At 70.4% G+C, this 55973-nt stretch carries 42 protein-coding genes, 2 tRNA genes, 2 rRNA genes and 1 riboswitch (1 of these 47 only partly in view); of the genes, 17 read left to right on the top strand and 29 right to left on the bottom strand.

What is annotated here, in order from left to right:
- From GXY35_03725 to rpsA, 6 genes are all read right to left on the bottom strand, one after another.
- A 23S ribosomal RNA gene (locus GXY35_03725) occupies positions 1–2237 on the bottom strand; the annotation flags it as partial.
- Between the two features lie 115 nt (positions 2238–2352).
- A tRNA-Ala gene (locus GXY35_03720) sits at positions 2353–2428 on the bottom strand.
- 81 nt (positions 2429–2509) lie between these two features.
- Positions 2510–2586 (bottom strand) — tRNA-Ile (locus GXY35_03715).
- A 163-nt stretch (positions 2587–2749) separates the two neighbouring features.
- Positions 2750–4282: ribosomal RNA gene (locus tag GXY35_03710) — 16S ribosomal RNA — on the bottom strand.
- Between the two features lie 318 nt (positions 4283–4600).
- Complete coding sequence (locus GXY35_03705) at positions 4601–5821, bottom strand: tyrosine--tRNA ligase (protein NLW93694.1); 1221 nt, start codon at positions 5819–5821, stop codon at positions 4601–4603.
- Between the two features lie 76 nt (positions 5822–5897).
- Entirely contained in the window at positions 5898–7658 is a 1761-nt protein-coding gene (rpsA, locus tag GXY35_03700) for a 30S ribosomal protein S1 (GenBank protein ID NLW93693.1), read from the bottom strand.
- Positions 7659–8518: 860 nt separating this feature from the next.
- On the opposite strand from rpsA, the gene GXY35_03695 reads away from it, so the two are divergent.
- From GXY35_03695 to GXY35_03680, 4 genes are all read left to right on the top strand, one after another.
- On the top strand, positions 8519–9319 hold the full coding sequence (locus tag GXY35_03695; protein NLW93692.1) for an acyltransferase: 801 nt from the start codon (positions 8519–8521) through the stop codon (positions 9317–9319).
- Positions 9316–10980, top strand: coding sequence for a glycerol-3-phosphate dehydrogenase/oxidase (locus GXY35_03690; GenBank protein ID NLW93691.1), 1665 nt, complete (start codon positions 9316–9318; stop codon positions 10978–10980). Before GXY35_03695 ends, GXY35_03690 begins: the two co-directional genes overlap by 4 nt.
- A gap of 31 nt (positions 10981–11011) precedes the next feature.
- Positions 11012–11683, top strand: coding sequence for a methyltransferase domain-containing protein (locus GXY35_03685; protein NLW93690.1), 672 nt, complete (start codon positions 11012–11014; stop codon positions 11681–11683).
- A 193-nt stretch (positions 11684–11876) separates the two neighbouring features.
- Positions 11877–13007 (top strand): glycosyltransferase family 4 protein, encoded by a 1131-nt coding sequence (locus GXY35_03680; GenBank protein ID NLW93689.1) that lies wholly within the window; start codon positions 11877–11879, stop codon positions 13005–13007.
- A 92-nt stretch (positions 13008–13099) separates the two neighbouring features.
- On the opposite strand, the gene GXY35_03675 is transcribed toward GXY35_03680, so the two are convergent.
- The 9 genes from GXY35_03675 to GXY35_03635 all read right to left on the bottom strand — a co-directional run bounded on the left by GXY35_03675 (position 13100) and on the right by GXY35_03635 (position 22971).
- Complete coding sequence (locus GXY35_03675; GenBank protein NLW93688.1) at positions 13100–15868, bottom strand: insulinase family protein; 2769 nt, start codon at positions 15866–15868, stop codon at positions 13100–13102.
- Between the two features lie 55 nt (positions 15869–15923).
- Positions 15924–16631, bottom strand: a complete 708-nt coding sequence (locus GXY35_03670; protein NLW93687.1) for a hypothetical protein — start codon at positions 16629–16631, stop codon at positions 15924–15926.
- Between the two features lie 124 nt (positions 16632–16755).
- On the bottom strand, positions 16756–17373 hold the full coding sequence (locus tag GXY35_03665; protein ID NLW93686.1) for a hypothetical protein: 618 nt from the start codon (positions 17371–17373) through the stop codon (positions 16756–16758).
- Between the two features lie 117 nt (positions 17374–17490).
- Positions 17491–17781, bottom strand: coding sequence for a hypothetical protein (locus GXY35_03660; GenBank protein ID NLW93685.1), 291 nt, complete (start codon positions 17779–17781; stop codon positions 17491–17493).
- A gap of 5 nt (positions 17782–17786) precedes the next feature.
- Entirely contained in the window at positions 17787–18563 is a 777-nt protein-coding gene (locus GXY35_03655; protein ID NLW93684.1) for an outer membrane protein assembly factor BamE, read from the bottom strand.
- Positions 18564–18590: 27 nt separating this feature from the next.
- Entirely contained in the window at positions 18591–20570 is a 1980-nt protein-coding gene (locus GXY35_03650) for a protein kinase (GenBank protein NLW93683.1), read from the bottom strand.
- A gap of 39 nt (positions 20571–20609) precedes the next feature.
- Positions 20610–22175, bottom strand: a complete 1566-nt coding sequence (locus GXY35_03645; protein NLW93682.1) for an FHA domain-containing protein — start codon at positions 22173–22175, stop codon at positions 20610–20612.
- A gap of 32 nt (positions 22176–22207) precedes the next feature.
- Entirely contained in the window at positions 22208–22708 is a 501-nt protein-coding gene (locus tag GXY35_03640; GenBank protein ID NLW93681.1) for an inorganic diphosphatase, read from the bottom strand.
- Positions 22709–22752: 44 nt separating this feature from the next.
- Complete coding sequence (locus GXY35_03635) at positions 22753–22971, bottom strand: hypothetical protein (GenBank protein ID NLW93680.1); 219 nt, start codon at positions 22969–22971, stop codon at positions 22753–22755.
- Positions 22972–23149: 178 nt separating this feature from the next.
- On the opposite strand from GXY35_03635, the gene GXY35_03630 reads away from it, so the two are divergent.
- The 5 genes from GXY35_03630 to GXY35_03610 all read left to right on the top strand — a co-directional run bounded on the left by GXY35_03630 (position 23150) and on the right by GXY35_03610 (position 30634).
- Positions 23150–24307, top strand: coding sequence for a DUF362 domain-containing protein (locus GXY35_03630; GenBank protein NLW93679.1), 1158 nt, complete (start codon positions 23150–23152; stop codon positions 24305–24307).
- Between the two features lie 191 nt (positions 24308–24498).
- On the top strand, positions 24499–25107 hold the full coding sequence (gene lexA / locus GXY35_03625; protein ID NLW93678.1) for a transcriptional repressor LexA: 609 nt from the start codon (positions 24499–24501) through the stop codon (positions 25105–25107).
- Positions 25108–25143: 36 nt separating this feature from the next.
- Complete coding sequence (dinB, locus tag GXY35_03620) at positions 25144–26340, top strand: DNA polymerase IV (GenBank protein NLW93677.1); 1197 nt, start codon at positions 25144–25146, stop codon at positions 26338–26340.
- Positions 26337–29516 (top strand): DNA polymerase III subunit alpha, encoded by a 3180-nt coding sequence (locus GXY35_03615; GenBank protein ID NLW93676.1) that lies wholly within the window; start codon positions 26337–26339, stop codon positions 29514–29516. The genes dinB and GXY35_03615 overlap by 4 nt, the downstream gene beginning before the upstream one ends.
- A 53-nt stretch (positions 29517–29569) precedes the next feature.
- Positions 29570–30634, top strand: coding sequence for a glycosyltransferase family 4 protein (locus GXY35_03610; protein NLW93675.1), 1065 nt, complete (start codon positions 29570–29572; stop codon positions 30632–30634).
- Between the two features lie 39 nt (positions 30635–30673).
- On the opposite strand, the gene GXY35_03605 is transcribed toward GXY35_03610, so the two are convergent.
- Together GXY35_03605 and GXY35_03600 are read right to left on the bottom strand one after the other, a co-directional pair.
- On the bottom strand, positions 30674–32062 hold the full coding sequence (locus GXY35_03605; protein NLW93674.1) for a tetratricopeptide repeat protein: 1389 nt from the start codon (positions 32060–32062) through the stop codon (positions 30674–30676).
- Positions 32046–33515: a transglutaminase domain-containing protein gene (locus tag GXY35_03600; GenBank protein ID NLW93673.1), complete on the bottom strand. Its 1470-nt coding sequence runs from the start codon at positions 33513–33515 to the stop codon at positions 32046–32048. Before GXY35_03600 ends, GXY35_03605 begins: the two co-directional genes overlap by 17 nt.
- Before the next feature lie 101 nt (positions 33516–33616).
- On the opposite strand from GXY35_03600, the gene GXY35_03595 reads away from it, so the two are divergent.
- On the top strand, positions 33617–34723 hold the full coding sequence (locus tag GXY35_03595) for an NAD(P)/FAD-dependent oxidoreductase (GenBank protein NLW93672.1): 1107 nt from the start codon (positions 33617–33619) through the stop codon (positions 34721–34723).
- A 149-nt stretch (positions 34724–34872) separates the two neighbouring features.
- Positions 34873–35100 carry a hypothetical protein gene (locus tag GXY35_03590; GenBank protein ID NLW93671.1) on the top strand — a complete coding sequence of 76 codons (228 nt, stop codon included), beginning with the start codon at positions 34873–34875 and terminating at the stop codon, positions 35098–35100.
- Positions 35101–35175: 75 nt separating this feature from the next.
- Here GXY35_03590 and GXY35_03585 read toward each other — a convergent pair whose 3' ends face one another.
- Positions 35176–36732, bottom strand: a complete 1557-nt coding sequence (locus GXY35_03585; protein NLW93670.1) for a PQQ-binding-like beta-propeller repeat protein — start codon at positions 36730–36732, stop codon at positions 35176–35178.
- 187 nt (positions 36733–36919) lie between these two features.
- A riboswitch (cobalamin riboswitch) is annotated at positions 36920–37118 on the top strand.
- Between the two features lie 108 nt (positions 37119–37226).
- On the opposite strand from GXY35_03585, the gene GXY35_03580 reads away from it, so the two are divergent.
- The 6 genes from GXY35_03580 to GXY35_03555 all read left to right on the top strand — a co-directional run bounded on the left by GXY35_03580 (position 37227) and on the right by GXY35_03555 (position 44370).
- Complete coding sequence (locus tag GXY35_03580; GenBank protein NLW93669.1) at positions 37227–39710, top strand: hypothetical protein; 2484 nt, start codon at positions 37227–37229, stop codon at positions 39708–39710.
- A gap of 26 nt (positions 39711–39736) precedes the next feature.
- Positions 39737–40648 carry a DUF4430 domain-containing protein gene (locus GXY35_03575; protein ID NLW93668.1) on the top strand — a complete coding sequence of 304 codons (912 nt, stop codon included), beginning with the start codon at positions 39737–39739 and terminating at the stop codon, positions 40646–40648.
- 23 nt (positions 40649–40671) lie between these two features.
- Positions 40672–41544 (top strand): hypothetical protein, encoded by an 873-nt coding sequence (locus GXY35_03570; GenBank protein NLW93667.1) that lies wholly within the window; start codon positions 40672–40674, stop codon positions 41542–41544.
- Positions 41541–43094, top strand: a complete 1554-nt coding sequence (locus tag GXY35_03565; GenBank protein NLW93666.1) for an ATP-binding cassette domain-containing protein — start codon at positions 41541–41543, stop codon at positions 43092–43094. The genes GXY35_03570 and GXY35_03565 overlap by 4 nt, the downstream gene beginning before the upstream one ends.
- On the top strand, positions 43091–43702 hold the full coding sequence (locus GXY35_03560; protein ID NLW93665.1) for an ECF transporter S component: 612 nt from the start codon (positions 43091–43093) through the stop codon (positions 43700–43702). The genes GXY35_03565 and GXY35_03560 overlap by 4 nt, the downstream gene beginning before the upstream one ends.
- Positions 43703–43830: 128 nt before the next feature.
- The gene (locus tag GXY35_03555; GenBank protein NLW93664.1) at positions 43831–44370 is read left to right on the top strand and encodes a hypothetical protein; all 540 of its coding nucleotides are present in this window, start codon (positions 43831–43833) and stop codon (positions 44368–44370) included.
- A gap of 28 nt (positions 44371–44398) precedes the next feature.
- Here GXY35_03555 and GXY35_03550 read toward each other — a convergent pair whose 3' ends face one another.
- From GXY35_03550 to GXY35_03500, 11 genes are all read right to left on the bottom strand, one after another.
- Positions 44399–45310: a hypothetical protein gene (locus tag GXY35_03550; GenBank protein NLW93663.1), complete on the bottom strand. Its 912-nt coding sequence runs from the start codon at positions 45308–45310 to the stop codon at positions 44399–44401.
- The gene (rsmA, locus tag GXY35_03545) at positions 45307–46182 is read right to left on the bottom strand and encodes a ribosomal RNA small subunit methyltransferase A (GenBank protein NLW93662.1); all 876 of its coding nucleotides are present in this window, start codon (positions 46180–46182) and stop codon (positions 45307–45309) included. Before rsmA ends, GXY35_03550 begins: the two co-directional genes overlap by 4 nt.
- Positions 46179–47255 carry a 4-hydroxythreonine-4-phosphate dehydrogenase PdxA gene (gene pdxA / locus GXY35_03540; GenBank protein NLW93661.1) on the bottom strand — a complete coding sequence of 359 codons (1077 nt, stop codon included), beginning with the start codon at positions 47253–47255 and terminating at the stop codon, positions 46179–46181. Before pdxA ends, rsmA begins: the two co-directional genes overlap by 4 nt.
- Before the next feature lies 1 nt (position 47256).
- Positions 47257–48309: a hypothetical protein gene (locus GXY35_03535; GenBank protein NLW93660.1), complete on the bottom strand. Its 1053-nt coding sequence runs from the start codon at positions 48307–48309 to the stop codon at positions 47257–47259.
- Between the two features lie 182 nt (positions 48310–48491).
- Positions 48492–48788: a DUF4282 domain-containing protein gene (locus GXY35_03530; protein NLW93659.1), complete on the bottom strand. Its 297-nt coding sequence runs from the start codon at positions 48786–48788 to the stop codon at positions 48492–48494.
- A 175-nt stretch (positions 48789–48963) separates the two neighbouring features.
- The gene (gene mfd, locus GXY35_03525) at positions 48964–52209 is read right to left on the bottom strand and encodes a transcription-repair coupling factor (GenBank protein NLW93658.1); all 3246 of its coding nucleotides are present in this window, start codon (positions 52207–52209) and stop codon (positions 48964–48966) included.
- A 241-nt stretch (positions 52210–52450) separates the two neighbouring features.
- Entirely contained in the window at positions 52451–53326 is an 876-nt protein-coding gene (locus GXY35_03520; GenBank protein NLW93657.1) for a bifunctional 5,10-methylenetetrahydrofolate dehydrogenase/5,10-methenyltetrahydrofolate cyclohydrolase, read from the bottom strand.
- Positions 53327–53360: 34 nt separating this feature from the next.
- The gene (locus GXY35_03515; GenBank protein NLW93656.1) at positions 53361–54161 is read right to left on the bottom strand and encodes an RnfABCDGE type electron transport complex subunit B; all 801 of its coding nucleotides are present in this window, start codon (positions 54159–54161) and stop codon (positions 53361–53363) included.
- A gap of 63 nt (positions 54162–54224) precedes the next feature.
- Entirely contained in the window at positions 54225–54818 is a 594-nt protein-coding gene (locus GXY35_03510) for an RnfABCDGE type electron transport complex subunit A (protein NLW93655.1), read from the bottom strand.
- Positions 54805–55470, bottom strand: coding sequence for an electron transport complex subunit RsxE (gene rsxE / locus GXY35_03505; GenBank protein ID NLW93654.1), 666 nt, complete (start codon positions 55468–55470; stop codon positions 54805–54807). The genes GXY35_03510 and rsxE overlap by 14 nt, the downstream gene beginning before the upstream one ends.
- A protein-coding gene (locus GXY35_03500) for an RnfABCDGE type electron transport complex subunit G (GenBank protein ID NLW93653.1) crosses the window boundary here: on the bottom strand, positions 55467–55973 show its 3' portion. Its footprint extends 147 nt past the window's final position; the window shows 507 of its 654 coding nt (coding positions 148–654); the start codon falls outside the window, past its right edge; it ends in the stop codon at positions 55467–55469. Before GXY35_03500 ends, rsxE begins: the two co-directional genes overlap by 4 nt.

Below are 55973 nucleotides of genomic sequence, written 5' to 3'. Positions count from 1 at the left end.
CGTTGAGACAGCGCCCAGATCGTTACACGATTCGTGCAGGTCGGAACTTACCCGACAAGGAATTTCGCTACCTTAGGACCGTTATAGTTACGGCCGACATTCACCGGGGCTTCGGTTCAGAGCTTTGCCCTTGATATAATCGCGAGCTGACCCCTCACCTTAACCTTTCGGCATTGGTCACTTGTCAGTCTCTATACATCGTCTTTCGACTTAGCAGAGACCTGTGTTTTTAGTAAACAGTCGCCTGGACCCTTTCACTGCGGCCCCATCCCGCTCCATCCGCGAGGATCTCACGGGAAAGGGCACCCCTTCTTCCGAAGTTACGGGGCTAGATTGCCGAGTTCCTTAACGAGGGTTCTCTCGAGCGCCTTAGGATATTCACCCCTCCCACCTGTGTCGGTTTACGGTACGATTACCCTGACGACTGCATAGAAGCCTTTTCTTGGCAGCGTGGCATCGATCAATCCGCCTCTCCCGTGGGATCGGCGTCCCGTCACCCCTTGAGGTTGATGTCCCGGTGGATTTTCCTGCCGGGACCCTCTACAGGCTTGGACCCCCACTTCCGATCGGGGGCTGACCTAGCCTCCTGCGCGACTCCATAGCACTGCCGGGCTTGCGCCCGACAACGCCGTCAAGGTAGTAGCCGAATATTAACGGCTCATCCATCATCTACGCCTTTCGGCCTCGACTTAGGTATCGACTAACCCTGGGCGGATTAACCTTCCCCAGGAAACCTTGGGTTTTCGGCGTCCCGTTTTCTCAACGGGATTATCGCTACTCATGCCGGCATAAGCACTTCTGCACGCTCCACCGCTCCTTGCGGTACGGCTTCGACGCGTGCGGAACGCTCCCCTACCACGCCGACGCCCTGCATCGAAAATCCCAAATCCCTGTCCCCGGAAGAGACGCCGCTCCATCCAGGAGCGCGTCCGTGGGGTGGTTGAGATTGTCGATGCAGGACATCGACATCCGTAGCTTCGGCAGCGGGCTTGAGTCCCGAGCATTATCGGCGCGGAATTACTCGACTAGTGAGCTGTTACGCACTCTTTAAATGATGGCTGCCTCTAAGCCAACATACTAGCTGTCTTAGCAATTCCACATCCTTACGCACTTAACCCGCATTTTGGGGCCTTAGCTGACGATCTGGGCTGTTTCCCTCTCGACAACGAAGCTTATCCCCCGCTGTCTGACTCCCGCAATAAGGTGCAGCGGAATTCGGAGTTTGATTGGGTTTGGTAGTCCGGTAAGACCCCTAGACCATTCAGTGCTCTACCTCCGCTGTCCATTTTGCGAGGCTAGCCCTCAAGCTATTTCGGGGAGAACCAGCTATCACCGAGTTCGATTAGCTTTTCACTCCGACCCACAGCTCATCCAGACACTTTTCAACGTGCAAAGGTTCGGGCCTCCCCTTCGTGTTACCGAAGTTTCGCCCTGGCCATGGGTAGATCACCCGGCTTCGGGTCTGCTCCGCGCGACTTTGGCCGCCCTATTCGGACTCGCTTTCGCTGCGACTGCCCCTTACGGGTTAGTCTTGCCGCGCATAGCAACTCGCCGGCTCATTAAGCAAAAGGCACGCCGTCACACATCGTCCGTCGCTTGCGCGCCGGACTATAGTGCTCCGACTGCTTGTAAGCTCACGGTTTCAGGTACTATTTCACTCCCCTCACCGGGGTACTTTTCACCTTTCCCTCACGGTACTGGTTCACTATCGGTCAGCAATGAGTATTTAGCCTTAGGCCGTGGTCGGCCCGGATTCACACGGAATTTCACGTGTCCCGTGTTACTTGGGTGGCTGGTCCAGCCTGCCTCGCCCGTTTCGCCTACAGGATTATCACCTTCTATGATTCCCCTTTCCAGGGGATTCGGCTACAGGTTCGGTTTGTAACAGGCCCTCTGGTCTGCACCACAGGGCGACCAACTCCCTCAACCCCCCCCGTGAAAACGCGTGCAGGCTATACTCCACAGGAGGTTTAGGCTGTTCCCGTTTCGTTCGCCACTACTCAGGGAATACCATTTCGGTTTCTCTTCCATGGGTTACTGAGATGTTTCACTTCTCCCAGTGTCGCTTCCCGCCAAGGCGGGATTCCCGGACATTACTCCGGGAGGGTTTCCCCATTCGGAAATCCCCGGATCAAAGCCTGCTTGCGGCTCCCCGAGGCTTATCGCAGCTTGCCGCGTCCTTCGTCGCCTATTGCTGCCAAGGCATCCACCGTAAGCTCTTAGTAGCTTAACCAAAAGTTCTTCTCGGCAAATTGAAGTTCTCTATCCAGTTGTCAAAGAACCGATCTATCTGTATCCGGCGCGAGGCGCCGGATCGCATTCAGAACGGAACTGCGCGCGCGGCATACAGGTTGGTGGAGCTGAGGGGAATCGAACCCCTGACATCCAGCTTGCAAAGCTGGCGCTCTCCCATCTGAGCTACAGCCCCTTTGAGCTGTAAGCTGTAAGCCGTAAGCTATACGCGCACAGCTGAGCGTACGGCTTTTCGCTTACGGCTTAGAGCTTGACCTGGTGGGCCTGGGTAGAATCGAACTACCGACCTCACCCTTATCAGGGGTGCGCTCTAGCCATCTGAGCTACAGGCCCGGACCACAGTTTCCAGTTTCTCGATTCTAGTGATCCGTTCCCCGACCCTGGAAACGATCCAGCAGAAACCATCAACTGTAGTTCAGATCCGCGCATTCAAAGAGCAGACTCGTTGAAAACCGAATAGTGCGATGCGTTCAAAAGTCTTACCACCGTCTTGTCGTCCTTAGAAAGGAGGTGATCCAGCCGCACCTTCCGATACGGCTACCTTGTTACGACTTCATCCCAATCACTGACCATACCTTCGGCACCTTCCTCCCCTTGCGGGGTCGGTACAGCGACTTCGGGTACAGCCAGCTTTCGTGATGTGACGGGCGGTGTGTACAAGGCCCGGGAACGTATTCACGGCGGCGTAGCTGATCCGCCATTACTAGCGATTCCAGCTTCATGAAGTCGAGTTGCAGACTTCAATCCGAACTGAGACCGGTTTTTGAGATTGGCTCCACCTCGCGGTGTCGCTACCCATTGTACCGGCCATTGTAGCACGTGTGCAGCCCGGGATATAAGGGCCATGATGACTTGACGTCATCCCCACCTTCCTCCCCATTGACTGGGGCAGTCTCCTTAGAGTGCTCACCTTTCGTGTTAGCAACTAAGGACAAGGGTTGCGCTCGTTGCGGGACTTAACCCAACACCTCACGGCACGAGCTGACGACAGCCATGCAGCACCTGTGCAGCACCCTCGAAGGAGTCCTGCTTTCGCAGGATGAGCAGCTGCATGTCAAACCCCGGTAAGGTTCTTCGCGTTGCGTCGAATTAAGCCACATGCTCCACCGCTTGTGCGGGCCCCCGTCAATTCCTTTGAGTTTCAACCTTGCGGTCGTACTCCCCAGGCGGTGCACTTAATGCGTTAGCTTCGGCACTGAGCCTCGCGGCCCAACACCAAGTGCACATCGTTTATGGCCAGGACTACCGGGGTATCTAATCCCGTTCGCTCCCCTGGCTTTCGCACCTCAGCGTCAGTTTCAGGATAGAGAGCCGCTTACGCCGCTGGTGTTCTTCTCGATATCTACGCATATCACCGCTACACCGAGAATTCCGCTCTCTTCCCCCGAACTCAAGCCCTGCAGTTTCGAATGCCGTTCCACCCTTGAGAGATGGGATTTCACACCCGACTTACAGAGCCGCCTACATGCCCTTTACGCCCAATGATTCCGAACAACGCTCGCTCCCTCCGTATTACCGCGGCTGCTGGCACGGAGTTAGCCGGAGCTTCCTCTGCCTGTACGGTCAATCCACATTGCTGCAGATTTTCTTCCAGACTGACAGGAGTTTACGACCCGAAGGCCTTCATCCTCCACGCGGCGTCGCTCCGTCAGGGTTTCCCCCATTGCGGAAGATCCTCGACTGCAGCCTCCCGTAGGAGTCTGGGCAGTGTCTCAGTCCCAATGTGGCCGACCACCCTCTCAGGCCGGCTACCCGTCATCGCCTTGGTGGGCCGTTACCTCACCAACTAGCTGATAGGCCGCGGGCTCATCCCCGATCGGCACCCTTGCGGACGCCTTTCACCGTGCCACCATGCGGCAGCTCGGTGTCATCAGGTATTAGCTTCGGTTTCCCGAAGTTATTCCCGTTTCGGGGGCAGATTGCCCACGTGTTACGCACCCTTTCGCCACTATCCCTTGCGGGATCGTTCGACTTGCATGCCTAATCCACGCCGCCAGCGTTCGTTCTGAGCCAGGATCAAACTCTCCGTAGAGAGCTCGTGACATCCCGGTCCGTCCGGATCGCTCCGTCCGTGCCGGGATCTACTTGACGTTGGCTCGACTTCTGGCGCATCGCACTATCCAGTTTTCAAAGAGCCATCCGTCCCGCCGTGCGGGACGAAAAAAAAGGACACCGAACGATGTCCTCGTCGTTGACTCAAAGAACTCCCTAAAATCTCTTCAGGAGCTATCCGGCATTTGTCCCTCGCATTGCTGCTCGCGGACGCATACCCACTTTAGCTGCGCACATTCTACCGCGGCGCACACACGCTGTCAACAGGAAAAACGCAAATAAACGCGGAATCTTTTCAGCCCGTTTTCCGCCCCTCGGCGGGCACCAGCCGGGCGAACCTGCGCCTCCCGAGCTGCAGGATGCGCGCCGCGTCGCCGGGCCGCACCGCGATCCGCGCGTTCTCGTCGACCACCCTGACCCCGTCCAGGCGCACCGCCCCCTCTCGAATCTTACGCCTTGCCTCGGAACCGGTTGCGGCAAGGGCGGCCTCGCGAAGCAGATGCGGGAGCGGGTACTCCCCGGGGGGAAGCGCCACCACCTTCACCCAGGCGTCGTCCGCCGGGACGCCCCTGGAGCCGAAGGCGACCGTAAAGTTCTCCTGGGCCCGCGCGGCGGCCTCGACGCCGTGAAACCTGCCGACGATCTCGCGCGCGAGGCGCATCTTGAGATCGCGCGGATGCGGCGTCTCCCGCTGCAGCGCCGCGAAATCGAGGCCGGTCAGCAGGTCGAAATACCGCGGCATCAGCGAATCGGGGATGCTCATCAGCTTCCCGTAGATCTCGAACGGCGGCTCCGTGATCCCGATGCAGTTGCCGAGCGACTTGCTCATCTTCTCGACGCCGTCGAGACCCTCGAGCAGCGGCATCGTGAGAACGACCTGCGGCGGGACGCCGTAGGCGCGCTGGAGCTCCCGGCCGAGGAGCAGGTTGAATGTCTGGTCGGTGCCGCCGATCTCCAGATCGGCCTTCACCTCGACCGAATCGTACCCCTGCGCGAGCGGGTACAAAAACTCGTGCAGCGAGATCGGCACGCCGGAGGCGTGGCGCGTGGCGTAGTCCTCGCGCTGGAGCATCTGGGCGACCGTCGTCTTTGACGAGAGCCGCACCACGTCAGCGAAGGTGAGACGGTCCAGCCACCGGCTGTTGAAGACCACCTCCGTGCTGTCGGGGTCGAGGATCTTGAAGACCTGGGCGGTGTAGGTTTCCGCGTTTCGGGCGACCTCCTCGCGGGAAAGCTGCGGGCGCGTCTTCGACCGCCCGCTCGGATCGCCGATACACGCCGTGAAGTCGCCGATGATGAAGATGACCCGGTGGCCGAGATCCTGGAAGAGGCGCAGCTTGGAGAGCACGACCGCGTGGCCGAGATGGATATCGGGGGCGCTCGGGTCCGCGCCGAACTTGATCCGGAGCGGCCTCCCCTCCTTCAGGCGCCCGGCGAGCTCGGCTTCCGTCTCGAGCGTCACCGAACCCCTTCGGATGCGCGCAATCTGCGCCCGCACGGAATCCGACGTGGGCATCGCCTTCACCCCCGAAACAGGGACGGCCGCGTCGCCGCGGCCGTCCGTCGCTGCCTGGTGCACACGCGCCGCGGCGTCAGGAGTCGCCCCGGTCGCTCTCCTCGCCGCCCAGGGCGGTGAAGGAGATATCCTCCGAGAGCACCGGGTTGTGCACGGTCGGTTCGGGACGCGGCGCGCCTTCCTTCCCGCCCCCGCGGCCGCGGTCGGGCATCTCGAGGTACTCCTTGATGCTGAGGCCTATCTTCCGCTCGACCGGGTCGATGCGCAGGATGCGCGCGGTGACCTGGTCGCCGACCTTGTGCGTCGTCTTGATGTCCTCGTCCTGCCGCTTGTCGATCTGCGAGATGTGGACGAGCCCCTCGATGCCGTCGCCGAGCTCCACGAAGAGGCCGAAACCGGTGATGTTGCTGATGGTCCCGGTCACGGCGTCCCCGACGTTGAAACGGCGCTCGATGCCGTCCCAGGGATTGCCCTTGAGCTGCTTGATGCCGAGGGAGATCTTCTTGTTCTCCTGGTCGACGGAGAGGATCTTGGCCTCGACGATCTCTCCGCGCTTGAGCATCTCCGAGGGGTGGTTCAGTTTCCGCGTCCAGGAGATGTCCGAGATGTGGATGAGTCCCTCGAGCCCCTCCTCGAGCTCGATGAAGGCGCCGTACGGGACGATATTGCGGATCTTGCCCTTGATCACCGTGCCCACCGGGTACTTGTCCTCCACGACTGTCCACGGGTTCAGCTCGGTCTGGCGCAGCCCGAGCGAGATCTTCTGCGCGTCCCGGTCGGTGTTCAGGACCATCGCCTCCACCGTGTCCCCGATGCCGAGGATCTCCGACGGGTGGCTGATCTTGCGGGTCCACGACATCTCGGAGATGTGGACGAGCCCCTCGATCCCTTTCTCCAGCTCGACGAAGGCGCCGTAGGCCACGATGTTGGTCACGCGCCCCTTCACCTTCGAGCCGATCGGGTACCGGTCGCCGATCGTGTCCCACGGGTTCGGGAGGAGCTGCTTGAGGCCGAGCGAGATCCGCTCGCGCTGCTTGTCGAAGTCGAGGACCTTGACCTTGACCGAGGTGCCGACCGCGAGGACCTCGGACGGGTGGCTGACGCGCCCCCAGCTCATGTCGGTGATGTGCAGGAGCCCGTCGATGCCTTTCAGGTCGATGAAGGCGCCGAAGTCGGTGATGTTCTTGACGACGCCCTCGATGATGTCGCCGACCTTCACCGTCGCGAATACAAGCTCGCGCTGCCGTTTCCGCTCCTCCTCGAGGAGGACGCGGCGCGAGAGGACGACGTTCCGGCGCTCCGGGTTGATCTTGATGACCTTGAACTCGAGGTCCTTCCCGATGAAGCTCTCCATGTTCTTCACGTGGCGGAGGCCGATATGCGACGCCGGGAGGAACGCCTCGAGGCCGATGTCGACCATCAGGCCGCCCTTGACCTTCCGGATGACGCGCCCCTTGACGAGCTTCCCCTCCTTGCAGAGGGCGACCGTCTCCTCCCAGTGGCTCAGCTTGTCGGCCTTGACCTTCGAGAGGACCACGACGCCGTCCTGGTCCTCCTTCGACTCGAGGAGCACCTGCACCTTGTCGCCGACCTTGAGGGCGTCCCGGTCCCTGAACTCCTCGATGGCGATGGCGCCCTCGGACTTGTAGCCGATGTCCACGAGGACGGAGTCCTTGCCGACCTCGAGGATCGTCCCCTCCACGATCTTGCCGGCATGGATCGGCTTGATCGTCTCGTCGTAGAGCCGGCGCAGCTCCTCGCGCGCCCGCTCCTTTTTCTCGCGCTCCTCCCTGCCCTTGTCGAGCAGGGACGCATCCAGGTGCGTATCGATCTTCATCTCCGTTGCACTCCTCGCGCCGCCCCTCTCCCGAGGAGGCGGGCCGCCGGGCAACACATTCAGCCCAAGCGCAGGAACGGGATAGTGCCACGTCCATCAGGCGATGTCAACGATCTTTCGGGACCTTGTTATACCTCGATGATACTGTCCCCCTATGGACTCATTGGAAGTCTCCCCTAGAATGCCCCTCCGAGGAGGGGGTGGCAGTGAAGGAAGGGATATCGGAGATGAGCCGCTCTGCCCGAATGGCAGGCCCCCTCGCCCCGCGCAACGGACTGCTGTTCCGCCCCGTACGCACGCCCCCCCCGACCGACAGCTCCCGGAGTCGTGGGCGTTCGATTCAACGCAGGCCATCCGTGCCGCACCGCACGAGGGGGGGGCGTCGCCCGTGCGGGGGATACCGTCACCCGATACCGTGTCCTCCCCCCCGCGATCGGATGAGATACGCGCCGACGAGAACCGCGGGAAGGATCTTCCCCCTCGGCCCGGATCCATCCGCAACGCCACCCTCCGGAATCCGATCAACGGCCTGCCCTATGCGCGCCATGCCGAGGGAGACACGGTTCCGCCCCCGCAGGGTGTTTCAGCCGCCGCTCGGGCGCCCGGGAGATGCCCGTGTGCCGTCCGTTGGCAGCGCACGCCCCCACGGAGTCATGGATGAAGGCAGGGCCGTCAAAACCGCCTGCACGCCATCTGCCGGCTCCCAAACGGACGCCACGCAACTCCTTGGAATCTTGAACCGCCGGGTGCACACGAAACCGACGGACCGGAGAATCGGGGAGACACCCGGTCGGTCGCCGGGGAGGATCCCCTCGCCCGCCGCCGCGACGTTGTGGTATAGTGTGGCCAGGAGGATGGAGATGCCCAAGGAAACGCCGCTCTCCGGACGCAGCTTTCTGGGCGAGGCCCTCAGCGACCCGCGAGAGGGGGCGCTCGCTAAGTACCGCAGACTCGTCTTCGGGGAGGGGGGGATCCTCGGCCTCCTCCGCTACGAGCTCCTGCTCCTGCTCTTCTCGAACATCCCCGGCGCGCTCGGGATCCTGCTTCGCCGGATCTTCTACCGTCCCCTGTTCAAGAGGATGGGCCGCGGCGTCATCATCGGCACGGGCGTTACGCTCCGCCACCCGGGGCGGATCTCGCTGGGAAACCACGTCGCCATCGACGACTACTGCACGCTCGACGCGCGCGGGGAGAACTGCGGCGGCATCACGCTCGGGGACCGCACCATCGTCTCCCGCTTCTCCATCCTCCGCACCAAGGAGGGGACGATCGAGATCGGCGCCGGCGCCGGCATCGGTTCGCACAGCATCCTCGCCTCCACCAGCAGTCTCGTGGCGGGGGAGCATCTCCTCCTCGCCCCGGCGTCCTGCATCATCGCCGGGGGCCAGCACGCCTTCGCCCGGGCGGACGTCCCCATCGTCGCGCAGGGGATGATCTCCAAGGGGGGGGTCTCCATCGGCGACGACGTCTGGATCGGGTCGCGCGCCACGATCCTCGACGGCGTGAAGATAGGCGCCCACGCGATCGTGGGGGCATGCGCGCTGGTGAACAAGGAGATCCCCGCCTACGCGATCGCCTACGGCGTCCCCGCGAAACAGGTCGGGGACCGGCGGCATCCGTCGGAGGCGGGCGGAGGCGGGGCGCAAGGATCCGGCCGATGAGAAGGGGAATCGACCGGCTCGCCTCGGAGGAGTTCGATCTGCTCATCGTGGGGGCGGGCATCTACGGGGCCTGCGCGGCCTGGGACGCCTCTCTCAGGGGCCTTCGCGTCGCCCTCATCGACCGGGGCGACTTCGGCGGCGCGACCTCCCAGCACAGCCAGAAGACCATCCACGGCGGCCTCCGCTACCTGCAGCAGGCGGATCTGAAACGGATGCGCGAATCGATACGCGAACGCCGAACCCTGATGCGGATCGCGCCGCAGTTCGTCAGCCCGTTCCCCTGCGTCATGCCGACCTACGGACATCTCACCCGAGGCCGCGAGGCGCTGGCGGTCGCGATGCTCGCGAACGATCTCGTCGGACTCGACCGGAACCGAATCGACGACCCCGCCAAGAGGATCCCGCGCGGCAGGACCGTCTCGCGCCGGAGGGTGCTCGAACTCCTCCCCGGCATCCCGACGAAGGGGCTCACGGGGGGGGCGGTATGGCACGACTGCCAGGCGCACAACACCGAGCGGCTCCTCCTCTCGTTTGTGCTCGGGGCGTGCGAGAAGGGGGCGGCGGCCGCCAACTACGTGGAGGCGGTCGGGTTCCTCGCCGACAAACGGAGGGTCGTGGGCGTCTCGGCGCTCGACCGAACGACCGGGAAACGATTCGACATCCAGGCGCGGCTCGTGCTGAACGCGGCGGGCCCGTGGACCGACGAGCTCCTCGCGCGCCTCGACCCGCGCCTGGCCACCCCGCCGATCCCCCTCTCCACGGCGCTCCTCATCGTGACGCGCCCGTTCATCCGCGGCTGCGGCGCGGGCCTCTCGTCGGCGACGGCCGCCTCCGCCGCCTTCAAGGGGAAGCGCCTCTGGTTCGTCACCCCGTGGCGGGACGCATCGCTGGTCGGCACGGTCCACGCCCCGTTCTCCGGCCGCCCGGACGAAGACCGCGTGACCGAGCGGGAGGTCGCGGCGCTCCTCGATGCGATCAACGCCGCCTACCCCGGCGCACGCCTCTCCCGCGGCGACGTCCGCTGCGTCTACCGCGGCATCCTCCCGATGCAACGCGTCAACCGCAGGACCGGCGAGGCGGTCCTGATGAAGCACTACCGCCTCACCGACCACCGGCGGCGGCACGGGTGGGACGGGATCGCGACGATGGTCGGCGTCAAGTACACCACCGCGCGCGATGTGGCCGAAAAGGCGGTGCACCTCGTCCTCCGGAAGCTCGGCCTCCCCCGGCGTCCGAGCGCGAGCGCCACCACCCCCGTCCCCGGGGGCGACGTCGGGCGCTTCGACGAGTTCCTCGCCGCGGCCGTTCGGGCGAGGCCCGCCTGGCTCGGAGAGGAGGTCGCGCGTCGGCTCGTGTGCCAGTACGGCTCGCTGCACGCCGAGGTCATCGCCCTCGCCGAGCGGGAGCGCCCCCTCTCCCGCCCCCTCCCCTGCCGGCCCGCCGTGCTCGGGGCCGAGATCGTCCGCGCCGTGCGGGAGGAGATGGCGGTCTCGCTCGCCGACGCGGTCTTCCGGCGCACGGAGCTCGGGACCGCCGGATGCCCCGGCGACGACTGCCTCACGGCGTGCGCGGACCTTATGGGGCGGGAGCTCGGCTGGGACGTCCGGCGTCGGCGGGATGAGATCGACCGGGTCAAGGCGCTGTACAGACTGGCGGGCTGATCGCGGCCGGGGCATGAAGCGGGCGGGGGATATGGGCGGCGGGAGAAAGGCGCTGTTCGACGACGAGGCCCGGAACTGGGAGAGCCTGTACCGTGACGGCGGCGCCGGACGCTGGGGGATCTTCCAGGGGAACGTGCGGGCGCGCGCCGTCGCCCGGATGGAGCTCTGCCTCTCCCTCCTCCCCCCGGTGCGCGACAGGGACGTCATCGAGCTCGGCTGCGGCCCCGGCTTCTACGGCAGGCGGCTCGTCGGCGAGGGGGCCCGCTGGATCGGCCTCGACCTCTCCGGACCGATGCTCGCGGTCTGCCGCCAAAATCTCCCCGGGGCGCGCCTCCTGCGCGGCGATGTGCGGGCGCTCCCGTTCCGCGCCTCCTCGTGCGATGCGATGCTGTGCATCGGCGTGTTGAGCTACCTCTCCCGTGCGCAGATCGACTCGCTCTTCGCGCAGGCCCGCGCGACGCTCAGGCCCGGCGGCGTCTTTTTGGCCCAGACCCTCCTCTTCGACCCCCTCACCTGGGTCCGCTGCCGCCTGCCCCGCTTCGTGCCGAGGCCCGTCCGCATCCCCGGCCCGTTCACCCCCCGCTCACCCCGGACGATCCGGCGCCTCCTCTCGAGGAACGGCTTCGCCGTGCGGCGGGCGGTGACCTATTGGAAATTCGCACTCTATCCCGCGGGGAACGTCTTCCTCGCCGTGAAGGAGTGACGTTGCCGCAGGGGGCGCGGAGGCCCGGCCTCGTTGTCGCCGCGGAGCGCAGCGGATCGGCGCACTGATCCGGTGTGTGCGAAGATCGGCGTCGAGCCGCGGCGGGGAGAGCCGTATGGCCAGAATCGTTTTCATAGACCTGTTGTTCAACTGGCCGCCCGACGGCGGCGCGCGCGTCGACCTCAAGGAGCTGATGACGCGGCTCTCCGCGCGCCACGAGGTCACCCTCCTCGTCCCCGACTTTCCGGACCTGTTCCCGCGCGGGCGGATCGCCGGGGAGCTTCCGTTCAGGATCGAGAAGATTTCGTTCACCCGCACGACGTTCAACGCGCGGCATCTGCCCCGCGCGTTCGCGGAAAGGGTCGCGCGGCTCCGCCCCGACCGCCTCTTCATCGGCGACGGCTGGTATTTGAAGTTCCCTCTCGCGGCCGCCCTCAGGCGGTTCAGGCCGATACTGAGGTTCTACGCCTACGAGGGGGTCTGCATCAAGGACTACGGCACGCAGTTCCTCGATGGGGCGATCTGCCCAAAACAGTACCTCCGCGACACCCTCGCCTGCACGCGCTGCGCCGTGCGGCACCACCGGTTCAGGCCGCTCGACGCGTTTTCGCACGAGTTCCTCGGCGCGCTCGCCTTCACGCCCCTGTACCGGCACTGGGTGAAGGCCGCCCTCCGCGGCGCCTCCCGGGTGATCGTCTACAACCGGTTCCTGCGCGGCCTCCTCGCCCCGCACGCCGCCTCGGTGATCGTCGCGCCGTCCGGGGTGGACGTGGCCGCATTCGCCCCGTCGGCGGAGCCGGCTCCCGCGCGGGAGAACTGCGTGGTGCTGATGACGAGCCGGAGCGGCGACCCGAGCAAGGGGTTCCGCGTCCTCCGCGAAGCCGCCCGCATCCTGCGGGGCCGCGGGGAAAGGTTCGAGATCGTGATCCCCACCTACAGCACGGGGCACGCCGGAGACGATTCGCTGCGGTTCGTTTCGTGGCGCTCCCAGGAGGAGCTGCCGCGCCTCTACGCGGGGGCGGACATCTGCGTGGTGCCGTCGGTATGGCGGGAACCGTTCGGCATCGCGGCGGTTGAGGCGATGGCGGCGGGGAAGCCGGTCGTCGCCTCGCGCGCGGGGGGGCTGGCCGACATCGTCGAGGACGGGGTCACGGGCATCCTCGTCGATCCGGGCGAACCCGCCGCGCTCGCCGCGGGGATCTCGCGCCTGCTCGCTGATCCCTCGCTTCGGGTTCGGATGGGGCAGGCGGGCCGGGACGCGGCGGAGCGCCGCTACGCGTGGGACGTGCTGATGCGGGATATCTACCTGCCGCTGTTCGAATGATCCCGGGGGGGTCGAATCCTCATCTGGCAGAGCAGCATTGGCGGGCGGCAGCGGGTTCTCTTACAATAAGAAATAAGGACCTGACCCCAGGGTTACTCCACGGGGCCGGCGACGACGATGACGAGGTTGTCGGGGTGGAGGTACTCGTGCGCCACGCGGCGGACCTCCTTTTCCGTCACGGCGGCGAAAAGCCCCGGGCAGCGCTCCAGGTAATCCAGGCCGAGCCGGAAGAACTCCATCTCCGCGAGCGCGTCGGCGACCCCCGCGTTGGTCTCCCGCACCCGCGGGACGGCGTTGACGAGAGCCTCCCGGCTCCGCAGGAGCTCCGCCTCCGCGGCCCCGTCGCCCTTCATCCCGAGGAGCTCGTTCCTGATCTCGCGAACCGCCTCGGCCGCCTTCTCCGGGTTCACGCCGGCACGGACGAGGAAGACCCCCGCGCCGCGATACGGGATGAACGCACTGGAGAGATGGCGCGCGCCGTCCCGCCCCTCCCGGAGGAGGCGCGTGAGCCGCCCCCCCGTCCCGAAGCCGCCGAGCAGATGGTTCATGAGCTGCAGGGCGCAGCGGTCCGGGTTGTTCCAGGCGACGCCGCGGCTGCCGACGACGATCTCCGCCTCGCTCCCGCCGGGGAACCGCAGCATCTCCCATTTCGTCTCCACCGGAAGCGGCGGCGCCATGAGATTCGCCGCTCCCGCCACGCCGCGGGTTTCCCACGACCCGAAATGCGCCTCGATCGCCGCGGCCGCCTCCTCCGGGGCGACGTCCCCTGAGATCACGATCGTCGTCGTCCGGGGGGAGTAACGCGCCTCGAAGAAGCGCGCAAGATCCTCCCGCCGCAGCGCGCCCACGCTCCTGGCGTCCCCTGCGACCCGGTGCCGGTACGGGTGCCCGTGCGGGTAGATGAGCTCGTACGCCCTGTCCACGGCGGCCGCGGCGGCGTCCCGCGCGTCCTCCTGTATCTCGGCGAGGAGGGCGCCCCTGAGCATCTCGACCTCCGCGGCGGGGAAGACCGGCTCGCGGAGCATCTGGGAGAGCAGTTCCGCCACCAGCGGAAGCTTCCCGCGCAGCATCCGCACCGACAGCGACGCCCGGTCGCGTTCGCACGAGATTCCGAGCTCCGTGCCGGTGGAGTCCATCACCTCGGCGAGAAGCGCCGCGCTCATCGCGCGGCTGCCCCGGTCGAGCATCCGCGCCGTGAACTGCGCCAGCCCCGCCTTCCCCGCCGGGTCGAAGGAGCTTCCCGCGGCGATATCCACGCGCGCGGCGATCGTGGGGGAGGAGCGGTTCTCGCGCACGACGAGAACGAGCCCGTTCGGCAACACGGTGCGCACCGCGCCCAGCGCGGGACCGGGCGCCGCGGCCGCGGCGGCGGGGGGCGCCTCGGCCCCCCCCGCCCCGTTGTCCCCCCACGGCCAGAGGCGGACGCCCGAACGCCGGCGCGGGAATGCGGCGAACGCAGGCGCGGAGGCGTCGTCGCGATAGTCGGCCGGGCCCCTCCCCGTTTCGACCGGACGCCTGCCGCCGCCCGCTTCGCCGGAGGGCAGATTCCAGCCGACGGTCCTGGTCTGTTTCGTCAGGTTCCGCTCCGCCGCGGCCCTGACATCCTCCGCGCTGACCCGGTCGAGCTCCTTGAGAAACGCCCACGGGAACGACGCGTCGCCGATCGTGGCATAGTACCCCAGCATCTGCGCCCACCCCCCCGCCCCCTCGCAGTCGTAGATGAAACGCGCCCGGAGACCGTTCACCGCCTTCCGGAACTCCGCCTCGCCGAGCCGCGCCGCGGCGGCCTCCTCCATCACGCGCACCGCCGCCTCCTCCAGGCGCGCCGGGTCGACGCCCCGGGCCGCGGTCGCGTAGACGCAGAAGACGAACGGCTGCTTCGTCGGGATGAAAAGCGATCCCGCCTTCGACGCGAGGCCCGTCTCCACGAGCCCGCGGTGGAGGCGGGAGGATCGCGCCGCAGGCCCCCGCCACTCCGCACCGTGCGCCGTGAGGGTGTCGGCCCCCCCGAGCGCCGCGTTCAGGACGAGGAGCGGGACGACGTCGCGGTCCCCGACAGCGGGGGTCCGGTAGAGCAGCTGGAGACAGGCGGTTTCCCCGCCCCGCTCGATCTGCACGCGGCGCTCGCCGCGCTGCGCGAGCTCCTCTGTCCGCGACGGCTCGAGCGGCTCGCCCGGCGGGAGGGCGCCGAACGCCCTGCGGATCGACCGGAGCGTCTGCTCCTCGTCGAAGTCGCCCGCCACGACAAGCGTCGCGTTCGAGGGGCAATAGGCGCGGCGATAGAACCGGTACAGCTCTTCGCGGGTCGTCTTCTCCACGTCGCGTCGCCGGCCGATCGCCGGCCATCGGTACGGGTGCGCGGCGAAGGCCGCGGCGGTGGTCTCGATATCGAGCAGCTTCTCCGGGTCGTTCTCGAGCGTCTGGAGCTCCGAGATGATCGCCGCGCGCTCCGTCTCGACCGTTTCGGGGAGAAAGAGGGCCGCCGCCATGCGCTGCGCCTCGATATCGAGGACGAGGTCCAGCGCCCCCTTCGGGAGCGTTCCGAAGAAACAGGTCTGGTCGAGCCAGGTGCAGGCGTTCCAGGCGGCGCCGGCGCGTTCGAGGAGCTCGTGCATGCGCCCGGGCTCGTAGCGCTCCGTCCCCTTGAACGCCATGCGCGCGCACCAGTGCGCCGCTCCCGTGATCCCCGGGCGCTCGTCCGCGGAGCCGGCGCGGACGCCGGACCAGACGGAGACGAGCGGGGCCCCCTCGACCCTGAGGAGGATGACGTCGAGCCCGTTGGCGAGGCAGCGCTGCCGCACCGCCCCGGGGAGGGACGCCGGCCCCGCGGGGATCGCCAGCAGCGCGCTGCAGAGCAGCATCAGGGATCCGGTATTCATCGGAATGCGGGCGCGGCGTGCCGCCGGGGGGCCCGCCTCATCCCTCCGGATGCGCAAACGATTCGATCCCCCGCAGGGCCCGGTCGAGGCGCAGCACGAACGCCCTCCCGCCGGGATCCCCGGGGAGGGCGTCTGGAGGGAGCTCCGCGAGCGCCGCGAGGGCGTCGTTGAACGCGGTGGCGGCGACGAGCATGTCCCCGCGCGAACGCATCCGCCGGGAGAGGGCGAGGAACCGTTCCGGCTCATCGAAGATCCCGCCGGCGTCGACGCGGGCGACGGAGATCGCCGCGGCGCCGGCGCCGAGCGAGGCGAGGACGGCGGCCCGCGCGCCCGGGTCGACGGCGAGGCGCGCATCCAGCAGGACGAAGCGGCGCGCGGCCCCGGCGCCCCCCGTCTCGCGGTCGAGCAGGTCGAGGAGCGGCCGGCTGTGCGGCGAGGCGAGCGCGAACCGGACGGCCTCCTCGAGTTCGCCGGGGCCGGCCGGATAGGGGGCATGGCGCCTGGGCGGCGCCGTGTTCTCGATGAAGAGGAGGAGCGGCGCCACGTTCGCCGCGCTGCGGACGGCCGACTGGATGATGGGCCCCATGTTCTGGAGGATCTGGAACGGAAGCCGGAGGACGTAGATGGGAAGGCGGAACAGCTCGATGAACGCCACGTTCATGATCCTCGCCGTCTGCGCGAGCTCTGCGCAACCGGCGGCGAGGAGGAGCGCCGCACCCGTCGCGAGCAGGAGGATTCTTTTCATTCGGCGACGCGCCTTCCTCGATCCGCGACGGGGGAAAGACGGCGGGACGCCGACGGCTTCCGCGCGGCACAACGGGTTCATCCGCCGCGCCGCCCCCGGACGGGCGGGAACCGCGCGGGGCGCCCTACTCCACCGGCTCCGTGGCCGCGGGTTGCGCGAGCTCGGCGGCGGACGGCTCCGCGGGAACCGGAACCTCCCCCGCCGTCGCCGTCAGCGTCGGGGCGGCCTCCGCTACCGGGGCCGCCGCGGGCGGCGGTGAGGGGGCCGGGAGGGTCCATGCCACGGTGCGGTCGGCGCCGTAACAGTCCACGCGGTCCACGCGGGCCACCCAGTAGAGGTTCCCCAGTTCCCGCTCCAGATCATCCGCCGGCCCCACCGTGCACCAGATCTTCACCGGGTAGACCGTGTCGAGCTCCATCCTGTCGAGCAGCTCCTGGGCGAGCTGCTCCCCGGCAACGACGGTGACCCGCTGCCTGTTCAGATGGGGGGGGACGTACTCCCCGCGCTCCATCGCCCTGCGGCTCCTCTCCCCCTCCTTCACGGAGATTCCCAGGCAGTAGTAGTCGAACTCCTTGACGATCCTCCACTCGAGTTCGACCTGCTCCAGCACCAGCGGGACCCCGACGAAGAGCTGGGGAAAAATGCTGAGATCGGGCAGGGTCACCGGGCGCACCGTTTCCGCGGACCAGGCGCAACGCGCGCCGGCGAAAATCAACGCGGCAATAAGGAACTGTCGGCGCATCTGGGCACCTCCGTCATCGAACCACACCGCACACCGGGCATCGTCCCGCCGGTCCCCCTCACCCACCGGTCTTCACTATAGCACCGAACCCCTCCGCCCGCAACCCGATTGAACCGTTCAGGGGGCGGGCGGCGGAGAAGGCGCTCGGCCGCCTGTCTCCGCCTCCGCCTGGGAATCTCTCCTTCGAATCCACTCGATCTGCTCCCTGTCGATCGTGACGGCCCCATCCCCCTGCCCGCCGGACATGATCACCTCGACCCCGTCCTTGGTTTCTCCGAGGATCCGACAGCGCACGGCGGTGCAATCCTTCAACCGGATCCAGTCCGGGTAGCCGAACCCGTCATGCGCCCGCGCGCCGGGGGCGGGGAGAAACGCCAGGAGCCCCGCAAGGCCCACCGCTCTTCTCATCGCGTTCACCTCCTCTGCTCCTCGGGGACCCGCGCGCGGTATTCGTCCCGGAGCGGTTTCGACACCATCGTCATCCGCATCCGGGCCTCGTCGAGCACGAGTTCCACATCCGGGTGGCTCCGCGCCACGGGCGCCTGGCACCGCTCCTTCAAGGCTTGCAGCAGCGCGGCGGTCTTCCCGGAGTCCGTGCGCGAGTACGGGTACTCCGCCTTCATCCACCAGAGCCGCCCCCGGTCGTCGAAGCTGAAGTACAGCCCCAGCATCTTCCCCGACAGGTTCAGCACCTGGTACTCACCCCACTCCCCGCCCCGCGACCTGCGCATCTTGGCGGGTGAGATCCGCGAGACCGCCTCCTGGATCTCGTCTTTCGTCATGCCGAAGGCGATCCCGTAAAACCGGAACTCCCCGTTTTCGTCGATCAGGGGGACCCCGGCTGTCTGCGAGACCGGCGGCGAGGGGCGCGCGCGGTCCCGCGCGAGGGGCTCGCGAAGCCGGAGACGGCCGTGCACGAAGCGCACGCGCGTCTCCGCCCCGACCAGAGGCGGGACCAGGTAGTCGTAGTCGTTCAGCGGGTTGGGGATCCCCGGAAAATAGCGCGCGCGGTAGACCCAGACCTCGACGCCGCTCCCCGGCCCCTTCGCGACGAACACCTCCGCCGGGCTCCCGGCGGCGGCGCGCACCTGCGCCCGGGTCATCCCGTCGCGGAGTCTGCCGGTGTCAACGCCCGCGCACCCGCACAGGAACGCCGCCGCGACACACGCCGCCGGCTTGAATCCTCTCATCGTCCGCCCCTTTCCTTCGGGGGCCCCTTATCGAGGCGGCGTGGCCGCCTGCAGGAGCGCCTCGTACCTCCGGTTCGCCTCGAGCGCATCCTTCGTCCCCGGCTTCTCCCGGATTACGCGCCGGTACCCCTCGAGCGCCTCCTGCGGGTCGTTCAGGAGCGTCTCCTTCACCAGGGCGATGTTGAGGAGAAGATGGAACCCCTCCTCGCGGTCGGGATAGCGCGCGAGGATATCCTCGTACGTCCGGACCGCCTTCTCGTACTGCTTGACCTTCCTGTTTCTGCAGAGCTCAGCGACCCTCCGCAGCGCGTGCGGGGCCTCGTCGGATGCGGGGTAGTCGCGGGCGATACGCTCGTACGAGCCGATCGCGGCCTCGTAGTCCGCCGCCGCGCCCCCCTCCTCCTGGAGGAGCCCCATCTGGTACAGCGCCTTGGAGGCGTACGGGCTCGCGGGGTGGTTTCGGTGGACCCTGTCGTACGCGTCGATCGCCTTCAGACGCTTCTCCTTCCGGCCGAGGTCCAGCATGCCGAAAAACCCCGACGGCTTCAAGCACTCCGCGATCCGGTACTGCGCGTCGGCCCGCAGGGAGCCCTGTGGAAAAAGATCGAGGAGGCGCCTGTACTCGGCGAGGGCGAGCGTCGTCTCCCCGGCCTGCTCGTAGATCTGGCCGATCCGCATCTGGGCCTTCTCCGCCCAGCGCGGCTCCACCGTCTTGAAGTTCTCCAGTACGGCGCGCATCGACGTGACGGCGTAGCGCCTGAGGTCCTCCTTCGTCATGTCCGCCGCGGCGTAGCTCTCCGCCTTCGCAAAATCCGCCTCCGCCCCGACGGGCGGCGCCGGGGTTCCGGGGGGCGCGGATGCGCGGGGCGGGGCGGCTTCACGCGCCTGTGCGACAGAAGGGGTCGCCGTGTCGCGGACCGGCGCCGACGCGGAGACGGGGGGCTGCGTCGCGGTCGGCGCCGCGGCGACGGGCGGAATTGAAGGCGCGGTCTTTTCTTCGACCGCGGGGACCTCTTCGGGGGTGGCCCGGGGAGGGGTGCCGGCGGCGCCGCGGGGCGCCCTGCAGCCGCGCGCGGCGGGGATGGCGATCACGGCGGCGGCCAGCAGGACGCCCGCCGCCGCGACGCGGCGGGTTTTGCCGCGCATCGCGGTCGTCGCCCGCTCCCCGGCGGACTTCACCGTGTGGACGATCCTGTCCATCACGCCCGGCTCCTCGCCGAGCGCCGTCTGGAGGAGGCGGGCGAGTTCCCCCGCGCTCTGGAACCTCTCGGCGGGATCGGGCTCGAGGCAGGTGAGGATGATCTGGTCGAGGGCGCGCGGGATCTCCGGGTTGAGCTCGCTCGGGCGCTTGAAGTGCCCCACCGGGATCTGCCCGGTGAACATCTCGTAGAGGATGATCCCGAGGGCGAAGATGTCGGCGCGGCAGTCCACGTTGCGCGCGTCGCGGCGCTGTTCGGGGGCCATGTACTCGATCGTTCCCATCGCGATGTTCGACTGGGTGAGCGTGGAAAGCTCCCCGGCGGACTGGGCGAGCTGGACGAGCCCGAAGTCCGCGACCTTCACCGCGAGGGAGTCTTTGGCGATGAGGATGTTCGACGGCTTCAGATCGCGGTGCACGATCCCCTTCGCGTGGGCGTAGGCGAGCGCGCGGCAGACCTGCGTCGCAATCTCGATGAGCTGCCGGAAGGTGAGCGCCTGGCCCTTCAGGAACGCGTCGAGGCTCAGTCCGTCGACGTACTCCATCACGAAGTAGCAGGTGCCCTGCTCGCTCCCCCGGTCGATGATCTGGATGATGTTCGGGTGGCTGAGGCGCGCGATCGTCTCCGCCTCCCGGTCGAAGCGCGCGATGAACTCCTTGTCGCGCGCGAAGCCGGGCGGCAGCACCTTGATGGCCACCGTGCGGTTGAGGGAGGACTGGATCCCCCTGTAGACCACCGCCATCCCGCCGCGGCCGATCTCCTCGACGATCTCGTAGTGTCCGAGCCGCTCGATTCGTGGCTTCTGCATCGCCGTCCCCCCGCGCCCCCTCCCGTCCGCGGCGTTCCCCTACCCCGGCAGCATCCGGTACACCTCGACCGCCGCCGCCTTGCCCTGCACCTCGACCGGCGGCATCCGCTCGGCCCGCAGCGCGCCGCCCATCGCCTCGCGCGCCGGGGCGCTCAGGAGCACCTCCCCCCCGCGGGCCGCGGCGCCCAGCCGGGCGGCGAGGTTCACCGCGTCGCCGATGACCGTGAGCTCCATCCGCTGCTCGGAGCCGATGTTGCCGTAGAGCACCTCGCCGGCGGTGATGCCGATGCCGATGCGGAACGTCTTCCTCCCCTGCGCCTCCCAGCGTGCGTTGAGCATATCCATCGCCGCCTGCATCTCGGCCGCCGCGCGGGCGGCGCGCAGCGGATCGTCCGGGTGCGGCACCGCGGCCCCGAAGACGGCGATCAGGGCGTCTCCGATGAACTTGTCCACCGTCCCCTCGTGGCGAAAGACGATCTGGGTCATCTCGGCGAAGTAGTCGTTGAGCATCCCCACCACCTCGTTCGGCGGGAGCTCCTCGGAGAGGCGGGTGAAGCCGCGGATGTCGGAGAAGAGCACCGTCACCCCCCTGATCTCCCCGCCGAGATTGAGCTCGCGCGTGCCGTCGAGGATCTGGTCGACGGCCCCCGGGGGGAGATAGCGCTGGAGGTTGCTGCGCCGGCGGACCTCCTGTTGGATCCTCCGGTAGAGCACGGCGTTCTCGACGGCGAGCGCGGCCTGCGCGGCGATCCCCGAGAAGAGCTGGAGGTCCTCCTCGCGAAACTCGCCCGACGAGACACGGTTGGCTGCGTGGATGACGCCGAGCACCTTCTCCTCGCGCACGAGCGGCACGCACATCGTGGACATCATCCGGAAACGGGCCACGCTCCTGGAACCGCTGAACCGGCTGTCCGCGGAGGCGTTCGAGCTCAGCACGGCGACCCGTTCCCGGATCACCTTGTCGAGGATCGTGCGGCTCACGGCGACCGCCTCCGGCGTCGCCGTGGACGCCTTCGACCGGAAGATGCGGAGCTTCATCGCCCCGGTCGCCTCGTCGCGCAGCATGATGAACGCCTCGTCGGGGCGCAGCACCTCGAAGACGATCCCCATCAGCGTCTTGAGGAGCTCGTGGATGTTGAGCGTGGCGGACACGGTCCTGCCGACCCGGTACAGAACGGCGAGATGGCGATGCGCGGTGCGGAGCAGCGCGGGGTCGGCCGCCTCGTCGTCCAGACCGACCCCGCGCATCGGATCGACCTCCAGCACGGTGTGCACCAGCGGCTCGGCGACCTCGTCCGCCGCCGGTTCGTCCTGCGCGGCCGCCCGGTAGACAAACGTGGCGCGCCCGATCGCGATCTCGTCCCCGTCCCCCAAGACCGCCCGTCGGATCCGCGTCCCGTTCACGAGCGTCCCGTTCTTGCTGCCCAGATCCTCGATCACGGCCTCCCCGCCCGGGCCGAGATGGACGGCGGCGTGGCGGCGGGAGACGCCGAGACTCTCCAGGGTGATGGCGCAATCCCGCCCCCGGCCGATCGTCGTGGTGCCGGGATCGAGCTCCCGGAGCAAGCCCTGCGCGGTGCCGTCCCTGATGAAGAGCCGTGGCATTGCGCGCTCCGTGGCCTTGCCCGCGGGATGGGTCACCGCGGGGGCGGCTCGACCGCGTACTTCTCGAGCACCGCCAGGGCGGCGCCGGCGCCCTGCCACCCCTCGACGCGGGCCTCCTTGTCGTGCTCGAGCAGCTTGTAGGTGCTGAAGAAGTTCTCGATCTCGGAGAGCCAGTGCTTTTGAAGGTCCGAGATATCGTTGATCCCGTCGAAGCGCGGGTCGGCGACCGGGACCGCCAGTATCTTCTCGTCGACGCCGTGCTCGTCGCGCATCTGGAGCACGCCGATCGGCCGCACCTTCACGCGGCAGCCGGGGAACGTCGGCTCCTCGACGATGATCAGCACGTCGAGCGTGTCGCCGTCCGCCGCCCGGGTCCACGGGATGAAGCCGTAGTCGGTCGGGTAGTGCACCGACGAGAAGAGAACCCGATCGAGCCGTATCGCCCCGGTCGAGAAATCGTACTCGTACTTGTTCCGGCTCCCCTTCGGTATCTCCACCACCGCGTCAACGGGTGCACACCGCGCGTCACTCATCTCCCGCCCCCCTCTTCTCCCCGCCGCCGCGTCCATGCGGCGGTTCAGATCGTCTCCTCCGCGTCAAGTTCCTCCGGAGAAGGAACGGCGGGCGCCTCCTCCCCCGGGGCGGTCTCCTCGGGCGGGTACTCGCCGATCTCATCGAACCCCACGTCCCCGAATCGCTCGATGTAGTCCCCGTAGACGTAGTACGGCCCCTTGGTGATGCACCCGGCGGCGGCGAGCGCCGACGCGAGAACAGCGCAGATCAGCATCGTCTTCATCGTCCCTCCCTGGAGAGTCCCCCGCCTCGAAACCGGCGCGTCAGCCAGCCCTATTCTACTGCGGGGTGCCGCACCGCGCAAGATCCTTCCGGGCCGAAGCGGAGAGAGGCGGCGAAAAGCCGTTTCCCCGCCGCCGCCGGCGCCGTACAATGGTGCGGATCGGAGCACGGAGACGGCGATGAGACAACGCTCGAGGGTCGCGGTGGCGCGCTGCCGAAGCTACGACGGCGACGCGGTCCGCCTTGCGCTCGGGCGGGCCGTGGCGCTGCTCGGCGGGATGGGCCGTTTCGTCGTTCCGGGGCGCGCCGTCCTCCTCAAGCCGAACATCCTCGCGCCGCATCCGCCGGAGAAGGCCGTCACCACGCACCCCGCGGTCGTCGAGGCGGTGATCCGCCTCGCGCGGGAGGCCGGCGCGGCGCCGCAGGTCGGCGACAGCCCCGGCTTCCACCCCCTCAGGAAAGCCGCGGCCGCGTCGGGGATCGCCGCGGCGGCCGCGGCCGCCGGCGCCCCCCTCGTCTCGTTCGACGACGGGGCGGAGATCGAAACGCCGGAGGGGTGCACGGTCAAGCGGTTCGTCGTGGCGGGGGCGGTCAGGCGGGCGCCTGCGATGCTCTCCGTCCCGAAGTTCAAGACGCACGGCCTCACCGGCATCAGCGCCGCGGTGAAGAACCTCTTCGGCTGCATCCCCGGGCTGAGGAAGGCGGAGCTGCACTGCCGCTTCCCCGACCCGGAACTGTTCGCCCGGATGCTCGTCGACCTCGCCTTCGCGGTGTCCGCGCGGCTCCACCTCCTCGACGCGGTCGTCGCGATGGACGGAAACGGCCCCGCCGCGGGAGACCCGTTCCCGCTCGGCCTTCTCATCGTCGGGGAAGACCCTGTCGCCGTGGACTCGACCGCGTGCCGCGCCGCGGGGATCGACCCGCAACGGATCCCCCTCCTGCGGATCGCCGCGGAGCGCGGCCTCGGGAACGCGCGCGAGGAGGAGATCGAGCTCCTGGGCGAAACAATCGAGACCGTGCGCGTCGGCGGATTCCGCGCCGGGCAGCCGGGGGGCGGAGCGGGGGCGCACCGTCTCCCCGCCTTCGCCGAGCGCGCCGTCAAGCGCTGGTTCGCCCGCAGGCCCCGCATCCTGCACCGCGCCTGCACCCGATGCGGCGCCTGTGTCGCCGTCTGCCCTCCGCGCCCGAAGGCCCTCTCCCTCGCGGGGGGTAGGGTCGGGGTCGACGACCGGCGCTGCATCCGCTGCTACTGCTGCAGCGAGGTCTGCCCCTCCCGCGCGATCCGCCTCAGGCGCGGGTTCGGAGCGGGCCCCGTGGCGAGGATGCTGAAGCTCTGACCCTCGACGCGTCGCCGCGGGAGACGCGAAAGCCCCCGCCGCGGCGATTCCGGAGACGCTATCGGGGGAGATCGTTCCTCTTGATTTTCGCTTTTCTTTCGCGTACCCTTGTACCGGATGCATCGCCGCGGGGGGAGAGCCGGCCCGGGCCCCCGATGGCGGGAAACGGACAAGGCGAAACGGAGGCGCCCATGTACCTCACGAAGCGTCAGCGCCAGATCGCGGATTTCATCGGGGGGTTCATCTCGCGGCGCGGCTACGCCCCGAGCATCGCGGAGATCGGGAAGCGGTTCGGCCTCTCCTCGGTCGCCACCGTCCACGCGCACCTGCGGAACCTGGAGCGGAAGGGGGCCATCAGCCGCAGGCCGCGCCGGAGCCGCTCGATCGAGCTCCTGCCGGCGGAACGGATCCGGCTCGACGCGGTCGAGCTCCCCCTCCTCGGCCTGATCGCCGCCGGCGAACCGATCGAGGCGCTCGCCGTCCCGGAGACGATGGCCGTGCCGAAGGAGTTCGCGGGGGGGGAAAACGCCTTCGCCCTCAGGGTCAGGGGCGACTCGATGATCGAGGAGGGGATCCGCGACGGCGACTACGTCGTGGTCGAACGGCGCGCCGTCGCGCGCAACGGCGAAACGGTGGTCGCCCTGATCCGCGGCGAGGAGGCGACGCTGAAGATGTTCCGGCAGGAGGGGACGCTGGTCACGCTCGTCCCCGCGAATCCCGCCGTCGAACCGATCACCGTCCGGGCGGACGAGGTGGCGATCCAGGGGGTGGTGGTCGCGGTCTTCAGGAAGTACCGCTGAACGCCCCCGCCGCGGCGAGAGAGCAACGGGTGCTGCGTGGAACGCGTGATACTGCACCTCGACATCGACGCATTCTTCGTCTCGGTCGAGCGGCGCGCGAGGCCGTGGCTCAGGGGGCGCCCGGTCGCCGTCGGGGGCGACCCGGCGCGGCGCGGCGTGGTGGCGTCGGCCTCCTACGAGGCGCGGGAGCGCGGCGTCCGCGCCGCGATGCCGCTCGCCCTGGCGAAGCGCCTCTGCCCCGACTGTGTCTTCCTCCCCGCCCGTTTCGACGACTACGCGGCGGCGTCGGAGGGGCTCTTCCGGACGCTCGGCCGCTTCACGCCCGACATGGAGCCGCTCTCGATGGAGGAGGCGTTCCTGGACCTGACCGGCTGCCGCCGCCTTCTCGGCCGGCCGCTCGCGGCCGCGGAGCGGATACGCATGGAGGTGAAAGGCGGCCTGGGCCTCGACGCGACGATCGGCGTCGCGTCGAACAAGCTCGTCGCGCGGGTCGCCTCCGCCCTGGCCAAACCCAACGGGATCTGCCGCGTGCTCCCCGGCGCCGAGGAGGCGTTCCTCGCCCCCCTCCCCGTTCGAGTGCTCCCCGGCGTGGGGCCGCGGGCGGAGGAGCGGCTCCGGCTCCTCGGCGCCGCGACGGTCGGAGAACTCCGCCGGCTCGACGGGAGGATACTCGCCGCCGCGCTCGGCCCGGCGGGGAGCCGGCTGGCGGAAGCGGCGCGCGGGGAGGACGGCGGCCCGGTGGCGCCCCGCGGGGAGGCGAAATCGATCGGGCGGGAGACCACCTTTCCCGCGGACACGCTCGACCGGGAGAGGATACTGGCCGAGCTCTCCGCTCTCGCGGCGGAGGCCTGCCGGGCGCTGCGGGAGGCGGGGCGGCGGTCTCGGACGGTGACGCTCAAGCTCCGCCACGCGGATTTCACGACCGTCACCCGCTCGGCCCCCCTCCCCGAGCCGACCGATCTGGACGCGGAGGTCTTCGCCGCCGCCGCCGGGCTTCTCGGGAAGGCCTGGACGCGCAGGCTGAAGGTGCGCCTCGTCGGCGTCCGCCTCTCGGGCATCGAGGGGGGCGGCCGGCAGTCCTTCCTGCCGATGGGAGGCCCCGACCGGGAGAGGTTGCGGCGCCTCTACGCCGCGATGGACCGGGTGCGCGCGCGGCACGGCGACGGGGCGATCGCGGGCGGGGCGGCGCTGCTGCGGCGAACCGGGGGGCGGCTTCAGCCTATCGGGCCATGACCGGCTTCACGCACCTCCACTGCCACGGCGCCCACTCCTTTCTCGACGGGGCGAGCGGCATCGGCGATCTCGTCGCGCGCGCGGCCGCCCTCGGGATGGAGGCGCTCGCCCTCACCGACACGAACGGCCTCTATGGCGCCGTCCCGTTCTGCCTCGCCGCGAGGGCGGCGGGGGTGCGGCCGATCGTCGGCGCGGAGTTGCGCGACGCGACGGCGCGCCTCGTCCTCCTCGCCCGCACCCCCGACGGGTACCGGAAGCTGTGCGCGCTGATCACCGCCTTCCACCGCTCCGGGAAACGCCTCCTCGCCGCGCCGGGGGGAGGCGCGGGGTTCCCCGCGCGCCTCCGCGCCCTCCTGGCGGACGGCGACCCCGACCTGTTCGCCCTGATCCCCGCCTGCCGCCTGCTCCGGCTCCTCCCGCGCGGCGCCCCCCCGCCGGGGCTCTTCCTCGAGACGCCCGCCGCCGCGGGGGCGCCGAGGATCGCGCGGCTCGCCCGGCTCGCCGCGCGCCTCCGGCTCCCACCGGTCGCGACGGGACCGGTCGTCTTCGCCCGTCCGGAGCGCCACGCGCTGCACCGCGTCCTCGCGGCCGTGCGGACGCGCGCGACCGTCGGGACGCTCCCGCCCGGCGCGCTCGCCCCCCCCGGGGCGTGGCTGCGGAGCGGGGAGGAGATGCGGCGCATCTTCTCCGCCCTCCCCGCGGCGGTCGAGAACGCCCGCCGCATCGCCGACGCGTGCCGCCTCGAGCTCCCCCTCGGGCGTTTCCACCCTCCCCTCCTCGTCCCCGCCGGCGGGGAATCGGCGGCGGAGCGTCTCCGCCGGCTCTGCCGCGAGGGGCTCGCGCGGCGCCTTCGCCCCCCGTCGGCCGCGGCGCGCGCGCGCCTGCGGCGCGAGCTCGAAGCGATCGGACGCCTCGGCTTCGACGCCTACTTCCTCGTGGCGCACGACATCGTCCAAGAGGCGGGGCGCCGCGGCATCCCCGTCATCGGCCGCGGGTCGGCGGCGGGGTCGCTCGTCTCCTACTGCCTCGGGATCACGCATGTCGACCCGCTCGCCCACGACCTCTACTTCGAGCGCTTTCTCAATCCGGCCCGGCGGACGCCGCCGGACATCGACCTCGACCTCGCCTGGAACCGGCGGGACGAGATGCTCGCGTACGTCTTCGCGCGCCACGGGACCGACCGCGCGGCGATGCTCTCGACGCACGTCACCTTCACGGCGCGCCTGGCCGTGCGCGAGATCGGGAAGGCCCTCGGCGTCCCCATCGCCGAGATCGACCGCTGGACCAGACATCTCCCGCACGCCCCCGCCGCCTCGATCCCGGCCGCGGCGCAAACCCTCCCCGAGTGCCGCGGGCTGCCGGTCGACCGCGAGCCGCTCCGCACCGTCATCCGTCTCGCCGCGGCGATCGAAGGCTTCCCTCGCCATCTCGGCGTGCACGCGGGGGGGATCGTGGTCGCGCCGTTCCCGATCGAGCGGGTCGTCCCGCTGGAGCCCGCCGCGAAGGGGGTCTTGGTGACCCAGTGCGAGATGCGCGCCGCGGAGGCGTTCGGGCTGGTGAAGATCGACCTCCTGGGGCAGCGGTCGCTGGCGGTCCTCGGGGACGCGCTCGACCTGATCGAGGCGAACCGCGGAACGCGCCCGGACGTCCGCGACGCGGAGACGCTCTTCGGCGACGCCGGGGCGGCGTCGCTCATACGGGAGGGGCGCACGATGGGCTGCTTCTACATCGAGAGCCCGGGGATGCGGCAGCTCCTTAAAAAACTCGACGTCGCGACCTACGGGGACCTCGTCGCCGCGAGTTCCGTCATCAGGCCCGGCGTGGCGGAGAGCGGGATGCTGCGGCAGTACGTGGACCGCCACCGGGGGCGGGAGAAGGCGGTCTTCCTCCACCCGGGGATGGAGTCGATCCTCGCCGAAACGCACGGCGTGATGATCTACCAGGAGGACGTGATGCGCGTCGCGCACCTCGTCGCCGGGATGACGATGGAAGAGGCCGACCTGTTGCGGCGGGCGATGAGCGGCAGGATGCGGTCGCGGGAGGCGATGCGACAGACGAAGGAGCGGTTCGCGGCCTCCGCCGCCGGGCGCGGCATCCCCCCCGCCGCCGCCGCGGAGATCTGGCGGCAGATCGAGAGCTTCGCCGGCTACGCGTTCTGCAAGGCGCACAGCGCCTCGTTCGCCCTCCTCTCATGGCAGGTCGCCTTCCTGAAGGCGCACTGGCCGGCGGAGTTCATCGCCGCGGTCCTCTCCAACGGCGGCGGCTTCTATCCCGCCCAGGCGTACCTCGACGAGGCGCGCCGCCTCGGGCTCGCGGTGCTCCCGCCGCACGTGAACAGGAGCGGGGCGGCGTTCGATGCGGGACCGGGCTGGATACGCGCCGGCCTCGGGCGGGTGAAAGGCCTCCGCGGCGAGACCATCCGCCGCATCACGGCGGCGCGAACGACCGGGGGGCCGTTCGTCTCGATCGAAGACCTTGTGCGCCGCGCCGGGCCCGACAGGAGGGAGGCGGAGCGCCTCATCCTGTGCGGCGCCTGCGCCGGCCTCGGCCGCTCCCGGCCGGAGATGCTCCGCGCACTGTACCTGTGCGGCGGCCGACGGCGCCGCCCGGTCGAGCTCCCCCTGTTCGGGGACGCCCCCGCGGCCGCCGCCGCATCGGCATGCCGGGGCGCCGGGACGGCGGCGTCCGCAGGCCCGCACCCCCCCTCCCCGGCCCCCCGCGTTTCGGAGTACGACGCCCCGACCGCGCACGCGCTGGAGCGGGGGATCCTCGGCGCGCACGTAACCGCCCATCCCCTCGAGGCGGTCGGAGCGGCGGAGACCCCCCCGGGGTTCATCAGGGCGGTGGCGCTCGACCGGCAGGCGGGAAGACGGGTCGCGCTCGTCGGCTGGCTCGTCTGCACGAAACGGGTGCGGACCTCGAGGGGGGGGCAGATGCGCTTCCTGACGTTCGAGGACGCGACCGCCCTGTTCGAGGCGGTCCTCTTCCCCGACGCCTACCGGCGTTTCGGGCACCTGCTGCGATCGCCCGGCCCGTTCGCGGTGCGCGGCCTCGCCTCGGACGACGGCGGCGCGGTCGTCCTCAAGATCGACCGGCTGGAACCGTTCCCCGCATCGTCTCCGCGGCGCACGCGGCCGGGAATATCCCCCCCGAAGATGCTACACTTGGCCCCGTGAAACTGCTCTGCATCTCCCGGAAGCATCCGCCTTCGGTGGGCGGGATGCAGGCGATGAACCAGGCGCTCATCTCCCGCCTCGCACGCGACACCGACGCCACGGTCGTCGCGTGGGGCGGGTCGCAGTGGTTCCTCCCCTTCTTCCTCGCCTGGGCGCTCCTCCGTTCCCTGGCCCTGCTCCCCCCCCGTCGCAGGCCCGACGCCGTCTACCTCGGGGACGCGCTCCTGGCTCCGTTCGGCCTCCTCCTGAAACGGCTCCTCCGGCGCCCCGTCGCGGTCACCGCGCACGGGCGCGACATCACCTTCCGGTTCCCCCTCTACCGGACGGTCGTGGGATCGGCCCTGCGCCGGCTCGACCGCGTCGCGTCCGTGAGCCGGCACACGGACGGCCTCTGCGCCGCGACGGGCGTCCCCGCCGAACGCCGCCGCATCATCCCCAACGGCGTCGATCCCGACGCGCACCGGGCAGGCCCCGCCGACCGGGAGGCGGCGCTGCGCTGGCTCGCGGGGCGCGGGATCGACCGGTCCCGCCCCATGCTCCTCACCGTCGGGCGGCTGGTGAAACGAAAAGGGGTCGCGCGCTTCGTCGGGGAGGCGCTCCCCGCGCTCGCCCGCCTGCACCCGGACGTTCTGCTGATTGTCGTCGGCGAGGGGAGGGAACGCGCGTCGATCGAGAGGCGGATCGCCGAACGCGAGATGGAACGGCACGCGCTGCTGGCCGGCGCGCTCCCGCCGGAGCTCCTGCGCGGGCTCGCAGGCGTCGCGTCGGTCTTCGTGATGCCCAACATCCCGGTGGAGGGCGACGCGGAGGGGTTCGGCCTCGTCGCGCTCGAGGCGGGGTGCGCGGGGCTCCCGGTGGCGGCGTCCGACCTGGAGGGGATCCGCGACGCGATCGTCCCCGGGATGAACGGCGCGCTCATCCGCTGGGACGACACGGAGGGGTTCGTCTCGACCGTCGCGGCGCTCCTCGCCGACGCGGGGCGGAGGGCGGCGGCGGGGGAGGCGGCGCGGAGATTCAACCGCGAGCGCTTCAGCTGGGACGAGGCGGCGCGCCGCTACCTCGCGATGCTGGAGTCGCTGGCGTCCGGGGCCGCCCCTCCCCCCGCCGCCGAGGCGTAGCCGTTCGCCCTTCCGGGGCCCGCGCCCGCGGGAACCGGCTCACCCGCGTATGCCGAAGCGGTCCCTGAGCGTTTCCATCCACGCCGCCTCGAGCCCCTCGAGGTCCTCGGCGATCGACTTCCGGAGGGCGGTATCGAGGCTGTCGCCCCCGTCGAGACAGTCCAGTATCCTGCGCAGCGTGTACATCCCCGAGCGGTCCACGACCGTCGCCGTTACCGAGAGGGCCTGGGCGTAGGCGAGCCCCGCGCGCGGGCCGGAGGACCCTTTCAGCGCCCCCGAGAGCCGCGAGAGGGGGATGAGCGTGCCGCGTTCCATCGCCCCCTTCAGCATCGGGTCCTTGCTCCCGTCCCACCCGGCCGACAGAAACTCGGCGATCCCCTCGTTCAGCCAGAGGGGGCAGCGGTCGTGCGTCAGGAAGTGCACGGCGGCGTGCGCGTACTCGTGGACGATGACCCGCCGGAGCTTCTCGCGGTCCCGCTCGCTGTCGAGCCCCCCCGCCGGCACGCGGATCTTCCCGTCGTAGAGCCCGCCGACGCCCACGGAGACGTCGAGCAGCTCGCGGAACTGCCGCGCCGTGTAGATGACGACCGCGATCCTCTCCGTCGGGTAGAACGCCAGGGCCGACCCGACGGCGATACGCGCCTCATCGAGGGCGTCCACCACCGCTCTGCCGATCCGATAATCCTTCGCCCCGTCGAAGCTCACCGTGAAATGGGCGTGCCGGTCCACGGAGAACCCTTTCTCCACCTCATACTCGCGCTCGATCCTCTCCGCCAGGGCCGCCGACTCCGAATCCGACGGATCGATCCGGACCGCCTCCCGCAACTCCTCGAGCGCCTCCTCCATCCGCCCCTTCCAGTAGAGGATGCGGCCGCACATCCGCCGCGCGGCGGCGTCGCGCGGGTCGCGGTCGAGGACGGCCCGGTACTCCTCGAGCGCCTCCTCGCGCCGGTTGTCACGGTAGAGGGCGGCGCCGAGCCCCCCCCTGAGCACCGTGCTCTCGGGTTCGAGGGCGACGGCGGTCCTGAGCAGCCCGGCGGCGTCCCCGTATCTCCGCGCCTGCGTCAAGGCGGAGGCGGCGTCGCTGTAGCCGGCCGCGAGGTTGTTCCTGACCGTCGCGTCCGCGGAGTTCGCCGCCGCGGCCTGATCGAGCCAGCTCACGGCGGCTTCGAGGTCGCCGCGCGCGGTGCAGCCCTGCGCCTCCTCGAGACAGGCGGCGGCGAAATTCTTGGCCACCGTTTCGTTTCCGGGCAGGAGGCGCCGGGCCGCCGCGAGCCGCGAGACGGCCTTCTTGAGGTCCCCGTGCCGCAACGCCGCGACCCCCTCGTTGTTCAGGCGGAGCCCCTCCTCCCCGGGCGACGCGGCGAGCGCCGCCGCCGGGATGAGGAGGAGGAGCGCCGATCGGACGAGGTCAGCCGTCCTCTTCATGCGAGTACCCCCGCACCTCGATCGAGAGCGCGCCGATGAGGTTCAACAGCCGGGCCTGGGAGAGGAGATCCCCCTCGACGAACCGAATGTGCGTGGCGTCGGCCTGCGTCTGCCCGAACGTCGGGTCCACGGCGATCCATTTCCCCACGAACGCCTCCGCCCACTGGTGGTAGTAGAAGCCGTCGTCGCAGTAGACGATCCCCGAGACCTCGCGGGCGGGAAGCCCCGCGGCGCGCGCGAGCGCCACGTAGAGAACCGAGTGCTCGGTGCAGTCCCCTCCTCCCGCCTGCAGCACGTCGAGGGCGTTCGAGAACGACGCGCTGAACCGCTTGGCGAGGTTCCCGTGCACCCAGCGCACGAGGAGATCGCTCGCCGCCCGCGCGTCGCGCTCCGCCCCGACGATCTGACGCGCCTTCTCCACGATCGCGGGGCTCTCGCTCTGGATGAAGAGTCCGGGGGCGAGCTCGCGCGGGAATTCGCTCCTGGGGAGCGGGAGGCGCGGCGAAACGGCCTTCGACAGATCCTCGACCTTCACGGTGAGCAGCAGCTCCCCGCCGGGCCCCTCCGCGTACGACTGGCGTTCCGATTCGACGAGGAGGGCGCGGTCGTGCACTCCCCGCAGGGCCGCCCGCAGCACCCGGACCCGCGCCGGGTCGACGATCCTCACCCCGGTGCGTATCGCGCTCGACAGGACGACGTCGCTCCGGTAGTCGAGGCTTTTGGCGCTCTTCTCGTCCTCGAGCCGCATCGTGAACACCCCGCCCACCTGCGTCTCGAGCACCTCCCCGGAGGCGGTGAGGAGCGACCGCGACGAGATCCCCATCTCCTTCAGCGTGGTCTCGACCGTGTAGACCTCCGTGGAAACGCCCCCGAGCGGCCGGCGGGAGACCGCCGCGACCCGGCTGACCGCCGTCACGCTCCTCCCCATTCGCGGCTGGTACTGCGAGAAGGAGATCTCGTCCCCCACCCCGGCCCCCTCGCCGACGAGCCGCTCCTCGGCGAGGTAATCCTCGAACCGCTCGGGGGGGAGGCCGATCAGCTCCTCCCGTTTCTCGCCGCCGACGATCGAGGTGACGCGCATCCTGTCCCCCTCCCGTGTGCCGGCGATCCTCGTCATCGCCCCGCCCGTGTTCGATTCGTCCGCAAACGATTCGAGCCCCTCCTCCAGGACGTACACCCGCTCCTCGGTGATCGACATCTCCTGGGGGACATCGTGCATCTCCACGCGCGCGGTGAGCGCAAGGCGCACGACGACCGCCGGTTTCCCGCGGCGCGTCGCCTCGCTGATCTCCGACTCCGCCCACCCGATCTTCCCGCCGAGGAAGTAGATGCCGTACCATCTCTTCCCCAGGTGCTTCGCGAGATCGGGCGGGGCGGCGCGGGAGGGGACGGCGGCGCAGCCGGCGGCGCACAGGAGCCACAGCGCGGCGACGAGGCGCACAGAGGTTCTCATCCGGTTCTCCTCCCGACGACACGCCCTATGATACACTATCGGCGGGGAGGCGGCAAAACGCGCGCGGCTGTTCGGCCCCCGTTTGTCCGATGCCCGACCGTATGACCGCATCAGTGGCGGTCGTCGGCGCCGGCCCCGCCGGCTCGACGCTCGCGGCCCTGCTCGCCGGGGCGGGGATCGACACGGTCATCTTCCACGCCGCCCGCGGCCCCAAGCACTGCGGCGGCGGCATCCCGCCGCGCGCCTTCGACCGGATGCCCCTGCTGCGCCGGCTCGCCGCGCCCCGCGCCGACGCATGCCGCATCTCGTTCTTCGCTCCCGGCGCCGGGGCGGCGCCTTCGATCGAGCTGCCCCGCCCGATCTCGGTCTTCGACCGCGCCGCCTTCGACCGGGCGCTCCGCGGCGAGGCCGAAGCCGCGGGCGCCCGCCTCGTGGCCGAGGGCGTGCGCCGCATCGAACGGCGCGGTTCCTCCTGGGCGATCGAAGCCGGCGGAAAGGCCTGGCGCGCCGGTTTTCTCGCGGGCGCCGACGGGGCCACCGGCATCGTCCGGCGCCTCCTCTCGACGCCGTTTTCCGCCGAGGCGCTCTCGCTCTGCGCGGGCTACTACCTCGCCCCTCCCGAGCCCGGCCGCATCTCGATCGGCTTCGTGGGAGGGGCGGCGTCGTACGCGTGGCTCTTCCCTGGGCCGTCCGCCGCTTCCGCAGGGATCGTTGCGCCGCTGGCCGGATCGCGCGGCGAGCGCCTGCGGAGGCGCCTGCGCGCGTGGCTTGAGGCCTCGCACCCCGGCGTCCGCTTCGACTGGTCGAGGCCGTATGCGGCCCTCGTGCCGACCCCCGGCCTGCGCGCGGGGCGGGTCGGCGGCGGCGGGTGGGCGCTCGCAGGCGACGCGGCGGGTTTGGCCGACCCCGCGACGCGCGAGGGGATCTACTACTCGATGCGATCCGCAGCCCTCCTCGCGCGCTGCATCGTCCGCTCCCGGCCCGCCGCCTACCCGGCGCTTCTCCGCCTCCTCCTGCTCGGCTGGCACGGCCAGACCCTCCTCGCGCGCCGCCTGTTCTTCACCGAAACCGGCGTCGAGCGCTTCGTGTGCGCACTCCGGTCGCGCCCCGCGGCCCGCCGGGCGGCAGGCCGCTTCATCGCGGGGCCGCCTGGATGCGGGCGCTTCGCGCTCGATTTTCTGATCTCGTCGCTCCGGGCGGGGGAATAATCCGCTACAGATTGCGGCGGAATAGGTTGGGGATTACCCCTTACCCGGCCTCCTTTCGTTATTCTCCGCGACACCTTTTCCGGCGCTTTTCCGTTGAAATCCGCCCACGATTTTTGTAAGATAGTTACAAAGTCAGGAGGTAGTGCTCGATGAAGCTGAATCAGGGTGATGTGCTGGTGTGCGGGCCCGAGGGCGGTTGCGGCCTCAAGGTCGTCGTGATTGAGGTCTGCGACGAGATGGAGTGCGATCTCGTCTGCTGCGGCAGGAGCATGGTTTCGTTCCAGAAGAAGGGCGAACCGGAGACGTGGAAGCAGTTCGTCAAGGAGCAGGATCCCGAGGCGTGGAAGAAGCACGCCGCGAAGCCGAAGAAGGCCTGATCTCGTTTCCCATACGAAGCGAAAGGCTCCCCGCGAAGGGGAGCCTTTTTTTCTGCGCGTCTCCCGCCCCTTTCCCTACCTGATCTCCACCTGTTCCTGATCCACGAAGCCCGGGATCGCGTATTCCACCGCCGGCGGCGCCCCCGCGGGGACGAGCCCGGCGATGAACGTAAACCCGGCTCCCCGCAGATAGTCCGGTATCGAATCCATATGGAAAAGCGTCCCCCCCCAGACCTCGGTCAGGCCGGGGACCGACCGGACAAGGGGCCGCACGCCCGAAACGAGCGCCCCCGGGTTCGCGAGGTCGAACGACCACGCCCCTCCCGCACCGAGCACCACCCCGTACGCGTCGAACGTCTCTTCCAGGGGCTGTACCGACACCTCCGCCGTGAATTCGTCGCCCGCGGAGGGACTCGTGCTGTTCACCTTCAGGTCGAGCGGTGGCTGCGTCTCTGTCGGTTCCGGCGTCGGTGTGAGCTCGGGCGTCGGGGTCGGGGTCGATGCGGACGCCGCGCCGAAGCAGTAGCACACGCTGTCGAACGAGCCGATCTGGACTGTTCCGCCTAGGCCGATGGAGGGGGACGATAGTACGGGCCCCGCCGTGCGATAGCTCCAGGCGAGCGTTCCGATGCTGTCCAGCGCGTACACCCCCCCATCGAAGGATCCGACGAAGATCATCCCGTCCTCGTCGACGGCCGGCGACGAATGCACGTACCCGCCCGTGACGTAGCTCCACCTGAATGTCCCGTCCGTGTTGAACAGATAGACGTTGCCGTCTCCCGACGCCGCGACGATCCCCTCCGCCCCGATCGCGGGCGAGGAACTGACGTCGTCCCCCGTCGCGTAACTCCAGGCGAGACCGCCCGACGAGTTGAATGCGTAGAGATTGCACGGGACCGGGGTTTTTCCAGGGTCTATCTCCCCCACGTAGACCGTCCCGTCCGTCCCCACCGCCGGGGACGACTCGCCGATGGTTTTCCCAGTATCGTAACTCCAGGCGAACGCGCCGTCCGCGCCGAGGGCGTAGAGCCTCCCGTCCTTGGATCCTACGAATACGCGCTCCCCCTCCATGGAGGGCGACGAATGGACGTCGCCGGCGGTTTCATAACTCCAGGCGAGCACCCCCGCGGGCGAGAGCACGTGGAGGCGGTTGTCCGCCGAACCCAGATAGATGCATCCGCCGGAATCGACGGCGGGCGACGATCGCGCGATGAGGCCCCCGGTCTCGTAGCTCCACTCCAGCGCCCCGCCGAGGGTGCAGGCGAACAGGCGACCGACATACGAGGCGACGTAGACGCGCCCGGCGTCTCCGTCGAAGGCCGGGGAGGTGGAGACGAAGTTCCCCGCGTCGTAGCTCCAGGCCAGGGTCCCGGAAGACGACATCGCGTAGATCCGATTGTCATAGGAGCCGTAATAGGCGGTCCCGTCCGAGCCGACGACCGGGGACGACTCGATGGTGTGCCCCGTGGCGTACGACCAGGAGAGCGCCACCGTCGCGCATCCGTGCAGTTGGCTCGCGCCGGTGCGCGCGGGATTGCAGCGGAACATCGGCCACGGGTCCACTTGCGCAAAACAGGACGTCCCCGCCGCCCATACCGCCGCGATCATCGCACCTCGGATGAAGAGTTGCATCGCCTCCTCCTTCCATCAGGCGCCCTGCGCGGGGCACGTTCCCCGTATCACGCCCGAAGGATCGCACAGCGGCGGCGGGAGGTTGTCACCACAATGCAACCGGAATGTAAAAAATGCCGTGCGACACGCCCGGCACGCAGGGCAGGCCCGACAAATCCGGCGAAATCCCCTGTTGACCCCCGCACGCTCCTGGCGTACCATTGCACCGGTTCTTTGGCACGGAGAGGGAAAGCGGTGAGAATCCGCTGCTGCCCCCGCAACTGTAAGCGGCGAAGGGACACGCCCTCCGGTCACTGGTGCAAGCGGCCGCCGAGGCCGCCGTGCCGGGAAGGCCGGAAAGGGACGCATTGCCGCGAGCCAGGAAACCTCGCGTCGCTGTATTCTCCGGGGTGAGAGAAGCTGATCGGCCGATTCTGCAGCCCTTCGCTCACGCGGAGGGCTTTTTTTTTCGCCCGCCTCCCGGGGAGGATACGCGCACCGCATTGATGCATTGAATGAAACCGTCAAGGATCGCGCTCCTCGCCTCGGCTGTACTGTTCGTATGGGCGGCCCTGTTCGCCGCCTCCCGGGCGCTCGACCGCCGCGCCTCCGCCCCCCCGGCGGCACGGAACGGCGCCGGGGCGCCGCGCCCGTTCAGGCGCCTCCTGTACCCCGCAACCGTCGTCACCCGCTTTTTCGGCGCCGGTGACTCCACGCCCGAGGCCTCCGAGCCGGAGCCCTCCCCCGCGCCTTCTCGTGAATCGACTCCCGTCCCCCCCTCCGCGCGCGCGCGCGACGGCGGCGGGGAGGGCGAAGAGGCGCCCGCCGCCTCACCGGCTGCTGCGGCGCGCCCCTCCGCGGAGGCCGGGGCGGCGCCGGAGCCCGAAGCGGCCTTGCGGATCACGACCGCGGCGCTGCCGCCCGCGGTGACCGGGACCGCGTACTACGTTCCGCTCTTCGCGGAGGGGGGCACGCTCCCGTACGCCTGGCGCCTCTCCTCGGGGGCCCTGCCCGCCGGGATCGAGCTCGACGGGACGCACGGGATGCTGCGCGGGACGGCGCGGACCGCGGAGACCGCCCAGGTCGGTCTCGCTGTCGTCGACGCGGCGGGGAGGCGGGCGGAGTCGGTCTACGTCCTCGCCGTCACGGACGGCGGGGGGATCGCGTACGAGCGCCCGCAGGGCAAGATCACCGAGCCGCTCTACATCACGACCGGGGCGCTCCCCGAGGCGGTCGCGAAGGAGGGGTACGCGGCGAAACTGGAGGCGACCGGCGGGACCCCGCCCTACGCCTGGTCGATCGTCGCCGGCGCCCTTCCCGACGCGCTCTCGCTGGAGCCGGCGAGCGGCCTCGTCGGCGGGGTCCCGTCCGCCGGGGGCCGGTGGGTGTTCAGGGCGATGGTCTCGGACGCCGGCTCGAACGCCGACGTCGCCGAGTACGCCCTCACCGTCCGCGGGGTGGAGCTCCTCATCCTGACCGAAACGCTGGCGGAGGGGCTCGTCGGCGCGCCGTACGAGCAGACGCTGGAGGCCTCCGGCGGGACCCCCCCCTACGAATGGCGGATCCATCCGGGCGCCCTCCCGGCCGGCCTCAGGATCGACCCCGCGCGCGGCGTCATCGGCGGCACGCCCGGGGAGCCCGCCGATCTGCTCGTCACGGCGCGCGTAACCGACGCGCAGGGGCAGGAGGCGGCCGCGGAGCTCGAACTCCTCGTCTACGCCGACGCGCTCACCGTCGTCACCTCCAATCTCCCGGACGCGACCCGCGACGCGGCGTACGAGGCGTCTCTCGATGCGGAAGGGGGGACCCCGCCGTACCGATGGTCGCTCCCGCGCGGCGGGCTCCCCTCGGGCCTCTCGCTCGACGCCGCCTCGGGCCGCATCCGCGGCACCGTCGCGGCGACCGCGGGCGACTACCCGTTCACGGCGGCCGTCGCCGACGCCGCGGCGGAGCAGGCGGAGAGGAACCTGGCGATCCGTGTCTCCGAACCCGCCCTCCTCTCCGTCTCCGGCCTCTCCGCCGCGCCCAGCGACCGGAAGGTCGCCCTCGCCTGGACCAATCCCGCGCACCCCGACTTCTCGTTCACCGTCATCCTCCGCTCCCCCGCCTCCCCCCCGTCCAGCCCCGAGGACGGCGTCATCGTCTACCGCGGCGCCGGGACGGAGTTCCTCGACACCGGCCTCGTCAACGACGCCGCCTGCCACTACGCCGCCCTCCCCTACACCGCCTCGGGCGTCGCGGGCGTCATCCCCGACGAGGCGAGGGCGGTCGCGGTCCCGCGCGAGGTGACGCTCGCGGGCCCCGCCGACCCGTTCGCCGACAGGGTCGTCTCGTTCAATCCGCTCTCGCCGGGCGGCTACGGTTCGTCGTCCCTCTCGTGGGCGCTCGGCGCCCCGCGCGGGGCGGGGGCGGCGATGGGGTCGACCCACGTCGTCTCCCTGCACGCCAGGGCCAACACCGACAACGGGGCGTCGGCGCCGTACGGGGGCAGCATCACGCTCGAGTTCACCGACAACCTCGTCGTGAACGGCCCCGGCCCCGATTTCATCGTCTTCGAGAACGCCTTCTTCGCCGGGGGCGACCCCCGGCGGCGCTGGATCGAGCCCGCGGTGGTCTCCGTGAGCAAAGACGGGGCGCTGTTTCACACCTTCCCCTTCGACTTCGTCCCGCACTACACGGACACCGGGGAACTCAACCTCTACAATCCGTACTGCTACCTCGACGCCGACGGCTCGTCGCGCGGCTTCGCGGGCGTCTCCCCGACGTACAGCAGCGGCGGCTCCCCCGACCCGCGCACGCCCGCGGCCGGCGGAGACGCCTTCGACCTCGACGCGCTCAACCTCGACTGGGTGCGCTTCGTCCGCATCACCGCCACGGGCGACGGCTGGCTCGTCGACCGGAACGGCGATCGCGTGCGGCACGTGACCGATCTGGGGTCGTGCTCCGGCGCCGGGTCGTCGGGATTCGACCTGGACGCGGTGTGCGCCGTGCACTACTAGGGACCGATGCGGCGCGGGGGGACCGGATGCATCCGATACTCGGGATGGTTGCCGCGGCGGCCCTCGCCGCCTCCGCTCCGCCCCCCGCAGGCGGGGCCGAGGTCGCCGTCCTCGTCTGCCGCAACTTCTCCTCGCCGCCCCTCGCCGAGCGGTCCGTTCCCGCGCGCGGGCGTTCGGCCCTCCGCCTCCTCGAGGAGTGCGCGCAGGTGGAGACCGCGTTCGGCGGCGCCTTCGTGTCGCGGATCAACGGCCTGCCGGCCAAGGGGGCGCGGGACGCCGGGCAGGCGTGGTTCTACTACCTGAACGGGATTCTGGCGGAGCGGGGGGCGGCGTCCTGCATCCCCGAACCGGGCGACATGCTCCAGTGGGATCTCCACCTGTGGGACGGGGTGCGGCAGGTCCGGGCGATCATCGGCGGCTACCCGCATCCGTTCGTCCAGGCGGCGCGGGACGGCTCCCTGCCCCCGCGCGTCCTCTTCAGCCCCGGCGCCGAGGCGGCGGCGAGGGGGCTCGTCTCCGCGCTGGCGCGACGCGGCGCAGCCGGGGTGCGCGTTGCGCCGCTGGCGGAATCCGAGCCGCCGTCCGACGCCCCGTCGCTTGTCATCGGCCCCTGGGACGGGATCGCGCGCGTCCCGCTCGTGAAACGCTCGATCTCCGACGGCGCCCGCACGGGCTTGTTCGTGGATGGCGGCGCCGCCGGGATGCGCCGCCTCGACCTCGCCGGGACGCCGCGCTCCTCCCATCCCGGCGCCGGCGCGCTCGTCGCGGTCGTGGGCGGCGCGACGCGCCCCGCGCCGCTCTGGCTCGTCACCGGCACGGACACGGCGCGCGCCTGCGCCGCCGCCGACGTGCTGATCTCACGCCCGGAAAGGATCCGGGGGATGGCCTCCGCGGTGGTCGCGGGGGACGACGTCCTCCCTGCGCCGGTGATCGAATGACCGCGGTCGGAGCGCCGCCGGCAGTGCGCAGCCGGACGGCGGCGGGCTTCCACCCGCTCGCCGCCCTCCTCGCCGCCGCCGCCGTCTTCCTTCCCGCGGCGGCGTGGGGCAACCCCCTCTGGCTCGGGGTCCTCCTCGCCGCCGCCCTCGCCGCCCTCGCCGCGGCCGCCGGTCCGCGGGCGTGCGGGAAGACGCTCTCAATCGCCGTCCCCTCCGCCGTCCTCTTCGCCCTCGTCAACGTCCTCCTGACGCGGTCCGGGGAGACGGTGCTGGTCCCGCCGCGCGTCTTGTTTCTCCCGTTCACGCTCCGCCTCGAGCCGCTCGTCTTCGGCCTCTCCTCGGGCCTCAGGATCGCCCTCGCGATAGCCGCCTTCTCCCTCGCGGAAACGCTCGCCGACGCCGACGGGGCGTTCGCCCTCTGTTCCCGCTTCGCGCCGAAGACGGCGCTCGCGGTTTCCCTCGCCCTTCTCGCGATCCCCCGGATGCGACGCGACCTCGGCAGGATCCGCAGCGTGATGGCGGTCCGCGGCGCCGCGTTGGACGACCGGAACCTTCTCTCCCGGATCAACGCCTCCCGCCCGATCCTCCACGCCCTCCTCGTCTCCTCCCTCGAGGGGGCGTGGGACACCGCCGTCGCGCTCCAGACCCGCGGCTTCGGCTGCGGCGCGCGCAGCGCCGCCCCCGCGCCGCCCTGGAGACGGGCCGACCGGGTCCTCGCCTTCGGCGCGGCCCTCTCGCTCGCCGCGACCGGCGCCGGCCTCGTTCTCGGCAAGGGTGCCTTCGTCTTCTACCCGCGCCTCGGCCGGCTCTGCATCGCGGCGGACCTGCCGTGGCTTTTCGCGGCCGCGGCGCCGCTCGCGGCGGCCGTGGCCCTCGCCCGGAGGGCGGCCCGGTGAGCCATTTTCTGGCAGAGCGGTTCACCTACCTCTATCCCGGCGCGCCCCGCCCCGCGCTGGACCGGGTCTCCCTGTCGCTGGAGGAGGGGGGGTTCGCGCTCGTGACCGGCCCGTCGGGAGGGGGCAAGTCGACGCTCGCCCTCGCCCTCGCCGGCCTCGTGCCGAGCTTCTTCGGCGGAACGGTCGGTGGGCGCCTCCTGTTCCGCGGCGAGCCGATCGAGCGGATCGACCGGCGCATCCTCCACGCGGAGATCGGCGTCGTGCTCCAGGATCCCGAGCGGCAGGCGCTGATGAGACGCGTGGAGCGGGAGCTCTCGTTCGGGCCGGAGAACCTCGGGATCCCCCCCGCGGCGGCGCGCCGGCGCGTGGAGGAGATCGCCGAGCGCCTCGGCATCCAGGATCTTCTGGGGGCGCGGGTCGACGAACTCTCCGGCGGGATGCGGCAGCGGGTCTGCCTCGGGGCGGCGATGGCGGCGGGGGCGCGGACGCTCGTGCTCGACGAGCCGACCTCGCAGCTCGACCCCGCGGCGGCGGAGGACCTCCTCTCGCTCCTCTCCCGTCTCCGCCGCGACCTCGGCTGCACGATCGTGCTGGTCGAACAGCGCGTCGAGCGCTGTCTCGAGGCCGCCGAACGCGTCATCTATTTCGACCGTGGCCGTCCCCGTTTCGACGGCGCGCCGCCGGAGTTCCGCCGGTGGGCGGCGGAGGCGGCGCCGGACTATCTGCCCGGCTCCGGGGCCGGCGCGCCGAGCGCGCGCGGGGCGCGCCGCGTCGTCCCGGGGACGCCCCCCCCGCCCCGCCCGATCCTCCGCCTGGACCGCGTCGCGTTCGCCTACCGCGACGGCCCGCCCGTCCTCGACCGGGTGAGTCTTGAGCTGCGCGCCGGGGAGATCACCGCCCTGCTCGGCCCCAACGGGGCGGGGAAGAGCACGCTCCTCAAGCTCGCCTGCGGCCTCCTCCGCCCCTCGGGCGGCGCGGTCCTGCTCGACGGCGGGGACCCGGCCCTGATGCGGAACCGGGAGCGCGCCGCCGCCTGCGGCTACCTCACGCAGAACCCCGGCGACTTCCTCTTCCACGACACCGTGGAGGAGGAGATCGGCTACACCTCGCGCCTCCTCGGCCGCGCCGAAGACGGCGACGCGGCGCGCCTGCTCGACGCCTGGGGGCTCGCCCGCCTCGCGGGGAGGAACCCGCGCGAACTCTCCGCGGGGGAGCGGCAGTGCGTGGCGCTCGGAGCGGCGATGGCCGCCTGTCCGCCCCTGCTCCTCCTCGACGAGCCGACCCGCGGGCAGGACCCGCTCCTGAAGCGCCGCCTCGCCTCGATGCTCGAAGCCGCGGCGGCGCGCGGCGCGGCGGTCCTGCTCGTGACACAGGATCTCGGCTTCGCCGCGGGGTGCGCCGGACGCGTCGTCCTGCTCTCCGACGGCGTCGTCGCCGCGGAGGGGCCGGCCGGCACGGTCCTCGCCGGGGCCCCGTTCGATCCGCCCCTGGCCGGCCGCCTCTTCCGGCGCTTCGCGGAACGCGCCGCGGCGGAGGCGCCGGTCCCATGACCCGCGCCCTCCTCAGCATGCTCGTCGCCGTTGCGGCCCTCTGGGCGGCGTTCCTCCGCTTCGAGCGCGGCCGGCTCTCCTCGCGCGAGATCCCGCTCATCGCCGTTTTGGCGGCGCTCGCGGCCCTCGGCCGGCTCCCGTTCGCCGCCGTGCCGGGACTCCAGCCGGCGACGTTCGTCGTCGCCGCCTCCGGCTTCGTCTTCGGCCCCGCGGCCGGTTTCCTCGTCGGCGCGGTCGCCGCCCTCGTCTCCAACATCTTCCTCGGGCACGGCCCCTGGACCGTCTGGCAGATGGTCGCGTGGGGGGCGTGCGGCCTCACGGCGGGGGCGCTGGGCGTCTCGGCGCCGCGGGTGGGTCGGGGCGCGCTCGCCCTGTTCACCGCCGCGTGGGGCTTCCTCTTCGGCTGGATAATGAACTTCTGGTACTGGTACTCGTTCGTGCACCCCCTCTCACTCCGGTCGTGGCTCGCGGTGAACGCGGCCTCGTTCCCGTTCGACGCCGTTCACGCGGCGGGGAACGCCGCCTTCGCCCTTCTGCTCGGCAACGGGCTCATCGGGGCGCTGCGCTACGCGCAGAAACGGCTTGCCCTGGCCCGCCTCGGGTGCTAGACTGCCCGCACTGGAACTGCGCCGCGATGAGACCTACGCCGTTGTCCCTGCTGTCCGCGCTGCTGTGCCTTGCGGCCGCCCTCCCGCCCCGGTCCTCGGCGACCCCCGTCCCCACAGGGGGGTTCGAGATGCGCTGCGAGAACGGGCGGATCACCGTGACCTCCAACGAGGCGCCGGTGGAGCAACTCCTCTCCGAATTCTCGCGAAAAAGCGGCGTCACCTTCAACAAGTTCGCGGGCAAGAGCGCCACCGCGACACTCGACCTGCGAGACGCGGCCTACGAGGAGTTTTTGAGCCGGCTCCTCGGCAGCTATATGGCGAAGTCGCGCAAGATCGACGGGCAGATGGTGGTGAGCGAGGTGACCGTGATGGACGAGGGGACCGGGAGCGCGCCGCCCCCGGTTTCCGGCGGAGATCCGTCGGTCGGGCAGGAGCGCCAGGAGGAGACGCGGGCGCGGGAGGAGGCGTTGCAGCGCCGCAGGCGGAGACGGCGCAGGCCGCCGCGCCGCCCCGCACAGGACGCGGAGGCGCCCGCCGCGCAGCCGGAGAACCAGCCGCCCCCCCCCGACGCGCCGCCCGACCAGCCGCCCGACGCGGAGCCTCCCCCGGAGGCGCCGCCGCCCGACGAGGAGCCGCCGCCCGAGGGGGACCCTCCCCCGATGGACTGACCGGTGACGCCGCGGGGATCCCCGCCGGTCACCGCGTCCAATCCGGGTACCGGGTGTAGCCCCCGAACTCCGTCAGGCGCGTTTCGTCGCTCCCGTCGCGCCGCATCAGGTACAGTTCGTAGCACCCGGTCCGGTCGGAGGCGAAGATGATCCATCTTCCGTCCGGCGCGTAGGCGGGGTCGTAGTCGTTCCCCTCCCCCTTCGAGAGCCGGATCTTCCGTTCGCCGTCCGGGTCCATTTCCCAGATGTCGACGTTCTTGCGCACCCCGTAGCCGCCGTCCGAGTAGGCGATCCTCTTCCCGTCCGGGGACCATCGCGGGCGGCACGCCCCGCGCGGGTTTCCCGTCAGGCGCCGCTCCCCCGCGCCGTCCGCCCCGATCAGGTAGACCTGGTGGTTGAGGTAGCGGTTGGAGGTGAAGGCGATCCGGGAGCCGTCCGGCGACCAGGCGGGCACGCGGCGCGTCCCTTTGCGGGAGCGGGTGAGGTTCGTCATTTCGGTCCCGTCGCGGCGTATCAGGTAGAGATTCTCGGGCCCCTTCGCGTCGTGCCGCCCCCAGAAGCAGAGCCGCCGCCCGTCGGGCGACCATGTCGGATCCTCCTGTACCGGCAGCGCGCCGGTCAGGCGGCGGACGTTGCCCCCCGCGGCGTCCATCAGGTATAGCCGGCGGGTCCCGTCGCGGTCGGAGTAGAAGGCGATCTCCTTCCCGTCGGGCGACCAGCGCGGGTACTCGTCGAGGACGTCGTTGTCCGTGAGTCGGACGCTCCTGCGCGTGGAGAGGTCCATCAGCCACAGCTCGCTCCTGTTCCCCTCGCCGCGCTGGTAGACGAGCCGTCCCTGCAGGGACGGGATTTTCGGACGCCGCGCCTCCTCCGCCGGCTCCTCTGCGCAGCCGGTGACGGCGGCCGCGGAGACGGCCGCGGCGATCAGCATCTTCTTCATGTACGCCACCTCCCCCACCCCGCCCGGCGGAGCGCCTCCCCGAGGCGATTGAACTCCTCCGGGGAGAGACGCTCGGGCCGCGCCGCGGGGTCGATCCCGCACGCGGCGAACGCCTCCTCGATCCTGCCTGCCCACGGAAACCCCCGCGCGGACCTCCTGAGGACCGTGCCGATCGATTTCCGGCGCTGCGAAAAGAGCAGCCGCACCATGGCGAGGAGCCGCTCCTCCTCGGCGGGCGGGAATACGGGCACGGCCAGCGGCGCGAAGACGACCACCGACGAGACCACCTCCGGTCTCGGGTAGAACGCCCCCGGCGCGATCGTCAACGCCTCGCGCGCCGTCGCGCGGCAGCGGCAGAGCACGGTGAAGGCGCCGTACGCCTTCCCCCCGGGCTCGGCGGCGATCCTCAGGGCGAGTTCGCGCTGGACGGTGAGCGCCATCATCGCCCAGCAGCCGGACAGCCGCACGAGCCGCGCGATCAGCGGCCCGCTGATGGAGTACGGGATATTGGCCACTACCTTGACGCGTTTCCCGCCCGAGGCCATCCGCCGCAGGAGCGCCGAGAGATCGATCTTGAGCGCGTCGCCCTCGATCAGCTCGAAATCGGCGCGGCCGCGGAAGCGTTCGCGCAGCCACGCCGCGAGCCGGCGGTCGCTCTCCACGGCGACCACGCGCCCCGCGGCGCCGAGGAGGGCGTCGGTGAGGGCGCCGAGGCCCGGGCCGATCTCGAGCACCGCGTCCCCCGCGTCGAGCGAGGCGACGCCGGCGATTCTGCTCCCCGTCTCCCGGCGCACGAGAAACGCCTGTCCGCGCCGCGCGCTCGGCCTGACGCCCAGGGACGCGAGCGTCTCCGCGGGGCGGGGAATGTTCATCGCGCCGCGATCTTCGCGCCCGCCCGGCATGCCCGGTCCGTTCCGGTTAGGCGGCGGCGCCTTCCCCGCCCGCAGAGCCGCGCGGCGAGCAGCAGCGCCTCGACCATGCTCCCGGGATCGGCGACGCCCCGGCCGGCGATATCGAACGCCGTCCCGTGGTCGGGGGAGGTCCGCACGATCGGGAGGCCGAGCGTCACGTTCACGCCGCGCTCGAAGGCGAGCATCTTGAGCGGTATCAGCCCCTGGTCATGGTACATCGCGACGACGATGTCGTACCCTTCCCGCGACCGGGCGACGAAGAGCGTGTCCGGGGGGAACGGCCCGCGGGCGTCGATCCCCTCGCGGCGCGCCGCCCGTATCGCCGGGGCGATCGCGCGGCGCTCCTCGTCCCCGAACGCCCCCGCCTCGCCCGCGTGCGGGTTCAGGCCGCAGACGGCCACGCGGGGCCTTCGCCTCCCCATCCGCAAGGCGGCTTCGTGCGCGAGGCGGACGGCTTCGAGGACCGCCGGGCGCGTGACGAGGCGGCTCACGGCGGAGAGGGCGACGTGGATCGTCACGAGGACGACGCTGAGCCCGCCGCCGGTGAGCATCATGGCGTGCCGCCGCGCCCCGGTGAGGTGCGCCAGAAAATCGGTGTGCCCCTGGAAGCGGTACCCCGCCCGGTGGATCGCCTCCTTGCAGATCGGAGCGGTGACGACGCCGTCGGCCTCGCCCGCGAGCGCCAGGGCGACCGCGTGCCGCACGTACTCCATCGAGGCGGCGCCGTGGTCACGGCGCACCGCGCTCCAGCGGTGGCGGCGGATCGAGGCGCACGGTTCGATGACGGGGATCGCGCCCGCCCCGCGCGGGATCTCCCGGATCCCCCGTACGGAGACAAGCCGGGCGGGAAGCCCGAGGAGGCGGGCGCACCGGCGCAGCACGGCGAGGTCGCCGACGACGACGGGGCGGCAGGCGCGGCGCACCGGCTTCCGCAGGAGCGCCTTCAAGACCACCTCCGGCCCGATGCCGCCGGGGTCCCCCATCGTCACGGCGAGCGCCGGCGTCGCCGCCGGCGCGTTTCGTTTCTCCGTCATCTCAGTCCACCATCGATAGGTACGCCTTCTTCCTGAGGCGGGCGATCCATTCGCCGCGCTTCACCCCCACCTTCTCCCGGAAGAGTTTCTCCTCGACATCCCGGTAGACGTCCGAGAGGGACTTCACGGAGGCGGGTTGTTTCTCGTGCACGGCGATGAGATGGTACCCGAGCGGGGATCTCACGATGCCGCTGCGGGATCCGGGGGCGAGGGCGAAGGCGGCGTCCTCGAGTTCGCGGTTCCAGTGCCCCCGCCCGATGAACCCCCAGTCGCCCCCCTTCCGCGCGTAGGGGCAGTCCGAGTGCTTCTTCGCGAGCTCCGCGAACGGTTCGCCCGCCTCGAGGCGCGCGAGGATTTCGCGCGCGAGCCGCTCCGCTTCAGCCGGCTTCTCGGGCGTCTCCTTGATCCATATCTGGCTCACGTGGATCCTCTCGCCCTCCGTGAACTCCTCCGGGTGCCCCTCGTAGTACGCCACGATCTCCGCCGGCGACACGCTGCAGCGCGACGAGACCTCCTTGATCAGCATCGCCCGCACCAGGGCGCGCCGCTCCTCCTGCGCGCGGTACGACTCCATCGTGAACCCCTGCCGCGCGAGAGTCTTCTCGAACTCCTCCGCGGACGGGAATCTGGCCTTCACCGCCGCGATCGCCCCCTCGACCTCCTTCGCGAATTCGTCCCCGAGCTGCTCCTGGATCTTCAGCCGCTTCGCCTCCTGGAGGATGAGCCGCTCCTCCACAAGGTGGGAGAGGACGTCGCGGCGCGCCTGCTGGAGCATCGTGAACAGCTCCGCGCCGGAGTAGCTCTGCTCGTACTGCTCGAAGACGGGGGCGAGGATCTTCTCCAGCTCCGAGTAGGTGATGATCTCGTCGTTCACGACGGCGACGATCTGCTCCTTGATCTCGGCCTGCGCGCGAGGGGGGGCGGCGGCGCACAACAGGAATGCGGCGGCCGCCGCGCCCGCGGCGCGCAGGAACGGCCCGCGGCGGGGCGCCGGGGCCGCGTCTGGAGCGTGGAGCGACCGCCCGCTTCGGCATGGAACGGTGAACGTGGGCATCGGGAATCAGGCGCCGCGGGGCGCTACCTCTTCCCCTGCGACTTCTTGATCATAACGAGCGCGATGAGGAGCGCGGCGAAAAACAGCACGGCGGCGATCTGCATGACGCCCTCCTTGGTTCGACGGAAAACGCGCGCGGCGGGGGGATGCGCCGGCGCGGCGCCCGGCGGACGCGGGCGAACTCACCCCTTGTTCTGACCCGCGAGCCGGCTCGTGTTCTCCGCGATGCGGAAGACCACGATGATCAGTTCGCACCAGACCCTGACGACGAGCGCGTACAGGAGAAAGACGAGCGGGGAGAGCACGAGCATCAGGATCCCCCTGCCCGCGCCCGCGGCGAATCCCGCGCCGATCATCGCCAGCGCCCCGAGCGCGGAGAAGACGATGCCCACGACGAAGAGCACCTTGATGACGCGCGTGGTGACGAACTCGGAAAACGAGAGATCGAACAGCAGTCCGCACAGCCCCTTCTCCTCCATCCCCCCCTCCTTTCCGGGCGCCGTCTCCGGCGCGCCGGCGCCCCGCGGACGACACCGCCGGACGGCCGGTCCAGTCAGGCCAGTATAGCGTCTCCTCCGCCGCCGCGGCAACGGGATTCGACACGGGATTCGATCCGGGCCCGGGCGCGACCGCCCGGAAAAACCGGGGCGCGGATCAGAGGCGCGCCAGCGTGTTTCGGATCTCCCGCACGGCGGCGAGAGGATCCCGGGCGACGAGGCGCGGATAGCGGCCGCCGGGCCGGAGCTCCTCGCCGTGGCGCACGGCGACGATCCGGTCCTCCTTCAGCGACACCGACCTGATCCCCCGCTCCCGCGCGGCGAGCCGCAGCCGGCAGATCTCGATGAGGAGCTTCGTCTCGGGCGGAGGCGGCCCGAACCGGTCGCGCATCTCCCCCTCGAGCGCCTCCACGTCCGATTCCGCGCTGATCCCCCCCATCCTCCGGTACAGATCTATCCGCTGGGACTCCGACGGAACGTACGCCGCGGCGATCTCCGCCCGGTACGGGAGGTTCACCCCGATCTCCTCGATGCCGGTGATCTCCTTCCCCCGCATCCGGTCGACGCTCCGCTTCAACAGTTTGCAGTAGAGATCGAAGCCGATGGCGGCGATGTGGCCGCTCTGCTCGTGCCCGAGGATGTTCCCCGCGCCCCGGATCTCGAGGTCGCGCAGGGCGATCCTGAAGCCGGCGCCGAGGCCCGGATGGTCGAGGATCGCCTGCAGGCGCTGCTGCGCGTCGTCGAGGAGCCGCTCCCCCGGCGGGTAGAGGAGATAGGCGTAGGCCCGGTGCCGGTAGCGCCCGACGCGCCCGCGCAGTTGGTAGAGCTCGGCGAGGCCGAACCGGTCCGCGCGGTCGATGAGGATGGTGTTGGCGTTGGGGATATCGAGGCCGGATTGGATGATGGTCGTGCAGACGAGGACGTCGACATCCCCCTCGACGAAGCGGCGCATCACCTCCTCGAGCTCCTCGTCCCCCATCCGCCCGTGCGCGACGGCCACCGTCGCCTCGGAAACGAGCCGCTCCACCGCCTCCCTCGCCCGGTCGATCGTCTCGATGCGGTTGTGGACGAGATAGACCTGCCCCTCCCGGGCGAGCTCGCGCCGGATCGCCTCCGCGATGAGGCGCCTGTCGTACCCCCGCACCGTCGTCTCGACCGACAGCCGGTCCTCCGGCGGGGTTTCGATCGTGGACATGTCCCGTATCCCCGACAGCGACAGGTAGAGGGTGCGCGGGATCGGCGTCGCCGTGAGGGTGAGCACGTCCACCGTGAGGCGGAGCTTCTTCAGCCGCTCCTTGTGCCGGACGCCGAACCGCTGCTCCTCGTCGATGATGACGAGCCCGAGATCCTTGAACGCCACGTCGCCCTGGACGAGGCGGTGCGTCCCGATGACGATGTCGACCGTCCCGTCTGCAAGCCCCTCGAGCACCGCCGCCTGTTCCCGGCCGGTGCGGAATCGGCTCAGCATCTCGATCCGCACCGGGTAGTCGGCGAAACGGTCCGAGAAGGTGCGCAGGTGCTGCTGCGCCAGGACCGTCGTGGGGACGAGCACGGCAGCCTGCTTCCCCGCCGTCACCGCCTTGAATGCGGCCCGCATCGCCACCTCGGTCTTCCCGTAGCCGACGTCCCCGCAGATGAGGCGGTCCATCGGGTGCGGGCTCTCCATGTCGCGTTTCATCTCCGCGATCGCCGCCGCCTGGTCCGGCGTCTCCTCGTAGATGAACGCCTCCTCGAACTCCCGCTCCCAGTCCCCGCCCGCCGGGAAGGCGAAGCCGGGCTGCGCCCGCCGCGCGGCCTGGAGCTGGAGGATCTCCGCCGCGTAGTCGAATATCGCCCGCTGCGCCGCCACCCGCGCGGATTTCCAGCGGGAGCCGCCGAGCCGGTCGAGGAGCGGCGCCCCCTTCCCGACCCCCACGTACCGCTCCACGAGCCCCGCCTGGTCAATCGGGACGTAGAGCTTGGCCTTCTCCGCGTACTCGAGGACGAGGAAGTCGCGCTCGACGCCGTCCTTCGGGAGCCTCGCCACGCCGCGGTAGATCCCGATCCCGTGCCCCGCGTGCACCACGCGGTCGCCGGCCCTGAATGCCGCGAACCCCGTGATCTGGGCGGTGCCCTTGAATCTTCTCCGGAAGCGCCGCACGCGGTAGCGCGCGAACAGCTCCCCGTCGGTGACGACGGCGAGGCGTCCCGCGGGCGAGAAGAACCCCGCGCGCAACGAACCCAGCGCGACAACGCTCTCGGGCGGCAAGACGATGCCGCGCTCGCGGAGCAGCTCCTCCAAACGCTGCCGCTCCCCCGCGGCGTTGCAGAAGAGGCAGATCCGCGCCCCCGCGGCGGCCCACTCCGCCAGCTGCGTGAAGATGCGCCCCCCCCACCCCCCGCCCGTCTCCGGCCCCAGGGCGAGGGCGCGGTACGGCTCGAGCGATCGGAAATCCGGAGAGAGCGTCATCTCGAGGCCGTCGGCCGGCAGCAGGGCGAGGCGCAGCGCCTGCCGCGCATCCAGGGCCGCTCTCGTCTCTTCCGGGGAGAGGAACGCCCCGGCGGTCCCCTGGAGGCCGTCGAACGCCTTGTCCACCGCCGCGGGCTCCTGCAGCGCCACGAGGGCGCTCGCCGGGAGGTAGTCGAGGATGGTCCCCCGCGCCGCCGCCCGGCGTTCGAGGAGGGCCTTCTCGGACGCCGGGGTGAGCGCGACGGCGTCCAGTTCCCCGGAGGCGCGCTGCGTCCCCGCGTGGAACGACCTGATCGTCGCCGCCTCGTCGCCCCAGAGCTCCAGCCGCACCGGCTCCTCCGCGTCGGGGGGGAAGACGTCGACGATGCCGCCCCGGACACAGTACTCCCCCTTCCACTCGACCATCTCCACCCTGCGGTAGCCGCCCCCCTCGAGCCGCCTGACGAGCTCCTCGATCGAAACGCTCCCCCCGCGGCGGATGCAGAGGATCTCCGCGGCGAACGCCGCGGGGAGCGGGACGCGCTGGGCGATCGCCCGCGCGGGGGCGACGACGATCGGGGGGGCGCCGGCGGGCCGCGCAGCGGCGAGGGCGGCGAGGGCGCGGAACCGGTCGCCTACCAGATCCGGGTGCGGTTCGATCCCCTCCCCGGGCAGCGTCTCCCACGCCGGGAAGAGCAGGATCGATCCGCCCGCGACCGTGGCGAGGTCCCCGGCGGCCTCCTCGGCCTCGCGCGGCCCCGGCGTCACGAGGAGGATCGGCTTCCGGAGCCGCTCCCGCGCCGCCGCGAGCAGCACGGCGGAGGCGGAACCGAAGACGCCGGAGACGCCGGGCGATTCGCCGGAGGCGAGGCGGTCGAGCAGACGCGCCGCGGAGGGGGCGCGCAGGCAGCAGTCCGCGAGGAGGCGGCGCGCCGCCTCCAGGTCGGCGGGGGGTGCGCGGAGATCGGAACGCATACGGTTGAAAATAGCACATTCCCCGCGGGGTTACAAAGAGGCGCGGGAGGCGAAGACGGGAAGGGTGCCCGCGGGCCGATCCGAGGACCCCCGGGGCGTCCAGGCGCGCGGAAGGCCTCGGATACCCTGCCCCGGGCACCCCGTTCCCTCCACCTTCACGGATACCCCGCGCGCAAGGGAAAGTCAAGGCCCGGAGCGGCGAGCCGTGAACGGACGGGGGCGCGAACGCCGCGGGGACGCCTCAGCGGGCCAGCCGGCGCGCGGCCAGGAGCGTGTTGGACAGGAGCATCGCGATGGTCATCGGCCCGACGCCTCCCGGGACGGGGGAGATCGCCTCCGCCTTCGGGGCGACCTCGTCGAAATCCACGTCGCCCGCGATCCGGTAGCCGCGCGGGGAGGCGGGGTCCTCGATCCTGTTGATGCCGACGTCGATGACCGTGACGCCCTCGCGGACCATCGCCGCCTTGAGGAAGCGCGGCTGCCCGAGCGCCGCGACCACGATGTCGGCGCGCCGGGTGTGCGCGGCGAGATCGCGCGTCCCGGTGTGGCAGACCGTCACGGTCGCGTTCGCCCGCCTGTCCCGCTGCATCAGCATCGCGGCGAGCGGCTTCCCCACGATCGCGCTGCGCCCGACCACCACCACGTCCTTCCCCTCCCACGAACCGCCCGAGCGCAGGAGGAGCTCGACGATGCCCGCCGGCGTGCACGCGCGGAATCCCCCGGCGCCGAGCAGCGTCCTCCCGGCGTTGAGCGGGTGGAACCCGTCCACGTCCTTCTCCGGCGAGACCGCCGAGAGGATTTCGAGGGCGTCGATGCCGGGCGGCAGGGGGAGCTGGACGAGGATGCCGTGGATCGCCGGATCGAGGTTGAGGAGGCGGATCGTCTCGAGGAGCGGGCCCTTCCCGACGGCGGCGGGGAAGGTGCATTGCCGGGAGCGTATCCCGACCTCGGCGCAGCCCTTCTCCTTCATCGCCACGTAGGAACGGGAGGCGGGGTCGTCGCCGACGGAGACGAAGGCGATGCCGGGAACGACGCCCCGCTCCCGGCGGAGCGCCGCCACGCCGCCGGCGACCTCGCGCCGGATCTCCGCGCCTATCCTTGTGCCGTCCAAAAGCATGATCGCGCCCTCGGTCGAACCGTCGCGCGGGAGGTCAGGGGCGGAGGACGAAGCAGTGCGACGGGCACTTCTCCGCGGCGGCCTTGAAATCCTCCCAGTCCGGCGGGAAATCGGGGAGGTTGCCGCGCAAGACCACCTTCCCCGACGGCGTCACCTTCGGGCTCGCGCAGAGACCGCACGCCGTGCACCCCGCGGCGCAGACCTCCTTCACCCGTTTCCCCCTGTCCCGCGACACGCACCCCAGATAAACCTTCTGCCGGCGGGGGACCAGGGCGATGATCCGCCGCGGGCAGGCCGCGACGCATTTCCCGCACGCCGTGCACTTCTCCTCGACCAGTTCAGGAAGGTTCTCGGCGCCCATCCGGAGCGCCCCGAACGGGCAGGCGTCGACGCAGGAGCCCATCCCGAGGCAGCCGTAGACGCACGCCTTGGGACCCGCCCCGATCAGTTCGGCCGACACGCAGTCGCGGATGCCCCGGTAGACCGCCCGTTCCTTCGCCGCGCTCCTCCCCCCCCTGCACCGGACCGCGGCGACCATCGGTTCGGCGAAGACGGCCTCCCCGCCGAGGATCGCGGCGATCTTGTGCACCGTCTGGCGCCCGCCCGGGGCGCACCCGTTCGCGGCCGCCTTCCCCGCCACGATCGCCTCGGCGAACGAGGCGCAGCCGGGGTAGCCGCAGACGCCGCAGTTGAGCCCGGCCAACGCGTCGGAGACCGCCTCGATCCTCGGGTCGAGCCGCACCGCGAAGATGCGGCTGAAGACCGCGAGCAGGAAGCCGAGGGCGAGGCCCATCGCCCCGAGGACGACCGTGGAGTAGAGCACCACCGAAGACATATCGAGCGCCCCTCGACGTTCAACGACCGCGACCGGCACGGCGAAACGGCATCCCCTCTCCCGCTATATCGACAACCCCGCAAAACCGAGGAACGCGATCGCGGTGAGCCCCGCGGTGATGAGGGCGATCGGCATCCCCCTGAGCGCCGCGGGGACGTCCGCGAGCTCGAGCCGCTCCCGTATCCCGGCCATGATGAGCATCGCGAGCATGAAACCCGCCCCTCCCCCGAACCCCTGGATGACGCATTTCACGAGGCTGTTCGGCGAGTCGAAGAGCCGCATGTTGAGCACCACCACGCCGAGCACCGCGCAGTTGGTGGTGATGAGCGGCAGGTAGATGCCGAGCGCCCGGTACAAGGCGGGGACCGATTTCTGGAGGAACATCTCCACGAGCTGGACGAACGCGGCGATCACCAGGATGAAGGCGATGATGTACAGGTAGGTGATCTTGAGCGGCACGAGCAGCCACTGGTAGACCGCCCAGGTGATCGCGGAGGAGATCACCATCACGAAGATGACCGCCATCCCCATCCCCATCGCGGAGGAGGTCCGCTCGGTCACGCCGATGTACGGACAGAGGCCGAGGAACTGGCAGAAGATGAAGTTGTGCACCAGGGCGACGCCGATGAATATGGAGAAGAGTTCAAAGAGATCCATTGCCGCCTCGCATGTTCTTCAGATGCCTGAAGAGCCCCATGAACAGCCCGAAGGTGAGGAGCGCCCCGGGGGCGAGCGTGAGGATGAGCATCGGAGAGTAGCCGGGGCCGAAGACCGGGTACCCGTAGAATTTCCCGGCCCCGATCACCTCGCGCACGGTGGAGAGGAGGAGCATCGCCAGCGTGAAGCCGAGCCCCATTCCGAGGGCGTCGAGCGCCGAGGCGACGACGCCGTTCGACGCCGCGAACGCCTCCGCCCGGCCCAGGATGATGCAGTTGACCACGATCAGCGGGACGTAGAGGCCGAGCTTCGCGTAGAGCGCCGGGGCGAAGCCGTTCATCAGCAAATCCACGATGGTGACGAACGAGGCGATGATCACGATGTAGATCGGTATCCTGATCTTCTTCACCTGGGCGAGCATCCCCGGCGAGAGGATCTTGCCGAAAAGCGCCATCAGGGCCGCGATGACGATGTTCGACGCCAGGAGCACGAAGCTGGCGGCCGCCCCCATCCCGATCGCGTTCTCGATGCTCACCGATACGGCGAGCGTCGGGCAGAGGCCGAGGACGATCACGAAGATCGGGTTCTGGGCGAAGAGCCCCTTCGCAAACTCGTTCCACAAGCCGTCCTGTTTCCTTTTCGTGGCGTTCATCGGCCGCCGTCCTTCTTCGCCGCGAGGAAGAGCTCGATCGACTCCCGGACCGCATCCGTGATCGCGCGGCTCGTGACCGTGGCGCCGGTGACGGCGTGGATCCCGCCGCCCGTCTCCGCGGAGGCGAGGAGCTTCAGTTCGCTCGGCGCGAGCCCCCGGTACTGCGCCTGGAACCACGGCTCCCCGGGCGCCTCCCCCCCCGCCGCACGCCCGGCGCCGAGGAGGGCCGCAAGACGGCCCCAGAGCGTCTCGCGCGTTTCCACCTCGTCCACGCGCGCCCCCAGCCCGGGGGTCTCGGCCTGCTCGAGAACCCGCATCCCCAGGATGACCCCCGCCCCGTCGATCCCCACGAGCATTCTGAGAAGACTCTGATACCCCTGCCGCTCCGCGGAGAGGGCGTAGCCGACGGCCTTCCCCTCGGCGTCGAACCCCTCATAGTAGTCGAGCGAACGACCGCCCGCGAGGGAGGCCTGCTTCTTCTCCGAAAAACTCTTTGCGCCGGG

This window comes from Chlamydiota bacterium, assembly GCA_012729785.1.
Lineage (GTDB): Bacteria > Auribacterota > Tritonobacteria > UBA1439 > UBA1439 > UBA1439.
The sequence above is the reverse complement of the archived record's forward strand: the minus strand, read 5'-3'. Positions and strand labels throughout refer to the sequence as shown.

Excerpts from the sequence above, each read along its gene's own strand:
- GXY35_03705 (NLW93694.1), bottom strand. The coding sequence starts at position 5,821 with ATGCCCACGTCGGATTCCGTGCGGGCGCAGATTGCGCGCATCCGAAGG.
- rpsA (NLW93693.1), bottom strand. The coding sequence starts at position 7,658 with ATGAAGATCGATACGCACCTGGATGCGTCCCTGCTCGACAAGGGCAGG.
- GXY35_03695 (NLW93692.1), top strand. The coding sequence starts at position 8,519 with ATGCCCAAGGAAACGCCGCTCTCCGGACGCAGCTTTCTGGGCGAGGCC.
- GXY35_03690 (NLW93691.1), top strand. The coding sequence starts at position 9,316 with ATGAGAAGGGGAATCGACCGGCTCGCCTCGGAGGAGTTCGATCTGCTC.
- GXY35_03685 (NLW93690.1), top strand. The coding sequence starts at position 11,012 with ATGGGCGGCGGGAGAAAGGCGCTGTTCGACGACGAGGCCCGGAACTGG.
- GXY35_03680 (NLW93689.1), top strand. The coding sequence starts at position 11,877 with ATGACGCGGCTCTCCGCGCGCCACGAGGTCACCCTCCTCGTCCCCGAC.
- GXY35_03675 (NLW93688.1), bottom strand. The coding sequence starts at position 15,868 with ATGCTGCTCTGCAGCGCGCTGCTGGCGATCCCCGCGGGGCCGGCGTCC.
- GXY35_03670 (NLW93687.1), bottom strand. The coding sequence starts at position 16,631 with ATGAAAAGAATCCTCCTGCTCGCGACGGGTGCGGCGCTCCTCCTCGCC.
- GXY35_03665 (NLW93686.1), bottom strand. The coding sequence starts at position 17,373 with ATGCGCCGACAGTTCCTTATTGCCGCGTTGATTTTCGCCGGCGCGCGT.
- GXY35_03660 (NLW93685.1), bottom strand. The coding sequence starts at position 17,781 with ATGAGAAGAGCGGTGGGCCTTGCGGGGCTCCTGGCGTTTCTCCCCGCC.
- GXY35_03655 (NLW93684.1), bottom strand. The coding sequence starts at position 18,563 with ATGAGAGGATTCAAGCCGGCGGCGTGTGTCGCGGCGGCGTTCCTGTGC.
- GXY35_03650 (NLW93683.1), bottom strand. The coding sequence starts at position 20,570 with ATGCAGAAGCCACGAATCGAGCGGCTCGGACACTACGAGATCGTCGAG.
- GXY35_03645 (NLW93682.1), bottom strand. The coding sequence starts at position 22,175 with ATGCCACGGCTCTTCATCAGGGACGGCACCGCGCAGGGCTTGCTCCGG.
- GXY35_03640 (NLW93681.1), bottom strand. The coding sequence starts at position 22,708 with ATGAGTGACGCGCGGTGTGCACCCGTTGACGCGGTGGTGGAGATACCG.
- GXY35_03635 (NLW93680.1), bottom strand. The coding sequence starts at position 22,971 with ATGAAGACGATGCTGATCTGCGCTGTTCTCGCGTCGGCGCTCGCCGCC.
- GXY35_03630 (NLW93679.1), top strand. The coding sequence starts at position 23,150 with ATGAGACAACGCTCGAGGGTCGCGGTGGCGCGCTGCCGAAGCTACGAC.
- lexA (NLW93678.1), top strand. The coding sequence starts at position 24,499 with ATGTACCTCACGAAGCGTCAGCGCCAGATCGCGGATTTCATCGGGGGG.
- GXY35_03615 (NLW93676.1), top strand. The coding sequence starts at position 26,337 with ATGACCGGCTTCACGCACCTCCACTGCCACGGCGCCCACTCCTTTCTC.
- GXY35_03610 (NLW93675.1), top strand. The coding sequence starts at position 29,570 with ATGAACCAGGCGCTCATCTCCCGCCTCGCACGCGACACCGACGCCACG.
- GXY35_03605 (NLW93674.1), bottom strand. The coding sequence starts at position 32,062 with ATGAAGAGGACGGCTGACCTCGTCCGATCGGCGCTCCTCCTCCTCATC.
- GXY35_03600 (NLW93673.1), bottom strand. The coding sequence starts at position 33,515 with ATGAGAACCTCTGTGCGCCTCGTCGCCGCGCTGTGGCTCCTGTGCGCC.
- GXY35_03595 (NLW93672.1), top strand. The coding sequence starts at position 33,617 with ATGACCGCATCAGTGGCGGTCGTCGGCGCCGGCCCCGCCGGCTCGACG.
- GXY35_03590 (NLW93671.1), top strand. The coding sequence starts at position 34,873 with ATGAAGCTGAATCAGGGTGATGTGCTGGTGTGCGGGCCCGAGGGCGGT.
- GXY35_03585 (NLW93670.1), bottom strand. The coding sequence starts at position 36,732 with ATGCAACTCTTCATCCGAGGTGCGATGATCGCGGCGGTATGGGCGGCG.
- GXY35_03580 (NLW93669.1), top strand. The coding sequence starts at position 37,227 with ATGAAACCGTCAAGGATCGCGCTCCTCGCCTCGGCTGTACTGTTCGTA.
- GXY35_03575 (NLW93668.1), top strand. The coding sequence starts at position 39,737 with ATGCATCCGATACTCGGGATGGTTGCCGCGGCGGCCCTCGCCGCCTCC.
- GXY35_03560 (NLW93665.1), top strand. The coding sequence starts at position 43,091 with ATGACCCGCGCCCTCCTCAGCATGCTCGTCGCCGTTGCGGCCCTCTGG.
- GXY35_03555 (NLW93664.1), top strand. The coding sequence starts at position 43,831 with ATGCGCTGCGAGAACGGGCGGATCACCGTGACCTCCAACGAGGCGCCG.
- GXY35_03550 (NLW93663.1), bottom strand. The coding sequence starts at position 45,310 with ATGAAGAAGATGCTGATCGCCGCGGCCGTCTCCGCGGCCGCCGTCACC.
- rsmA (NLW93662.1), bottom strand. The coding sequence starts at position 46,182 with ATGAACATTCCCCGCCCCGCGGAGACGCTCGCGTCCCTGGGCGTCAGG.
- pdxA (NLW93661.1), bottom strand. The coding sequence starts at position 47,255 with ATGACGGAGAAACGAAACGCGCCGGCGGCGACGCCGGCGCTCGCCGTG.
- GXY35_03535 (NLW93660.1), bottom strand. The coding sequence starts at position 48,309 with ATGCCCACGTTCACCGTTCCATGCCGAAGCGGGCGGTCGCTCCACGCT.
- GXY35_03530 (NLW93659.1), bottom strand. The coding sequence starts at position 48,788 with ATGGAGGAGAAGGGGCTGTGCGGACTGCTGTTCGATCTCTCGTTTTCC.
- mfd (NLW93658.1), bottom strand. The coding sequence starts at position 52,209 with ATGCGTTCCGATCTCCGCGCACCCCCCGCCGACCTGGAGGCGGCGCGC.
- GXY35_03520 (NLW93657.1), bottom strand. The coding sequence starts at position 53,326 with ATGCTTTTGGACGGCACAAGGATAGGCGCGGAGATCCGGCGCGAGGTC.
- GXY35_03515 (NLW93656.1), bottom strand. The coding sequence starts at position 54,161 with ATGTCTTCGGTGGTGCTCTACTCCACGGTCGTCCTCGGGGCGATGGGC.
- GXY35_03510 (NLW93655.1), bottom strand. The coding sequence starts at position 54,818 with ATGGATCTCTTTGAACTCTTCTCCATATTCATCGGCGTCGCCCTGGTG.
- rsxE (NLW93654.1), bottom strand. The coding sequence starts at position 55,470 with ATGAACGCCACGAAAAGGAAACAGGACGGCTTGTGGAACGAGTTTGCG.